The organism is Alkalicoccobacillus murimartini (assembly GCF_030813245.1).
Classification (GTDB): Bacteria; Bacillota; Bacilli; order Bacillales; family Bacillaceae_D; genus Alkalicoccobacillus; species Alkalicoccobacillus murimartini.
Map to the genome: position 1 here is coordinate 1 of NZ_JAUSUA010000010.1, position 56,865 is coordinate 56,865.

A 56,865-nucleotide genomic window follows, 5' to 3' on the forward strand; every position below is an offset into this window, starting at 1 on the left:
TCACACCCGTTCCCATGCCGAACACGGCCGTTAAGCTCTTCTGCGTCAATGGTAGTTGGGGGCTTCCCCCTGCGAGAGTAGAACGTTGCCGGGCACCAAAGAAACCCTTCATTTGATTGTATTTTAATCGAATGAAGGGTTTTTTGTGTTTTTATACTTACGTAATAGTAGATTACGTAAGACATAAAGGTGAACGTGCTACTTTTTCAAAGATTACTTTCTTAAATCTCATGAAAAAAGTCTATAACAAGAGAAGCTGGAGACAATAGAAAACATAGGATTTGAACTTTTTTCTCAAAATGATTATAATAAAGTTAGTCAAATATAGTCAAAGTCAAATCAAACAAGTAGAACTATTTAAAATAAATAGATTAAACACGAGAGGAGGGAGTAAGATGAGAAACATTTCGGATTTTATTGAACAGTATCTGAAAAGTACATTATTGAAGAGTGGTAATGAGTTATTAGAGATAAAGAGAAGTGAGTTAGCAAAACGGTTTGAATGCGTCCCCTCACAGATAAACTATGTTATAAGTACTCGATTTACCCTTGAAAAAGGATATATTGTGGAAAGTAAACGTGGTGGTGGGGGATATATTCGAATCATAAAAGTAGAAACTCACGAGAAGTCAGATTTGTATGATCATCTTCTCCATCTAATTGGTCCAGTGATTGATCAGCAGACTGCTGAAAATATTGTGTTGCGATTATTTGAAGAAAAAGCTATATCTAAAAGAGAAGCAAATTTAATGGTGAGTGTTCTAGATCGCTCTGTTTTAAAAATTGAGCTTCCATATCGCGATCAAATTCGTTCAAATGTTTTAAAAGCAATGATTAACACACTAAAATACAAGTAAATCTGGTGAAAAAGAGGTGAGTAGATAGAATGAAATGCCAAGAGTGTCAACAGCGACAGGCTACCTTGCACTTTACAAAGATCATTAATGGAGAAAAAACAGAAATACATCTTTGTGAAACATGTGCAAAAGAGAAGGGGGAGCATATCCCTGGATCTAATACATTTTCTATACATCAACTCTTATCAGGTTTGCTGCATTTTGAGCACCCTGATGTTCAAGGGAGTGAGCAAAAATCTGCTCCAAGGGAAAGAACGTGTGAAAATTGCCAGATGACCTATAGTCAATTTGTCGATATCGGAAGGTTTGGTTGCGCATCTTGCTATGAAACGTTTGATGATAAGCTTGATCCAGTCCTACGCCGAGTTCACAGTGGGAATGTAAGGCATCATGGTAAAATCCCGAAACGTATTGGTGGCGGTATTAAACGCCAGAAAGAAATTAATGCACTCAAATTGAAGATCAAAGAGTATATCGAGAGTGAAGAATTTGAGAAAGCTGCAGAAGTAAGGGATCATATCCGTTCATTGGAACAAAAAAATCAAGAACAAGAGGAGGGGTGAGATGTCGCTTGAACGGTTTATAAAAGATGCGATTAGTCCATGGATGAATGATTCCGGAGCAGACTCAGATATTGTTCTTAGTAGCAGGATTCGGTTGGCAAGAAATTTAAAGGATTATCAATTTCCAATCCTCTCCTCTTTGGCTCAGTCGAAAGAATTAACCGACTATACAGTGTCTGCATTAAAGGATGCGCCAAATGAAAAAATTGGCACGATGGATACTCTCTATATGGAAGAGTTGAAATCAAATGAAAAGCGAGTCTTGGTTGAAAAACATCTAATCAGCCCTCACCTAGCTGAACAATCTAAACATGGTGCCGTTTTATTAAATGAAGATGAGTCTTTGAGCATAATGATAAACGAGGAGGATCACCTTCGAATTCAATGTTTATTTTCTGGCTCTCAACTGGAGAGTGGCTTGGATATTGCTCAATCTGTAGATGATTGGGTCGAGGAAAACCTTACTTTTGCATATGATGAAAAGCGCGGTTACTTAACTAGCTGTCCGACAAACGTTGGTACAGGAATGCGCGCATCCGTCATGATGCACCTACCGGCTCTGGCGATGACGCAACAAATTAACCGGATTTTGCCCGCAATTAATCAATTAGGTCTAGTTGTTAGAGGAATTTACGGCGAGGGTAGCGAAGCTTTAGGTAACCTCTTTCAAATATCTAACCAAATTACGCTCGGAAAGTCTGAGCAGGACATTGTAGACGATCTTCATGGCGTAGTTACACAACTGATTCAAAGAGAGCGAAATGCCAGACAGGTACTTATGCAAAACTCACGATTAAAACTTGAGGATCGCATACAACGTTCATTCGGAATTCTTTCACATAGTCGAATTATCGAATCGAAGGAAGCAACACGAAGACTATCAGATGTGCGGCTTGGAATAGATTTAGGATTGATCGAGGGATTATCAGGGAACATACTTAATGAGCTGATGATTTTGACACAGGTTGGATTCTTACAGCAGTTTGCAGGAGATGTATTAACTGCAGATCAAAGAGATGAACGTAGGGCTGCATTGATTCGTGAAAGACTGCAATTCAACGAATAGTGAACTGATTATAATGGAGGTGGCCACAAATGATGTTTGGTCGATTTACAGAGAGGGCACAGAAAGTATTGGCACTAGCACAAGAAGAGGCAATTCGTTTAGGCCATAACAATATAGGTACAGAGCACATTCTACTAGGTCTCATTCGCGAGGGCGAAGGCATTGCAGCTAAAGCGTTGCAAGCACTTGGTCTTGGTCCTGAGAAACTTCAAAAAGAAGTAGAGACGTTGATTGGTAAGGGCCAGGAAGGCTCAAAAACAAAGCATTACACACCTCGAGCTAAAAAAGTGATTGAGCTTTCAATGGATGAGGCGCGTAAGTTAGGTCATTCCTATGTAGGAACAGAGCACATTTTACTTGGCTTAATTCGCGAAGGTGAAGGTGTCGCAGCAAGAGTCTTGAATAACTTAGGAGTAAGCCTAAATAAAGCTCGTCAGCAGGTTCTTCAATTGCTGGGCAGTAACGAAGGTGGAAGCTCTTCTCAGCAAGGTGGCACAGTGTCAAATGCGAATACACCGACGCTTGATAGCTTAGCACGTGATCTTACAGCTATTGCACGTGAAGAATCGTTGGATCCTGTAATCGGACGTAGTAAAGAGATTGAAAGAGTCATTCAAGTTCTTAGCAGACGTACAAAGAACAATCCTGTATTAATTGGGGAACCGGGTGTAGGTAAAACGGCAATTGCCGAAGGACTGGCACAATCAATTGTAGCCAATGAAGTTCCAGAGACACTTCGGAACAAGCGTGTAATGACTCTTGATATGGGTACGGTTGTAGCAGGTACGAAATATCGTGGTGAGTTTGAAGACCGCTTGAAAAAGGTCATGGATGAGATTCGCCAAGCAGGAAACGTTATTCTATTCATTGATGAACTTCACACCTTAATTGGTGCTGGGGGAGCAGAAGGAGCCATTGATGCTTCAAACATCCTGAAGCCTTCGCTCGCACGTGGTGAATTGCAATGCATCGGGGCTACAACCATTGATGAGTACCGTAAGTATATTGAGAAGGATGCAGCGCTTGAACGTCGCTTCCAGCCAATTCAAGTCAATGAGCCTACACTTGATGAGTCAATTCAGATTTTAAAAGGGTTACGTGACCGTTATGAAGCCCATCACCGTGTAACGATCACAGATACGGCGATTGAAGAATCAGTTAAATTATCTGATCGTTATATTCCAGATCGCTTCTTACCGGATAAAGCCATTGATTTAATTGATGAGGCTGCTTCTAAAGTACGCCTACGTTCATATACTGCTCCACCTGATTTGAAAGAGCTTGAGCAGCGCCTCGAGGAAACTCGCAAAGAAAAAGATGCGTCTGTTCAGAGTCAAGAATTTGAGAAAGCTGCTTCTTTACGTGACACAGAGCAACGTCTACGTGAGCAGTTGGATGAAATGAAAAACAAGTGGAAGAAGAAGCAAGGACAAGAAAATACCGAAGTGATGGTAGAAGACATCGCTCAGGTAGTTGCTAGCTGGACTGGTATTCCTGTAGCAAAACTTGCAGAGGAAGAGACAGAGCGTCTACTAAAAATGGAAGATATCCTCCACCAGCGTGTTGTTGGGCAGGAAGAAGCCGTTCTTTCCATCTCTAAAGCCGTTCGTCGAGCGAGAGCAGGGCTAAAAGATCCTAAGCGTCCAATTGGATCATTTATTTTCTTAGGACCAACAGGGGTAGGTAAAACAGAGCTTGCTCGTGCCGTAGCAGAAACCTTGTTTGGTGATGAAGATTCAGTGATTCGTATTGATATGTCTGAGTACATGGAGAAGCACTCTACAAGTCGTTTAGTAGGTTCACCTCCTGGATATGTAGGACACGAAGAGGGCGGTCAATTAACAGAGAAAATCCGTCGTAAGCCTTACTCCGTTATTCTTTTAGATGAGATTGAAAAAGCGCATCCAGATGTCTTTAATATCTTGTTGCAGGTTCTTGAAGATGGTCGTTTGACTGACTCGAAAGGACGCACAGTTGATTTCCGTAACACAGCGGTTATCATGACATCAAACGTTGGTGCAAGTGCCCTTAAAGGGAATAAATATCTTGGCTTTACGACAGAAACAGAGGGTCGTGAATACAAAGATATGAAAGACCGCGTAATGGGAGAGCTGAAAAACAGCTTTAGACCTGAGTTCATCAACAGAATCGATGAAATCATTGTTTTCCACGCGTTAGAGAAAAAGCATATCCGAGAAATTATTACGTTAATGGCAGATCAATTAAAAACCCGCTTAAAAGAGCAGGGCATTGATTTTGAGTTGACGGAAGAAGCAAAAGATAAGATTACGGATCTAGGGTATGACCCTGAATATGGGGCAAGACCATTACGCCGTGCGCTTCAGAAACAGGTAGAAGATCGTTTGTCTGAGGAGCTGTTAAAAGGCAGAATCTCAAAAGGTCAGAAAGCTGTTATTGGTGTGAGGGATAATGAGCTTTATGTAGAAACAGTCGAAACAAAAGAAGAGACGGCAACGACAAAATAGTTTTCTAAGATGCGTTTGCTTGATTAACAACAGACCGGGAGTTTGAATGGCTCCCGGTCTTTATTTTTAAATGGAGTGTCTTGGAGGAAGATGAATGGCGAAGAAGAAGACGAAGTTTGTGTGCCAAGATTGCGGATATGTATCTGCGAAATGGATGGGCAAATGCCCAGGGTGCCAAGAGTTTAATACGATGGTTGAAGAGATTGAGTCATCAACAAAACAATCCAGCCGTAGCTATGTAACCTCATCAACAACTACTACAAAAGCTCAGCCGCTCTCGAAGGTGGTGGGTGATCGTGAACCGCGTATTGATACAACGATTCAGGAATTAAACAGAGTACTTGGTGGAGGTATTGTGCCAGGTTCGCTTGTTTTGGTAGGTGGAGATCCTGGGATTGGAAAATCAACATTATTGCTGCAACTCTCAGCTAAGCTTGCAGAAAAAAAAGAGAAAGTCTTATATATATCTGGTGAGGAATCAGTTAAGCAAACAAAGCTGCGAGCGGATCGTTTAGGCATGATCTCTCCAGAGCTATATGTACTAGCTGAAACAGATCTTCAATTTATCCATAATGCCATTGAAGAAGTGGAGCCATCATTAGTTATTATTGACTCCATTCAAACGGTTTATCAGGATGATATTACCTCTGCACCAGGTAGTGTGGCACAAGTGAGAGAATGTACGGCAGCCTTTATGAAGATTGCAAAAACAAAAGGTATTGCAATATTTCTTGTTGGACATGTAACAAAACAAGGTTCGATAGCAGGACCCAAGCTGTTAGAGCATATGGTAGACTCTGTACTCTATTTTGAAGGAGAACGTCATCATACGTATCGCATTTTAAGAGCAGTAAAAAACCGATTTGGTTCTACAAATGAAATGGGTATTTTTGAGATGAAGGAAGCTGGATTAGAAGAGGTTTTAAACCCATCTGAGATATTTTTAGAGGAAAGATCTCAGGGAGCTTCAGGTTCGGTTGTCGTAGCGTCCATGGAGGGAACAAGGCCTGTATTAGTTGAATTGCAGGCGTTAATATCTCCGGCTGGATATGGAAACCCTAGACGTATGGCTACAGGCATGGATCATAATCGGGTCTCACTATTAATGGCCGTATTGGAGAAGCGAGTGGGTTTATTGCTGCAAAATCAAGATGCTTATTTAAAGGTTGCAGGTGGGGTAAAACTTGACGAACCTGCTATTGATTTAGCTATTGCTTTAAGTATTGCATCGAGCTTCAAAGATAAACCAACACAATCAATGGATGCAGCAATTGGTGAGGTTGGATTAACTGGAGAAATTCGCCGAGTTTCACGTATTGATCAACGAGTGAACGAAGCAGCTAAGCTAGGGTTTAAACGAGTCATTATTCCAGAAAAAAACCTAGGTGGCTGGACAGTGCCCTCGGGTATTGAAGTCATTGGCGTCCCAACTTTGGAGAAAGCCATAGAAGTTGTTCTTGGGAGGTAGAAAGAATGGACGAACAAACTAGAAATGAATTTATACAAAACTTATTAAAGTTGGTTGCGCCCGGAACCCCTTTGCGCGCTGGTATTGACAATGTGCTACGTGCAAACACAGGTGGACTTATCGTGCTGGGGTATACAGATGATATGAAACAAATTGTAGACGGGGGATTTTATATTAATTGTCCTTTCTCGCCAGCTTATTTATATGAGTTAGCAAAAATGGATGGGGCGATTATCTTAAGCGAGGATGGGAAGAAGATTCTCTATGCTAATACCCAATTAGTTCCGAATAATGGCATCAGTTCGAATGAAACAGGCATACGCCATCGGACAGCTGAGCGTGTCGCTAAACAAACCAATCAGTTAACCATTTCTATTTCACAGCGAAGAAATATTATTACGTTATATCAAGGCGAGTTCCGCTATTCGCTTAAAGACATTGGTGTGATTTTGACAAAAGCTAATCAAGCGATTCAGACCCTTGAAAAGTATAAGTCTGTACTGGAGCAGAGTATCACAAACCTTGGTGCACTTGAGTTTGAGGAGCTAGTGACTCTGTCTGAGGTTACACAGGTTATACACCGCGTACAAATGGTGCTTCGTATTAAGCGAGAGATATTGAATTACATTAATGAACTAGGGGATGAAGGTCGTTTAATTACGATGCAGTTAAAGGAACTTGTATCTGATACGGAGAAGGAAGCGGCTTATCTCCTAAAGGATTACGTTAAAGACAGCAAGCAGGATGTGTCAAAGACATTGAAGGATCTAACAGACTTGCAAACAGAAGATCTATTGGATGAGCCTGCTATCATCAAAGCGCTTGGTTACCCTAAAAATGTGAATCTTACCGAGTTTGCTGTTTCTCCAAGAGGGTATCGCATTTTGCATCGAATTCCAAGACTGCCATCACAGATCATTGAAAATCTTATAAATGAGTATGATGTCTTATCTAATATTGTGCTCGCGGATACAAACAAGCTTGATGAAGTAGACGGTATTGGGGAAGCGCGTGCGCATATGATTAAAAATGGGCTTAACCGAATTCAAGAACAACTGTTTATTGATCGTCACATCTAATTAAAAAAGGCCTAACTGTATGTATGATGTGGGATTAAATCATGTTGTTTTATGGATATATCATGTAAAATTCCAGTTTGCTAGGTTTTGATTCCTAAATCTTGTCTATAATAGCTAGAAGGAGGTGGACCGTTTTGGTGACATGGATTGTAAAGATATTTCTGATGATGGCTGGCGGGACTTTAGGCTTTTTATTTATTCCTGAACTTATCCAACTTTTTAATAGTGGCAGCATTCCCGTATGGTTACAGAGTCAGTTAACAGGTTTAATTATTGGCGTTGTATTGATGTACATTGTATCCATGTGGGTGGCTCGTTATATTGTAAATGTGATGAAGCTTCTTGAAGAGAAGATTCTAAAAGCGTCCTTAACAGACATTATGTCCGGTACACTAGGTTTAATTGTTGGTTTAGTTATAGGGTATTTAATTAGTAGTCAACTCGCCCAGTTACAGATTCGAGTAGTGAAAGACATCCTGCCAATCTTTGTAACAATCATTTTAGGGTATTTTGGTTTCCAAATAGGATTTAAGAAGCGGGACGAGCTCGTTCAGTTATTCTTGGTCACACGAGGAAACGCAAAAGATAAAAAATCAGATGAACCTACTGAATCACATAAAAAGTTAAAGATTTTAGATACAAGTGTTATTATCGATGGTCGAATTGCAGATATCTGTAAGACAGGTTTTCTAGAAGGTACACTTGTTATCCCTGAATTTGTTTTAGCCGAACTTCAGCACATTGCCGATTCATCGGATGCTTTGAAGCGGAACCGAGGAAGACGTGGCTTGGACATCTTAAACAAAATTCAAAAGGAACTACCCATCAACGTAGAAATATATGATGGGGATTTTGAGGAAATTCAAGAGGTAGACAGCAAGCTAGTGAAACTTGCTAAAATTTCCGATGGTGTAGTTGTTACGAATGATTTTAATTTAAATAAAGTCTGTGAGCTACAAGGTGTCGCCGTTCTAAATATTAATGATTTAGCTAACGCAGTAAAACCTGTTGTCCTTCCTGGTGAGAAAATGAACGTTCAGGTTATTAAGGATGGTAAGGAGCATCATCAAGGTGTGGCGTATTTAGATGACGGTACGATGATCGTCGTTGAAGGTGGTCGAGAGTACATCGGCAAACAAATTGATGTGGTTGTCACAAGTGTATTGCAGACAAGCGCTGGACGTATGATTTTCGCCAAACCTAAGGTCTATGAGAAAGCACAATAAGCATAATAAGCATGCCCCAAAAAAGCGCCGGATAACTGGCGTTTTTTCTTTTCTTGTACTGAGTTTCATGTCTAAATAAGTGTAAACATTGGAATAGTCATGCTAAAATAGAGGGAATGTAAGTATGAGAATTGGAGAGGGCATGATGATGTACAGTGTAGTAATTCCCGCTGCAGGTCAAGGCAAACGGATGAAAGCAGGCAAGAATAAACAATTTATTGAGTTGGATCAGTCCCCTCTCATTGCCCATACATTAAAGGTTTTTGAAGAGGACGAGCGTTGCAAACAAATCATTCTTGTCGTGAATGAGAATGAAATTGATGCGATGCAGGAGATTATTTCCACATATAAGATACAAAAAGTGTCCAAGATTGCGCTAGGTGGTAAGGAACGTCAGCAAAGCGTATTTGAAGGGTTAAAGCAGCTGAGCGGACCAGATGAAATTGTCCTCGTTCATGATGGGGCCAGACCGTTTATTCGTAAAGAAATTATTCACGAGTTGGTGACAACCACAGAGCAAGAAGGAGCGGCGATCGTTGGTGTACGAATGAAGGATACGGTCAAACGAGTGATGAACCAAACGGTTGAAGAAACCATTGACCGTTCTGAATTATGGTCAGTTCAAACACCTCAGGCTTTTTGGAGAGACGCACTTCTAACAGCCCATAAGCAGGCAGAGGATCAACAGTTTCAAGCCACTGATGATGCGAGTGTTATGGAATGGGTACGAGCTCGGGTTGTTATGGTGGAAGGCGATTATAGTAATGTGAAGATCACGACACCAGAGGATTTACTAATGGCAGAAGCGATCTTACGAAAAAGGAGAATGGAACATGATTCGAATCGGACAAGGTTTTGATGTACACCAATTGACGGAAGGACGACCACTTATCATTGGTGGTATTACGATTCCATATGAAAAAGGTCTGTTAGGACATTCAGATGCAGATGTGTTATTACACACAATTTCTGACGCTGCTCTTGGTGCAATTGGTGAAGGGGATATCGGAAAGCATTTTCCTGATACAAGCGAGGAATTTAAGGATGCAGATTCAAAAGTATTGCTCCAACATGTATGGTCATTAGTGAAAGAGCGTGGTTACAAGCTTGGCAATGTAGACTGTACAATTATGGCACAGCTGCCTAAGATGGCCCCTCATATTGAAGACATGAGAAATCAAATTGCGAAGCTTTTAGAAGCAGATCCAGCTCAAGTGAATGTAAAAGCTACAACGACGGAAAAACTAGGCTTTACTGGACGCGGTGAAGGCATTGCAGCCCAAGCTGTTATCCTAATTGAACAAGCATAGATGAATGTTTGGTCTTTTGGTGGTAGAATAGAAGCCGACTAGAGGGTACTATAACGATCGAAGAAAAATGAAATGGATGGTGTTTATACATGAGCAGCAACGTACGAGTACGATTTGCGCCAAGTCCAACAGGCCACCTTCACATCGGAGGCGCACGTTCGGCATTATTTAATTATTTGTTTGCACGAAATCAAGGAGGGAAATTCATCCTTCGTATTGAAGATACAGACCAAGCTCGTAATGTGGAGCAGGCTAAAGAGAAGTTACTAGACAGCTTAAAGTGGCTAGGCATGGACTGGGATGAAAGTATAGATATCGGTGGGGAGTATGGACCTTACAGCAGCATGGAGCGTGTAGACATCTACAAAGAGTACGTTCAGCAGCTGGTTGATGAAGGAAAGGCTTATTACTGCTATATGACCTCTGAAGAGCTTGAAGAAGAGCGCGCAGCACAGCTAGCACGTGGAGAGGCGCCTAAGTACAGTGGCCGAGATCGTGATTTAACTCCGGAGCAACGTCAGGCGTATGAAGATAAAGGTCTTAAACCAGTTGTTCGATTCCGCGTTCCACAAGGTCAAGTCGTAAAGATTGAAGACGCAGTGCGTGGAGATGTTTCATTTGAAACGGACGGTATTGGTGACTTTGTCATCGCTCGTACAGATGGAATTCCAATGTACAACTTTGCAGTGGTAATTGATGATCAGCTGATGAAGATTTCACATGTCATTCGAGCTGAAGAGCACTTATCAAATACACCTCGCCAAGCGTTGGTATTTGAAGCATTTGGTTGGACAAAACCTACTTTTGCTCATGCATCGCTTATTCTAAATCCAGACCGTCAAAAAATGAGTAAACGTGATGAATCCATCATTCAGTTTGTAGAGCAGTACAAAGAACTTGGCTATCTTCCAGAGGCACTTGTAAATTTCTTGGCTTTACTTGGTTGGTCTCCAGTTGGAGAAGAAGAGATCTTTACACTCGATGAACTGTCAGATCAGTTTAGCTTAGAGCGTGTTTCAAAAGCACCAGCTGTATTCGATACAGATAAGCTAGCTTGGATGAATAACCAATACATCCAAGCGGCTCCGTTGGAGAAAGTAATTGACCTAGCGTTGCCACATCTAATCAAAGCCGGTCGTATCTCAGAGGATTTGGATGAGACACGTAAAGAATGGGCTGGTAAGTTAATTGGTTTATATCAAGAGCAGCTACATTACGGAGCTGAAATTGTTGAGCTGACAGAACTGTTCTTTAAGCAAGAAATTGAGTATAATGAGGAAGCGAAAGCTGTGCTTGTTGAAGAGCAAGTGCCTGAAGTGTTAAACCACTTCTTAAGCGAGCTTGAGGAAGTTGAGGCATTCACAGCTCCTCATATCAAGGCAGCTATCAAAGCTACTCAAAAAGCAACGGGTCACAAAGGGAAGAAGCTATTTATGCCGATTCGCGTTGCAGCTACTGGGCAGACACATGGTCCTGAGCTACCTGATACAATTGAACTGCTGGGCAAAGCGACGATTTCTGCTCGTTTAACTCAAGCAGCAACATTAAATCAATAATTGCATACACACATCTTGTTGATTGGGAGGGGCAACCTTTTGATTTCGTTCTCCAGAGAACACCGCAATGGCTGAGAGCGGCGTAACGAAATCGGTTGAACATGCACCCATGAGACTTTTTCTGAACTGGGACTACCTAAAGTAGGAAAAAGCGGATAGCGCCGTTATACGCTCTTAAGTTTGATAGAAGCAAGATCTCTATCGAAAAAACCAGAGTGGAACCGTGCTGTCTGCGCCTCTGTGCATCTTTGATGCACAGAGTTTTTTTATGGAGGAAAGGGGGAGTGAAGAAATGCCAATATTCAAGACGCTGATTAATGACGTAGATGTAGTATTTAGTCAGGACCCAGCGGCAAGGAGCCGGATGGAAGTTATTTTTACGTATTCAGGAGTACATGCTATTTGGGCGCACCGGATGGCTCATGGACTTTGGCAATGGAAGCTCTATTTTCTAGCCAAACTTTTAGCTCAAATTAGTCGTTTTTTCACAGGTATCGAAATCCACCCTGCAGCCGTTATTGGTCAACGATTATTTATTGACCATGGAATGGGCGTTGTCATTGGAGAAACCTGTGAGATTGGTGATAATGTGACGATATATCAGGGAGTAACTCTAGGGGGAACAGGGAAAGAAAAAGGGAAACGGCATCCTACTGTTAAGGATGGTGTGATGATCGCCAGTGGAGCTAAAGTACTTGGATCGTTTACGATTGGAGAGTATTCTCGTATTGGTGCTGGTTCTGTCGTGTTAAAAGAAGTGCCAGCTAATTCAACGGTTGTAGGAATACCGGGCCGAATTGTCGTGAAGAATGGATGTAGAGTGGATCATGAGCTCGATCATCATATCCTACCAGATCCAGTGGCAGATAAATTCAAACAACTTGAAGAAGAATTAGATGAATTAAAAAAAGAGCTACGTGACCAGAAAAAAACGTCACCATAAATAGATAAGAAGATTATGCTAACAGAACAACAAAACTAAGGGAGAAGATTGTATGGCCATTCAGATTCTCAATAGCTTGACTATGAAAAAAGAACCCTTTGTTCCTATCGAGGATGGCAAGGTTAAGATGTATGTATGCGGACCGACTGTCTACAATTACATTCATATCGGGAACGCCCGACCACCCATTGTCTATGATATGGTACGGAGATATTTAGAGTATCGTGGGTATGAGGTATTATTTGTTTCGAACTTCACAGATGTAGATGACAAGATCATCCGAGCAGCAAATGAATTAGGTGAGGATGTTTTTGATGTCGCTAATCGTTTTATCGAGGCTTATCATCAAGATACGTGTGCACTAGGTGTAAAACCAGCGGATAAGCATCCACGTGTGACAGAAACGATTCCTGATATTGTAGAGTTTATTGAAGTGCTTGAGCAAAAAGGCTATGCGTACGCTTCAGGTGGGGATGTTTATTTTCGTACGAGAAAATTCAAAGGATATGGGAAATTATCCTCCCAATCCATTGATGATTTGAAAAGCGGCTCACGCATTGAAGTGGATGAACGCAAGGATGATGCACTTGATTTTGTTCTTTGGAAGGCTGCAAAAGACGGAGAAGTCTCTTGGGATAGTCCATGGGGCAAAGGCAGACCGGGCTGGCACATCGAATGTTCAGCTATGGTAAAAAAATATTTAGGTGACACAATTGATATTCATGCTGGTGGTCAGGACTTGGCTTTTCCGCACCATGAAAATGAGATTGCGCAGTCAGAAGCCTTGACAGACAAGCAAATGGCCAACTATTGGATGCATAATGGCTTTATAAATATTGATAATGAAAAAATGTCTAAATCACTCGGAAACTTTGTTTTAGCTCATGACATTATTCGACAGCATTCCCCTGAAGTCGTTCGATTCTTTATGTTGACAGCTCACTATCGTAGCCCAATTAATTTCAGCTCAGAATTGCTTGATGGGGCACAGAATGGCTTAGAACGGATCAAAACAGCTCTAGCCTTGATGAAACATAGACTTAGTGATTCAGCGGACTTTGGAGAGCCATCCGATTGGCTTGAAAAGGTTGCAGAGTTACGAGATCGTTTTATTCGTGAAATGGATGATGATTTTAACAGTGCAAATGGTATTGCTGTTTTATTTGATGCAGCGAAAGAAGCAAACCGATATAATCGTGAGGCTCAGACTTCAAAGGCTGTTCTTACGGCGTTTATTACGTTATTTGATGAGCTTGGAGGCGTGTTAGGTCTAGAACTGCATCAAGAAGCAGAACTGCTTGATGAAGAGGTCGATCAATTAATAGAGAAGCGTAATAATGCCCGTGCAGAACGTAATTTCCAAGAGGCTGATTCGATTCGGGATCAATTGAAGGAGCAGGGAATTCTGCTAGAAGATACACCTCAGGGAGTACGGTGGAAGAGAGAAGTACGCGCATGAAAATTATTGAAGCGACAACGGATCTAAAGCAATTAAATGGTTTGGCCCTCGCTTACATGGGGGATGCAGTGTTAGATATGTACGTGCGGTATTACCTTCTCGCTAAAGGGAAGGTGAAACCACACGCATTGCATGTAGAATCAACGCGTTATGTATCTGCCAAGGCGCAGGCTGAAATGGTTCACAGACTTGAAGAAGACAAGCAGTTCACAGAGCAGGAGCTCCTGGTGATCAAACGTGGACGAAATGCCAAATCAGGCACAGTACCAAAGAATACGAGTGTAACGACCTACCGTTATTCTACCGGGTTTGAAGCCTTACTTGGCTACTTATATCTAACGAATCAATCAGAACGTTTGGATGAAATCATCGAGATGGCTCTAGGCGAATACGAAGACAAACAAGAGAAAAACAAAGGAGGGGCACAAGAAGATGAGTGAAGAATTTATAGCAGGAAAAAACCCTGTTCTAGAAGCACTTAGAGCAGGACATGCCATTCATAAGATTTGGATTGCAGAAGGGTCACAAAAGGGACAAATGAGTAAGCTCATGCAAGTGGCGAAAGAAAAGAATATTCTTGTACAGACAGCACCAAAAAAGAAGTTAGAGAACCTGCTAGGTAATGATAATCACCAGGGTGTGGTGGCTTCCATTGCAGCGTATGAGTATGCAGAGATTGATGATATTTTTGAGCGTGCAGCCTCAAAAAACGAGGAACCTTTTTTCCTAGTACTTGATGAAATAGAAGATCCTCATAACCTAGGCTCTATCCTTAGAACGGCGGATGCAGTTGGTGCACATGGCGTCATCATTCCGAAGAGACGTGCAGTGGGGTTAACTCAAACCGTTGCTAAAGCCTCTACTGGTGCTATTGAGTATGTGCCTGTTGTACGTGTAACCAACATCTCCCGCACAATGGATGATCTTAAGAAACGAGGAGTATGGTTCGCAGGAACGGACGCCTCAGCGAATGATGATTACCGTGGTGCAGCATTTGATATGGCCTTAGGTCTTGTTATCGGTAGTGAAGGTAAAGGAATGAGTCGACTCGTGAAAGAGAAATGCGACTTCCTTGTATATATCCCAATGGTTGGTAAGGTGACTTCCTTGAATGCGTCTGTTGCAGCTAGTTTACTTATGTATGAGGTACACCGTAAACGTTCACCACTAGGAAGTCTGTAACAATGAGAACGATTCTGCTGGTTGATGGGTACAACATTATTGGCGCATGGCCTAAACTGCGTGAATTAAAAGACGTAGATCTGGAACTGGCACGGGATCTTCTAATTAGCAAAATGGCTGAGTATCAGGCATTTTCAGGAGATAAGGTGTCTGTCATCTTTGATGCACATATGGTATCCGGAATTGGGAAGTCATACAAAAACCACAGAGTGGAAGTCATTTATACTAAGAGTCAAGAGACGGCAGATGAGCGGATTGAACGCATGGTCCGTGAGCTAAAGCGAATCGATACAACCATTCACGTGGCAACATCGGACTTTGCTGAGCAGTCCGTTATCTTTGGAAGTGGCGCTTTACGAAAGTCGGCAAGAGAACTTTTAACAGAGACAGATTTGGCAAAAAAAGGAATTGAAAAACTAGTCGAAAATACCAGAAAACAACAAAAATCGACACACGCATATCTTAGCGAAGAGCTGACAGAAATATTTGAAAAATGGCGTCGTGGTGAGAGGTGAGTGGTTGACCTACTGGAAAACTGTGCTATATAATACGTTTAAACATTAAGTCAGTGGCCTTGGCCGAGGGGGTATTGTTGTGACTGCAGAGCTTCAGTTGGAACCAACTTTTACAAATTATGTACAAGATTTTGACCAGGCTGATGATGGTTTTCTTGTGGAACAAGTAAAACTGGGCAACACACAGGCACTTGAATATTTGATTAACAAATATAAGAACTTTGTCCGTGCGAAGTCACGCTCGTATTTCTTAATTGGTGCAGACCACGAAGATATTGTGCAAGAAGGAATGATAGGTCTCTACAAAGCGGTTCGAGATTTTAGAGGGGACAAGCTTTCCTCTTTTAAGGCGTTTGCAGAGTTATGTATCACGAGGCAAATTATCACAGCCATCAAAACGGCAACTAGGCAAAAGCACATCCCCCTCAACTCATATGTCTCATTGGACAAGCCACTGTATGATGAAGAATCGGAGCGTACGCTGTTAGACGTTATTTGTGGGAATCGAGTCACAAATCCGGAAGAACTACTAATCAACCAGGAAGAATTTGAGAATATCGAATTGAAAATGGGTGAAATCCTGAGCGAGCTGGAGCAACAAGTATTGCTTCTTTACCTAGATGGTCGAACCTATCAGGAAATTTCTTCAGATCTAAACCGGCATGTGAAGTCGATCGACAATGCTCTTCAGCGTGTAAAACGAAAATTGGAGCGTTATGTAGAGCTTAGAGGCGTGACCTTGTAGTCAGAGTCTCAAATGATACACGTAGTGAAAACGAAGTGGACAGAGTAGTTGTCCGCTTTTTCGCTATACATACGTCTTATAAAAGCAAGGAAATCTATTAAAAGTCTTCACGAGACTAAGACAAATGCCCTACGGAATATTGACACATTTTTCTTGACATGCTAGTATCAAAGAGTATGTGTACTAATAATCGTTTACTATATTATAAATGGACAGGCTTTGTGTCTGTCAGCTAAAAATAAGGTAGCGAATATCATAACGTAATGTACTAGCAGTAAACCGCATTTGAATGAATGCAGCGGTTCTTTTTTTATTTGGAGGCATCCTTGGTTCAAGAGTCTTCTGAATAGATGCGTAGTAGAATGACCATAATTGAATGGTGCTGGAGGTGTTCCCATGGTAAAGTACTTAGGCAATTTCTTTCAGAGTGTCGGACAAGAAATGAAAAGAGTTAGCTGGCCGACAAGGAAAGAGCTAACACGTTATACATTGGTGGTTATCGCAACCGTTGCCATTATGACAGTCTTTTTCGCTGTTGTTGATTTGGGGATTTCAGAGTTAGTTCGCCTGCTGTAACAGAGTCTCTCCGATAAGAGAGTCACTACAAATGAATGAATGATAGAAAGGAGGCGAATAGGACGATCTGGTCCTAGCCACAATGGAGAAAAATTGGTATGTGGTTCACACGTATTCAGGCTATGAAAACAAGGTGAAAGCCAACCTTGAAAAGCGTGTAGAATCAATGGATATGACAGATAAGATCTTTCGAGTGCTTGTTCCTGTCGAAGAAGAAACAGAAATTAAAAATGGTAAGACGAAGACCGTAACGCGTAAAGTATTCCCGGGTTATGTGTTGGTAGAAATTATCATGACAGATGACTCGTGGTACGTCGTTCGTAATACGCCTGGTGTAACTGGATTTGTTGGTTCTTCTGGAGCTGGTTCAAAACCAACTGCGCTTCTTCCGGATGAAGTTGAAAGCATTCTGAAGCAAATGGGTGTAGAACAGCCTAAAGCAGAAATTGATTTTGATATCAAAGAATCTGTTAAAGTAAAAGAAGGTCCTTTCGCGAATTTTGTTGGAACAATTGAAGAAATTCAAGTTGAAAAACAAAAGGTTAAAGTTCATGTGAACATGTTTGGACGCGAGACGCCAGTTGAACTAGATTTCAATCAAGTTGAAAAGATTTAATAAATAACTTGATATATCGCGTCGAAGGTGATAGAATTTTCATGTTTGATATGGTTTCATAACATGAGCCATCGGGTGCATGAATGCATCCGTTTTTTGAGTGGGAGGATGAAAATCATCCGGATAACCACATCACGGACTTAAGGAGGTGTGTCACGTGGCTAAAAAGGTAATTAAAATGGTTAAATTGCAAATCCCTGCTGGGAAAGCGAATCCAGCTCCACCGGTTGGTCCTGCATTGGGTCAAGCAGGTGTGAATATTATGGGTTTCTGTAAAGAATTTAACGCTCGTACTTCTGATCAAGCAGGTCTTATCATCCCTGTTGAGATTACGGTGTTTGAGGATCGTTCATTTACGTTCATCACTAAAACTCCGCCTGCAGCAGTATTGCTTAAGAAAGCAGCTGGAATCGAGTCTGGTTCTGGAGAGCCGAACCGAAATAAAGTTGCAACTGTTAAGCGTGATAAAGTGCGCGAGATTGCTGAAACTAAGATGCCGGATCTCAACGCAGCGAATGTTGAATCCGCTATGCGTATGGTTGAAGGAACTGCTCGTAGCATGGGAATTACGATCGAAGATTAATTGTTCCGTTTACTGGAGGTTGCGATTGAGGGTCATTCCTCATACCTGTTAGACAGGGCGCAACCTTCTGTAGTGGGAGGACTATCCGTTAAAACCACAATTGAGGAGGAAAAGAATCATGGCTAAAAAAGGCAAAAAGTATCAAGAAGCTCTTAAGTTGGTTGATAAGGATACTACGTATTCTCCAGCTGAAGCAATTGAACTTGTTAAGAAAACAGCAACAGCTAAATTTGACGAATCTGTTGAAATAGCTGTGCGTCTGGGTGTAGACCCGAAAAAAGCGGATCAGCAAATCCGTGGAGCAGTAGTGCTTCCGAATGGTACAGGTAAAACACAACGTGTTCTTGTATTTGCTAAAGGTGATAAAGCAAAAGAAGCTGAAGCTGCTGGTGCTGACTATGTTGGAGAAGAAGATTTCATCAACAAAATCAACCAAGGTTGGTTTGAATTTGATGTAATCGTAGCGACTCCAGATATGATGGCTCAAGTTGGTAAACTTGGTCGTGTTCTTGGACCAAAAGGCCTAATGCCTAACCCTAAGACTGGAACTGTTACATTTGATGTAACTAAAGCAGTTAATGAAATCAAAGCTGGTAAAGTAGAGTACCGTGTTGAGAAATCCGGTAACGTACACGTGCCAATCGGTAAGGTATCATTTGACAATGATAAACTTGTTGAGAACTTCAAGACAATTGTTGATACGCTATTAAAAGCTAAGCCAAGCGCAGCTAAAGGTACGTATGTACGTAACGTTGCTATTGCTTCAACAATGGGTCCTGGAATCCGCGTGAACATCTCTTCTCTTTCTAAATAAACGTTGACAACGCGAGTGTTCATTGAGTATACTTTTCAAAGTGCGTAATGAATACGCTGTTCAACAAAATGATTATACCGTAGACAGTAGGTGCCTTTTGGCTTAATATCCTGCCGAGGTAAGCGATAGATTCTTATGAATCCATACGCCCTCATGTCTGCATGAGGGCTTTTTATATGCTTATGTGCGGTATGAACGTAAAAGACTAACAGGAGGTGTAAAGTATGAGTAAAGTAATTGATGCAAAAAAACAGGTTGTTTCTGATATCGCTACTAAGCTTCGTGAAAGCCAGTCAACAGTTGTTGTTGATTATCGTGGACTTTCCGTTTCTGAAGTAACGGAACTTCGCAAACAGTTACGTGATTCAGGTGTTGAATTCAAAGTATACAAGAACTCAATGACTCGTCGTGCTACTGCTGAGACTGAACTAACTGCTCTTGATGAGCAGCTTGTAGGTCCAACTGCGATTGCATTCAGTAAAGAAGACGTAATTGCTCCTGCAAAGATTCTTAACGAATTCGCTAAGAAACATGAAGCGTTAGAAATCAAAGCAGGTGTGATCGAAGGTCAGGTTGCTTCTCTTGAGCAAATCAAGGCGTTGGCTGAGCTTCCATCTCGTGATGGACTTCTTTCTATGCTTCTTAGTGTGCTTCAAGCACCAGTACGTAACTTTGCCCTTGCAACAAAAGCAGTTGCAGATCAAAAGGAAGAGCAAGGCGCTTAATATAGACGCTGCTTAACCATGAACGACCCAAAACAAAGGTTGAATAACCTTAAAAAACAAGGAGGATTTACAATGACTAAAACACATGAAGAAATCATTGGCGCAATCAAAGAAATGACAGTACTTGAACTTAACGATCTAGTAAAAGCAATCGAAGAAGAATTCGGTGTTACTGCTGCTGCTCCTGTAGCTGCTGCAGGTGCTGGTGGTGGCGATGCTGCTGAAGAGCAAACTGAATTTGACGTAGTTCTAGAATCAGCTGGTGGTTCTAAAATCAACGTAATCAAAGCAGTTCGTGAAGTAACTGGTCTTGGTCTTAAAGAAGCGAAAGCACTTGTTGATGGTGCTCCAGCTCCAGTTAAAGAAGGTGTTTCTCAAGACGAAGCTAACGAAGTTAAAGCTAAGCTTGAAGAAGCAGGAGCTTCTGTTGAAGTTAAGTAATTAGTTGAATAAGAAAAGGCTCGCGCCATAGCGGGTCTTTTTTTGTCCATAGGTATACGGAATGGAGGGTTACGATGTCTGAACACTATTATTCAAAGAAACCAAATACTCAAAGTGAACAAAAGACGTGGACGGCGGAATTACGTGGACATACGATGCGTCTTACCTCGGATAGGGGAGTTTTCTCGAAACATGAAGTAGATTTTGGTAGCAAAATGCTGATTGAGCATTTTGAGTTCCCGGAAACGGAGGGAGATCTACTTGATGTTGGTTGTGGATATGGACCAATTGGATTAACACTGGCCAAGGAAGAACCTTCACGTACTATTCATCTGATTGATGTGAATGAACGCGCATGTACATTGGCGCGAATCAATGCGCGCCAAAATCATATTGAAAATGCTGTTGTTTACGAGAGTGATGAATTTGAGCACGTCCCGCATAATGAGTATGCAGGGATCGTAACCAACCCGCCGATACGTGCAGGGAAAGCATTGGTTTTTTCAATCTATGAACAAGCGCACGCCCATTTAACAAATGGGGGAGACTTGTGGGTTGTTATTCAGAAGAAACAAGGGGCACCCTCAACACTTGATAAACTAGCTCAGCTTTTTGATGAAGTAGAGACGGTTGCTAAGAATAAAGGATATTTTATTATCCGAGCAAGAAAAAATTGACTCATTATTTTACTTGTGGTATTATCATTTAATGCGTACAATTGCCTATTTTTCTAGCTCTACATGGCACAATCGTTGTTTTGTAAGGAATACAGCTAGATAAATTTGGTTATACTGCTATAATCAGTTTGCTCTGAGTATAGTTTGATTGTAAAGTGAGGTCAGTTTTTTTGAACAATGGTTATTCAAATCCTTCATATAAGAGTTTGAATTGCCTTTTTAGATACTATAACGCGAGATTTAAGGGGTGAATCAGTTGGCAGGACAACTAATTCAGTATGGACGTCACCGCCAGCGTAGAAGCTACGCGCGAATCAATGAGGTATTGGAACTTCCTAACTTGATTGAAATTCAGACAGCTTCCTACCAATGGTTTCTTGATGTAGGACTACGTGAAATGTTCCAGGACATTTCTCCGATCCAAGATTTCACAGGTAACTTGGTTTTGGAATTTATTGACTACAGCCTGGGAGAACCGAAATATCCGGTGGAGGAGTCAAAAGAACGTGATGTGACGTTTGCTGCTCCTTTACGCGTGAAGGTTCGTTTGATTAACAAAGAAACAGGTGAAGTAAAAGAGCAGGAAGTATTCATGGGTGACTTCCCTCTTATGACAGATACCGGTACGTTTGTCATTAATGGAGCAGAGCGAGTAATTGTTTCGCAACTGGTTCGTTCCCCAAGCGTATATTACAGTCAAAAAACAGACAAAAACGGAAAAAAAGGCTTTACCGCCACTGTCATTCCAAACCGTGGAGCGTGGCTTGAGCTTGAAACGGACGCGAAGGATATTGTTTATGTCCGGATAGACCGCACAAGAAAAATACCAGTGACGGTTCTTTTGCGTGCCCTTGGGTTCGGATCTGATCAAGAGATGGTAGATCTTCTAGGAGAAAACGAATATCTACGCAATTCACTTGAAAAAGATAACACGGACAGCACGGAAAAAGCGCTGCTAGAAATTTATGAGCGACTTCGCCCTGGTGAGCCGCCAACGGTTGAAAATGCGAAGAGTCTTCTTGACTCCCGTTTCTTTGATCCGAAGCGTTATGACCTAGCGAATGTAGGTCGCTACAAGATGAATAAGAAACTTCATATTAAGAACCGTCTCTTTAACCAACGTCTTGCTGAGACATTGGTTGACCCTGAAACAGGCGAAATTTTGGCTGAAGAAGGTACAGTGCTAGACCGTCGTACACTAGACCGTATTATTCCTTATCTAGAGAATAATGTTGGCTTTAAGAAAGTGTATGTATCTGGTGGTGTGATTGAAGACGAAGAAGTATCTATTCAATCTGTGAAGATCTATGCACCGAGTGATCGTGAAGGTGAACAAGTAATAGACGTAATTAGTAATGGAATGGTTGAACGTGATGTGAAGCATATTGCTCCATCAGATATCATCTCTGCAATTAGTTACTTCTTTAATTTATTACACGGTGTTGGCGATACAGATGATATCGATCACCTTGGTAATCGTCGTCTACGTTCAGTAGGGGAGCTTTTACAGAACCAATTCCGTATTGGGCTTTCTCGTATGGAGCGTGTAGTACGTGAGAGAATGTCTATTCAAGATCCAAACATGATTACGCCACAGGCGCTTATTAACATTCGCCCTGTAATCGCGTCAATTAAAGAGTTCTTTGGTAGTTCTCAGCTTTCTCAGTTTATGGATCAAACGAATCCACTAGCTGAGCTTACGCACAAACGTAGACTATCTGCACTAGGACCCGGTGGTTTAACAAGGGAGCGGGCTGGATTTGAAGTTCGTGACGTTCACTACTCTCACTACGGTCGTATGTGTCCGATTGAAACGCCAGAGGGACCAAACATTGGTTTAATTAACTCCTTATCTTCTTATGCGAAGGTAAATGAGTTTGGTTTCATGGAAACTCCATACCGTCGGGTTGATCCTGAAACAGGTATGGTTACAAAACAAATTGATTATTTAACCGCGGATGAGGAGGACAACTATGTTGTCGCTCAGGCGAATGCAAAGCTTACAGAAGATGGTGCATTTGTTGATGATAATATTATTGCTCGTTTCCGTGGAGAAAATACAGTCGTTGCCCGTGAACGTTTAGATTATATGGATGTATCTCCGAAGCAGGTTGTTTCTGCTGCGACATCTTGTATTCCGTTCTTGGAAAATGATGACTCCAACCGTGCCCTAATGGGGGCGAACATGCAGCGTCAAGCTGTACCATTGCTTGTACCTGAGTCTCCGATTGTTGGAACAGGTATGGAGCATGTGTCAGCAAGAGATTCAGGAGCTGCTGTTGTATCTAAAGGCCGTGGAGAAGTTGAACGTGTAACGGCGAAAGAAATTTGGGTTCGTCGAATTGAAGAAGTGGATGGCAAGGATGTTAAAGGTGACCTTGACAAGTACCGTCTTCAAAAGTTCATTCGTTCTAACCAAGGAACAAGTTATAATCAACGTCCAATTGTTGCTGAAGGCGACATTGTTGATAAACGCGAAATTCTTGCAGATGGACCATCTATGGAAAAAGGCGAAATGGCTCTAGGCCGTAACGTAATGGTCGGTTTCATGACGTGGGAAGGTTACAACTATGAGGATGCGATCATTTTAAGTGAGCGCCTTGTAAAAGACGATGTCTATACATCGATTCATATTGAAGAATACGAATCAGATGCTAGAGATACGAAGCTTGGACCAGAGGAAATCACTCGTGATATTCCTAACGTTGGGGAAGACGCCCTTCGTAATCTGGATGAGCGTGGTATTATCCGTACCGGTGCAGAAGTGAAAGACGGCGACATCTTAGTTGGGAAGGTTACACCTAAGGGAGTAACAGAACTGACGGCTGAAGAACGTCTACTTCATGCAATCTTTGGTGAGAAGGCACGTGAAGTAAGAGATACATCACTTCGCGCACCTCACGGGGGAGACGGTATTGTTCTAGATGTGAAGATCTTTAACCGTGAAGACGGCGATGAGTTGCCACCTGGTGTGAATCAGTTAGTACGTGTGTACATTGTACAAAAGCGTAAGATTCACGAAGGGGACAAAATGGCCGGTCGTCACGGAAACAAAGGGGTTATCTCGCGTATCCTTCCAGAGGAAGATATGCCTTACCTACCTGATGGCACGCCGATTGACATCATGTTAAACCCACTAGGTGTACCATCTCGTATGAACATCGGACAAGTGCTTGAGCTCCATCTAGGTATGGCTGCTCGTAAGCTTGGTATCCACGTTGCCTCACCAGTATTTGATGGAGCACGTGAAGAAGATGTTTGGGGTACGCTTGAAGAAGCGGGTATGGCTCGTGATGGTAAGACGGTCCTTTATGATGGACGTACAGGTGAAGCATTTGATAACCGTATCTCTGTAGGTATTATGTACATGATCAAACTGGCGCACATGGTTGATGATAAGTTGCATGCTCGTTCAACTGGACCTTATTCACTTGTTACGCAACAGCCATTGGGTGGTAAAGCTCAATTTGGTGGACAGCGTTTTGGTGAGATGGAGGTTTGGGCACTTGAGGCATACGGTGCTGCTTACACACTTCAGGAGATCCTAACAGTGAAATCAGATGACGTAGTTGGTCGTGTGAAAACATACGAAGCGATTGTAAAAGGTGAGAATGTTCCTGAACCTGGAGTACCAGAATCATTTAAAGTTCTAATCAAAGAGCTTCAATCACTTGGTATGGATGTAAAAATGCTCTCTAGTAATGAAGAAGAAATTGAAATGAGAGAGCTTGATGATGAAGAAGAGCAAGGGAACGATAAGTTGAATTTGAACTTTGAGCCAAGTGCAAAGGCGTAAAGAATAGTATGAGCAACCGGGGGAGGTAGAACCTTTCCCTGTTGCTTTCATTTTCTACTTTGATAGTGCAGGTATGACCAGAAATAGATAACAGATACGGAAATCAAAAGGGAGGTTAACCCCTTGCTAGATGTAAATAACTTCGAGTATATGAAAATAGGCCTCGCGTCACCTAATAAGATTCGTTCTTGGTCTAGAGGTGAAGTTAAGAAGCCTGAGACTATTAATTACCGTACGCTAAAACCTGAGAAGGACGGTTTGTTCTGTGAGCGTATTTTCGGTCCAACAAAAGACTGGGAATGTCATTGCGGAAAATACAAACGTGTCCGTTATAAAGGTGTAGTATGTGACCGTTGTGGCGTTGAAGTCACACGTGCAAAAGTTCGTCGTGAACGTATGGGTCACATTGAACTTGCTGCTCCTGTTTCGCACATATGGTACTTCAAAGGAATTCCAAGTCGTATGGGCTTAGTTCTTGATATGTCTCCACGTTCGTTGGAAGAGATCATTTACTTTGCATCGTATGTTGTAACAGATCCAGGTGATACACCTCTTGAAAAGAAACAATTGCTTTCTGAGAAAGAATACAGAGCTTATTACGATAAATACGGTCGTGGATTTACTGCCCAAATGGGTGCAGAAGCCATTCGTAAGCTTTTAGCTGATATCGATCTTCAAAAAGAAGTAGATTCACTAAAAGAAGAACTTCTTACTGCGCAAGGTCAGCGTCGTACACGTGCAATTAAACGTCTAGAAGTACTAGAAGCATTCCGTCATTCCGGTAATGAGCCATCATGGATGGTTCTTGATGTTCTTCCGGTTATTCCACCTGAGCTTCGTCCTATGGTACAGCTTGATGGTGGTCGTTTTGCGACTTCTGACTTAAATGACTTGTACCGTCGAGTGATCAACCGTAACAACCGTTTGAAGCGACTACTTGATCTTGGAGCGCCTAATATCATTGTTCAGAATGAGAAACGTATGCTTCAAGAAGCTGTCGATGCATTAATCGATAACGGACGTCGTGGAAGACCTGTTACAGGACCGGGTAACCGTCCATTGAAATCTCTTTCTCACATGCTTAAAGGGAAGCAAGGTCGTTTCCGTCAGAACTTACTAGGTAAACGAGTGGACTATTCTGGTCGTTCGGTTATCGTAGTAGGGCCTCACTTGAAGATGTATCAGTGTGGACTTCCAAAGGAAATGGCACTTGAGCTATTTAAGCCGTTTGTGATGAAGGAACTTGTAAGCAAAGGTCTTGCTCACAATATCAAGAGCGCAAAACGTAAGGTAGAACGTGTTCAGCCGGAAGTATGGGATGTACTTGAAGAAGTTATTCGTGAGCATCCAGTGTTACTAAACCGCGCACCAACACTTCACCGTCTTGGTATTCAGGCGTTTGAACCGATTCTTGTAGAAGGTCGTGCAATTAAGCTTCACCCACTCGTATGTACAGCATATAACGCTGACTTTGATGGTGACCAAATGGCTGTTCACGTACCACTATCTGCTGAAGCGCAGGCTGAAGCACGTATTCTTATGCTTGCAGCTCAAAACATCTTGAACCCGAAGGACGGGAAACCGGTTGTAACACCTTCACAGGATATGGTACTAGGTAACTACTACCTGACTCTAGAGCGTGCTGATGCAAAAGGGCAAGGTTCAACATTTAAAGATACAAACGAAGCAATCATTGCTTACCAGAATGGGTATGTTCACCTACACACACGTGTAGCTGTTCCGGTTTCCTCTCTAGGTAAATCAAACTTTACTGAAGAGCAAAATGATAGCTTGATCTTAACTACAGTTGGGAAGTTAATCTTCAATGAAATTCTGCCTGAGTCGTTCCCTTATATGAACGAACCAACAGATTACAACCTTGAAGTGGCTACACCATCTAAATATATTGTTTCAAGTGCAACAGATGTGAAGAAGGAATTAAATGAGCGTGAAGTCATCCTTCCGTTTAAAAAAGGTTTCTTAGGTAACATCATTGCAGAAGTATTTAAGAAGTTTAAGATTACAGAAACGTCTAAAATGCTTGACCGTATGAAGGATCTTGGATTTAAGTACTCTACTAAAGCAGGTATCACTGTTGGGGTAGCGGATATCGTTGTTCTTGCAGAGAAGAAAGTAATTCTTGCTGAAGCTGAGGAAAAGGTTGAACGTATCTTGAAACAGTTCCGCCGTGGTCTAATTACGGAAGAAGAGCGTTATGATCGTGTTATCTCTATCTGGAGTGAAGCGAAGGATGTTATCCAGAACAAACTAATGGGTACATTGGATCGTAGTAACCCAATCTTCATGATGAGTGACTCTGGAGCCCGTGGTAACGCCTCTAACTTTACGCAGCTTGCGGGTATGCGTGGACTAATGGCGAATCCATCTGGACGTATCATTGAGCTTCCGATCAAATCAAGTTTCCGTGAAGGACTAACAGTACTAGAGTACTTTATCTCTACTCACGGAGCGCGTAAAGGACTGGCAGATACGGCACTTAAGACAGCTGACTCAGGTTACCTGACTCGTCGTCTTGTAGATGTAGCACAGGATGTTATTGTTCGTGAGGACGACTGTGGTACAGACCGTGGACTTCAGGTTCAAGCGATTAAAGAAGGTAACGAGGTTATTGAAGGTCTTTATGATCGCCTTGTTGGCCGTGTAGTATTCAAAACGGTACGTCATCCTGAATCTAACGAAGTTCTTATTGGTAAGAACGAGTTAATCAGTGAAGATCTTGCTAAAGCAATCATTGATGCTGGTGTAGAAGCTGTTACTATTCGTTCTGTCTTCACTTGTAATACACGTCATGGTGTATGTAAGAAGTGTTACGGACGTAACCTGGCAACAGGAAGCGACGTTGAAGTAGGAGAAGCAGTTGGAATCATCGCTGCCCAATCTATTGGTGAGCCAGGAACACAGCTTACAATGCGTACATTCCACACAGGTGGTGTAGCAGGGGACGATATTACACAAGGTCTTCCGCGTATCCAAGAGCTATTTGAAGCTCGTAATCCGAAAGGTCAGGCTGTAATCTCTGAGGTAGATGGAGAAATCGTTGACTTTAAAGATGGAGACAAACGTGAGATCACTGTGAAGAGCGAACTTGAAACGAAGGCTTATGCGATTCCTTATGGTGCTCGTATTAAGGTTTCAGTTGGAGATCGTGTAGTAGCAGGAGAAAGCATTACTGAAGGTTCGATTGACCCGAAAGAGCTTCTGAAGGTTAAAGGTATGAATGGAGTACAGGAATACCTACTTAAAGAAGTACAGAAGGTTTACCGTATGCAAGGGGTAGAAATCGGAGACAAACACGTTGAAGTAATGGTTCGCCAAATGCTTCGTAAGATTCGTGTCGTTGATTCTGGTGATACAAAAGTACTTCCTGGTGCATTAATCGAAATTCAGAAGTTTAATGATGAGAATACAAGTGTTCTTATCAATGGTGAGAATCCAGCAACTGGACGTCCTGTCCTTCTGGGTATTACCAAAGCATCTCTTGAAACAGACTCATTCTTATCTGCCGCATCATTCCAAGAAACAACACGTGTTCTTACAGATGCAGCGATTAAAGGTAAGCGAGATGAGCTTCTTGGACTGAAAGAGAATGTTATCATTGGTAAGCTGATTCCGGCTGGTACGGGTATGCAGCGTTACCGCAATCTGAGCATCCATTCCGAGCATACAAAGCAGAGTCCTGAAGAACAGGCCGAAGCAATGCTTGAAGAAATGATCTCACAAGACTAAAAAAAGCGCATTAGGTGGTTGACACGCATATACCATGGTGATAAGATATCAAAGTGTGCCTGAAGACCTGTTGCTTTGGAGGATATTACATGTCTTATGAAAAAGTAGAACAGGGATTAAACCCATTCATTGGTGTTAAACAGACACTTAAAGCGCTAGACAACGACTTTGTTAGTGAACTGGTGATTGCCAGCGATGCTGACAGCCGTATTGTCAATCAAGCAGAGCTTAAGGCTCAAGCAAAGCGCATTCCGATTGTATATGTCGATTCAATGAAGAAGCTTGGAAAAGCTTGTGGAATTGATGTCGGCGCAGCCACTGTTGCGTTAAGGAAATAATATAATGTTTTTGCCGATCGGTGTCTTCCGTTTGGCAAAAACATTACTTTTGCCTAAACATGAACCACCAGGATCAGTGGTCTTATTTTAGAGGGAAGGGGGATCATCATGCCTACAATTAATCAGTTAATCCGTAAAGGCCGTGAAGCAAAAGGGAAGAAATCAGATTCTCCAGCGCTTAACAAAGGGTTTAACAGTTTCAAAAAGTCCCAAACAGACGTATCATCACCACAGAAACGTGGTGTGTGCACACGTGTGGGTACTATGACTCCGAAGAAGCCGAACTCGGCACTTCGTAAATATGCGCGTGTTCGTTTGACTAACGGAATTGAAGTTACAGCTTACATTCCAGGTATCGGACATAACCTACAAGAGCACAGTGTAGTACTTATTCGTGGCGGACGTGTGAAGGATTTACCAGGTGTACGTTACCACATCGTTCGTGGCGCACTTGATACGGCAGGCGTTCAAAACCGTATGCAAGGTCGTTCGAAATATGGTACGAAAAAGCCAAAAGAAAAGAAATAATTTATTAAATTACCTATTATTCGAAAGGAGGGGAGACTATGCCTCGTAAAGGTCCAGTCCCACGTCGTGACGTATTACCAGATCCGATCTACAATTCTAAGCTTGTAACCCGTCTAATTAACCGTATTATGGTTGACGGAAAGAGAGGAATTGCTCAAACCATTCTTTATAATGCGTTTGATACAGTGAAAGAACGTAGCGGAAACGACCCAATGGAAGTTTTCGACCAAGCGCTTAAGAACATCATGCCAGTACTTGAAGTTAAAGCCCGCCGTGTAGGTGGAACAAACTATCAGGTTCCAATTGAAGTTAAGCCTGAGCGTCGTACGACTTTAGGTCTACGTTGGTTAGTTAACTATGCACGTCAACGCGGTGAAAAAACCATGGAAGAGCGTCTTGCTAATGAAATTCTAGATGCTGCTAACAACACTGGTTCTGCTGTTAAGAAACGTGAAGATACGCATAAGATGGCTGAAGCTAACAAAGCGTTTGCTCACTATCGCTGGTAAGATCAATACCAAAATAAAGATGTATCAAAAAGCAGGATTAAAGAGCTTAGCTGTTTGACCTGACTTTTTGTTCATCATCTAACCGTTGAGGAAGGAGAAATACCCTATGGCAAGAGAGTTCTCCTTAAAAGATACGCGTAATATCGGTATCATGGCACACATTGATGCTGGTAAAACAACTGCAACTGAACGTATCCTGTTTTACACAGGTCGTGTTCATAAGATTGGTGAGACACACGAAGGTGCTTCTCAAATGGACTGGATGGCGCAAGAGCAAGAGCGTGGAATTACAATCACGTCTGCTGCGACAACAGCTCAGTGGAAAGACCATCGTATTAACATCATCGATACACCAGGACACGTAGATTTCACAGTTGAGGTTGAACGTTCACTTCGCGTATTAGATGGAGCTGTTGCGGTACTAGATGCACAATCAGGTGTTGAACCGCAAACAGAGACTGTATGGCGTCAAGCAACAACATATGGTGTTCCCCGTGTTGTATTCGTTAATAAGATGGATAAAACAGGTGCGGACTTCATGTATTCCGTAGGAACTTTGCGTGATCGTTTGCAAGCAAACGCACACCCAATTCAGCTACCAATCGGTGCGGAAGATGATTTCACTGGAATCATTGACTTAATCGAAATGGAAGCACACATTTACAAAGATGACCTTGGTAAGGAATGGGAAACAACTGAAATTCCTGCTGAGTATAAAGAACAAGCTGAGAAGCTTAACGAATCATTAATCGAGGCTGTTGCTGAGCTTGATGAAGAGTTAACGATGAAGTACCTTGAGGGTGAAGAGATTACGAAAGAAGAACTCAAAGTAGCGATCCGTAAAGGAACGTGTAATGTTGAATTCTACCCAGTAATCTGTGGATCTGCATTTAAGAACAAAGGTGTACAGCTTATGCTGGATGCTGTTCTTGCATATCTTCCATCACCACTTGATGTACGTGCTATCACAGGACACGTACCTGATTCTGAAGAAGAAGTAACACGTGAGCCTGGAGACGATCAGCCGTTCTCTGCACTAGCCTTTAAAGTAATGACGGATCCTTATGTTGGTAAGCTAACATTCTTCCGTGTTTACTCTGGTACACTCGATGCTGGTTCTTATGTTAAGAACTCAACAAAAGACAAGCGCGAGCGTGTAGGACGTATCCTACAAATGCATGCTAACTCACGTGAGGAAATCTCTACGGTTTACTCTGGTGATATTGCTGCTGCTGTAGGTCTTAAAGATACAACAACTGGTGATACACTATGTGATGAGAAGAACCTTGTTATTCTTGAATCAATGAACTTCCCAGAGCCGGTTATTCACTTGTCTGTTGAGCCTAAGTCTAAAGCTGACCAAGATAAAATGGGTATGGCATTAGCTAAGCTTGCAGAAGAGGATCCAACATTCAAAACGCATACTGATGAAGAAACGGGTCAAACCATCATCGGTGGTATGGGTGAGCTTCACCTTGATATCATTGTTGACCGTATGAGACGTGAGTTCAAAGTAGAAGCAAACGTTGGGGCACCTCAAGTATCTTATCGTGAAACCATTCGCCAAGCCGCTAAGGTTGAAGGTAAATTCGTTCGTCAATCTGGTGGACGTGGACAGTTTGGTCACGTATGGGTTGAGTTCTCTCCTAACGAAGAGGGCGCAGGCTTTGAATTTGAAAACGGAATTGTTGGTGGAGTTGTTCCTCGTGAATACGTACCAGCCGTTCAAGCAGGTATTGAAGAAGCACTTGATAACGGTATGATTGCTGGCTTCCCGTTAATCGACCTTAAAGCTCGTCTTTATGATGGTTCTTACCATGATGTCGATTCCAATGAGATGGCCTTTAAGATTGCTGCATCAATGGCTTTGAAAAATGCTAAAACCAAGTGTAACCCGGTTCTTCTTGAGCCACTTATGAAGGTAGAGATTGTTGTACCTGAAGAGTACATGGGTGACATCATGGGTGATGTAACAGCTCGTCGTGGACGTGTTGAAGGAATGGAAGCGCGCGGTAACGCACAAACTGTTAAAGCGTTTGTACCTCTTGCAGAAATGTTTGGGTATGCAACATCTCTTCGTTCACGTACACAAGGTCGCGGTACGTATTCAATGTTCTTTGATCATTATGAAGAAGTACCTAAGAGTGTGTCTGCTGAAATTATTAAGAAACAAACAGGAGAGTAATAGTTCCAGATTGTTTCTAATGATATTTTGTTGTAAGCTAAGAGGGATGTACAACCCCTTTGTGGGAGAACCATCTTTCTTAAAAAAATAAATGAAACGTTCAATTAAAGGGAGGAAATGAATCATGGGTAAAGAAAAATTCGATCGTTCCAAAACACATGCCAATATTGGTACTATTGGACACGTTGACCATGGTAAAACTACACTAACTGCTGCAATTACAACTGTACTTGCTAAGCGTTCAGGTAAAGGTCAAGCAATGGCGTATGACGCTATTGATGGTGCACCAGAAGAGCGCGAGCGTGGAATCACAATTTCTACAGCTCACGTTGAATATGAAACTGAGTCTCGTCACTACGCACACGTAGATTGTCCAGGACACGCCGATTATGTTAAAAACATGATCACTGGTGCTGCACAAATGGACGGAGGAATCCTAGTAGTTTCTGCTGCTGATGGTCCAATGCCACAAACTCGTGAGCACATCCTTCTTTCTCGTAACGTAGGTGTACCTGCACTTGTTGTATTCATGAACAAATGTGACATGGTAGACGACGAAGAGCTTCTTGAGCTTGTAGAAATGGAAGTACGTGATCTTCTTTCTGAGTATGACTTCCCTGGTGATGACATTCCAGTTATCCAAGGTTCTGCACTTAAAGCCCTTCAAGGTGATGCAGATTACGAAGAAAAAATCGTTGAGCTTATGAACGCAGTTGATGAGTACATTCCTACTCCACCGCGTGATACTGAAAAGCCATTCATGATGCCTGTAGAGGACGTATTCTCAATCACTGGTCGTGGTACTGTTGCGACTGGTCGTGTAGAGCGTGGTCAACTTAACGTTGGTGACGAAATCGAAATCATTGGTATCAACGAAGATGCTAAGAAAACAACAGTTACAGGTGTTGAGATGTTCCGTAAGCTTCTTGACTATGCTGAAGCTGGTGACAACATTGGAGCTCTTCTACGTGGAGTATCACGTGATGATATCCAACGTGGTCAAGTACTTGCTAAGCCAGGTACAATCACTCCACACACAAACTTCACTTCTGAAGTTTATGTACTATCTAAAGATGAAGGTGGACGTCACACTCCATTCTTCACAAACTACCGTCCGCAGTTCTACTTCCGTACAACTGACGTAACGGGTGTTGTACACCTTCCAGAAGGCGTTGAAATGGTAATGCCTGGTGATAACACTGAGATGACTGTTGAGCTTATCGCTCCAATCGCAATCGAAGAGGGAACTCGTTTCTCTATTCGTGAAGGTGGACGTACAGTTGGATCTGGTGTTGTAGCTTCTATCCAGAAGTAATAACATTCAAAAGCACCCCATCATTGGGGTGCTTTTTCTTTGTTTATGTTAAAAACACCTTGATGAATCCAGTAGAAAACATTTAAAATTCCATAACAAGCAACTATCAGCCTTTAAGTAGGTTTTTTGTGTTATTAAAAAAACAATAGGGGAGGGAGGACATAGGATGAACAAAAAAACGGTTTTAATTTTAGCTATTGTTTATATGACTGTGACCTTAATCTTGAACAATGTCCTGCAAACTGCTATTGGAGGATTTATGATGACATTAAGTTTACTAGCATTCGTAGTGTTAGTTATAGGGTCTGCATACTACATAATAAAGTTTCACATTAAACAATTTAATTATAATCATAAGAACCGGCATGACATTGAATGAAAAATAGTCCTCATTTAAACTCCAATTATATGAGGATCAATTTTTATACACAAAGCCATCAATGAAATTGAACAAGACCTTTTTAGCTAACACAAAGATAAGAGAGTAAGACCAACGCTCCTAATGTACATTCAACATTTAGAAGAAGTTGGAGTCATTATAAATCTTATGAGGGTTTGTGATTATATGTAGTATGGCAAGTTACTCTGGATTAGCGAAATTCTACTATAGATGTGTTACAGGTGTGACCTATTGTTTTAAAAGGTGGATCTAAATATTTAATGTCGCTGTCGAAAAAATCTATGAGTAATTAGCATTAATCTTCTATTGAAATACTGACGCTCTCTCAAGCGGACGGGATGGGGGAGGCCGACTCCAGTGGGACTAAAAGGCAAGGTTGAAATACACTGGCGTGAGCCAGTTTAGTTCAACGCCTCCCACGGAAAGCGTGCCCCCCCATCCCGGTAGCGGAGTGATGAACAAATCCCCGAACTATAATCACTCGAACGGTCCCATAGTAAAGATTCTTCTCCTTTTATGTTCTGCATTTACCCATGTTTTTCTTTCAAAAAAAGAAATGAAGAAAAACCTTGGTCTATCAATAAATTTCTTTTCAAAAATCCTTGCATTTACAAGACTGAGTCATTATAATAGTAGAAGTGTGCCCAAACTATATTTATCTTGTTCCTTATTGGAACGGGGAAATAGAAGTGAGTGCTGCGTTGACATCGATGATGCGGAAGGTTGCTGATACACCCGGCCCCATTGCCATGGCAGAGTGTTGATAATTTTCGCGGAGTATGTCTGTTTATAAAAATGGACGATAAAGGAGGGGCTATAATGGCAAAGCAAAAGATTCGTATTCGTTTAAAAGCTTATGATCACCGTGTTTTGGACCAATCAGCAGAGAAAATCGTAGAAACGGCAAAACGTTCGGGTGCAAGTGTATCAGGACCAATTCCGCTTCCAACTGAGAGATCAGTATATACGGTACTTCGTGCTGTTCATAAGTACAAAGATTCTCGTGAGCAATTCGAGATGCGTACACACAAGCGTTTGATTGATATTGTGGATCCAACACCACAAACTGTTGATGCACTTATGCGTTTAGACTTACCGTCTGGCGTTGATATCGAAATCAAACTATAATATTAACCTGCTTTTAAGCGGCATGTCCGCTCTTGATAAAATGGCAAACAAATAAAACATATATTTATATAGGAGGTGTAACGGATGACCAAAGGAATCTTAGGTAGAAAAATCGGTATGACTCAGGTGTTTGCTGAGAATGGCGAAGTCATCCCAGTAACAGTAATTGAAGCTGAACCAAACGTGGTTTTGCAAAAGAAAACAGTTGACTCTGATGGTTACGAAGCAATCCAACTTGGATTTGCTGACCAAAAGAAGAACAACATTAAGAAACCGTCTGAAGGGCATGCAGCAAAAGCCCAAACGACTCCTAAGCGCTACATCAAGGAAATCCGTAACGTTACTCTAGATGACTATGAAGTCGGACAAGAGCTTAGCGTAACAACTTTTGCAGAAGGCGATATCGTTGACGTAACTGGAACATCTAAAGGGAAAGGTTTCCAAGGTGCTATTAAGCGTCATAACCAATCTCGCGGACCGATGTCCCACGGTTCACGTTACCATCGTCGTCCAGGTTCAATGGGTCCTGTTGCTCCAAACCGTGTATTTAAAGGGAAACTTCTTCCTGGACGCATGGGTGGAGAAACAAAAACCATTCAAAACCTTGAAATTGTAAAAGTTGACGCTGAACGTAATCTTCTTCTTGTTAAAGGAAATGTTCCTGGAGCTAGAAAAGGCTATGTAGCGATTCAGTCCGGAGTTAAAGCTAACTAATCGATCTATAGAAGAAAGGAGGCCACATCATGCCGAAAGTTACAGTATTTAATCAAACTGGTTCAGAAGTTGGCGATATCGAGCTTGCTGATTCCGTATTCGGAATTGAACCAAATGAGAGTGTTTTACATGACGCAGTAGTAATGCAACAAGCAACACTTCGTCAAGGAACACACAAAACAAAAGGACGTTCTGAAGTACGTGGAGGCGGTCGTAAACCATGGCGTCAAAAGGGTACAGGACGTGCTCGTCAAGGTTCTATCCGTTCACCACAATGGGTTGGCGGTGGAGTAGTCTTTGGACCAACACCACGCAGCTACAGCTTCAAACTTCCTAAGAAGGTTCGTCGTTTAGCTATCAAATCAGCTCTTTCAAGCAAAGTACAGGCAGCTGAAGTTGTTGTACTTGAGGATCTGAAATTTGACGCAGTAAAAACTAAAGACATGGCAGCAGTCTTGTCTGGACTTTCTATTGCTAAAAAAGCACTTGTTGTTGTCGCTGACTACAACGAGAACGTTGAACTATCTAGTCGTAATCTTCCTAATGTCACAGTTTTAACTGCTGATTCCGTTAATGTTCTTGATGTGCTTAAGCACGACAAGCTTGTTTTAACAAAAGCGGCAGTTGAAAAGGTAGAGGAGGTGCTTGCATAATGTCAAACGCTCGTGATATCTTAAAGCGCCCTATCATTACTGAACGTTCAACTGATCTGATGGAAGAAAAGAAATACACATTTGAAGTTGATGTTCGTGCGAACAAGACTCAAATCAAATCAGCTGTTGAAGAGATCTTTGAAGTAAAGGTTTCAAATGTCAATACAATTAACTCCAAAGGGAAGTCAAAACGTTTCGGACGTTACACTGGCTACACGGCTCGCCGTAAAAAAGCTATTGTTACTTTAACGCCTGAAAGTAAAGAACTAGACTTCTTTGAAGGGTAACATTAACAAAGAAGGAGGGAATTAAACATGGCCATTAAAAAGTATAAACCAACCAGTGCCGGTCGTCGTGGCATGTCAGTACTTGACTTTGCTGAAATTACGACGGATAAGCCGGAAAAGTCGTTACTTGCTCCTTTACACAAAAAAGGCGGACGTAACAACCAAGGTAGATTGACAGTACGTCACCAAGGTGGCGGACACAAACGTCAATACCGTGTTATTGATTTCAAACGTAACAAAGATGGTATTCCAGGACGCGTTGCTACAATCGAGTACGATCCAAACCGTTCTGCTAACATCGCGTTGCTTCATTACGCTGATGGTGAAAAACGTTACATCATAGCTCCTAAGGGTCTTAAAGTAGGAAACGTTCTTGTATCAGGTGCTGAATCTGATATTAAAGTAGGGAACACTCTTCCACTTAAGAACATCCCTGTAGGTACTGTTATCCACAACATCGAGCTTCGTCCTGGAAAAGGCGGTCAGCTTGTACGTTCTGCTGGAACTGAAGCTCAGCTTCTAGGTAAAGAAGGAGATTATGTACTAGTTCGCTTGAACTCAGGTGAAACTCGTTACATCCTTGCTACTTGCCGTGCAACAATCGGTCAAGTTGGTAACCTTGAGCATGAACTTGTGAACATCGGTAAAGCCGGTCGTTCTAGATGGTTAGGCAAACGTCCTACTGTTCGTGGTTCTGTAATGAACCCTAACGATCACCCACACGGTGGTGGTGAAGGTAGATCACCAATCGGACGTAAGTCACCAATGTCTCCTTGGGGTAAACCAACTCTTGGATACAAAACTCGTAAGAAGAACAACCAATCTGACAAGTACATTGTACGTCGTCGCAAAAAATAACGCGATATGGCTTCGGTTCTCAACTAGGGGGCCGTTGGCCAAATCACGGAAGGAGGGAATCTCATGAGCCGTAGTTTGAAAAAGGGACCTTTTGTAGATGGTCATCTGATGAAAAAAGTTGAAGCTCTTAACGAGACTAACGATAAGAAAGTAATTAAGACATGGTCTCGTCGTTCAACCATCTTTCCTGATTTCGTCGGTCATACATTTGCAATCTATGATGGTCGTAAGCATGTACCGGTATACGTATCTGAAGATATGGTAGGTCATAAGCTTGGCGAATTCGCACCAAGCCGTACTTACAAAGGTCACGCTGCTGACGATAGAAAAACAAGACGTTAAGGATTGAAGAGAGGAGGTTAAGACCATGCAAGCTAAAGCTGTAGCAAAACAAATTCGTATTGCTCCTCGTAAAGTGCGTTTGGTTATAGACTTAATTCGCGGCAAAAACGTTGGAGAAGCAGTGGCTATCTTACGCCACACTCCAAAAGCTGCCTCGCCGGTAGTAGAAAAGTTGTTGAATTCAGCTATTGCTAATGCAGAACACAATTACGAGATGGAGCCAAATAACCTTGTTATTAGTGAAGCCTTTGTTGATGAAGGTGTAACTCTTAAACGTTTCCGTCCACGTGCAATGGGACGTGCAAGCAAAATTAACAAACGTAGTAGCCACATTACGATTGTAGTAACTGAAAAGAAGGAGGGATAACACATGGGTCAAAAAATTAATCCGATAGGTCTTCGGGTTGGTATTATTCGTGACTGGGAGTCTAAATGGTACGCTGAAAAAGACTACGCTACTCTTCTTCACGAAGATATTAAAATCCGTGACTATGTTGAAGGTCGCTTAAAAGAAGCATCCGTTTCTAAAGTTGAAATTGAGCGTGCTGCTAATCGTGTGAATATCACAATTTCTACTGCTAAACCAGGAATGGTTATTGGTAAAGGTGGATCAGAGGTTGAAGCTCTTCGTAAAGCTTTAAACGATCTTACTGGAAAACGAGTTCACATTAACATCTTTGAAATCAAGCAAGCAGATCTTGATGCAAAGCTTGTTGCAGAAAACATTGCTCGTCAACTTGAAAGCCGTATTTCATTCCGTCGTGCGATGAAGCAATCAATTCAACGTACTATGCGTTCTGGCGCTAAAGGAATTAAAACGCAAGTATCTGGCCGTCTTGGTGGAGCAGATATCGCGCGTTCTGAGCATTACAACGAAGGAACAGTTCCACTTCATACTCTTCGTGCTGACATCGATTATGGAACAGCAGAAGCAGATACAACTTATGGTAAAATCGGAGTTAAAATCTGGATTTATCGTGGTGAAGTCCTTCCAACGAAAGGAACTAAAAAAGAGGAAGGAGGCAAATAATCATGTTATTACCAAAACGTGTTAAATATCGTCGCGAACATCGCGGAAAAATGCGTGGTCGTGCAAAAGGTGGTACTGAAGTTCATTTCGGTGAATTCGGACTACAAGCTACTGAAGCATCTTGGGTGACAAACCGTCAGATCGAAGCTGCTCGTATTGCTATGACTCGTTACATGAAACGTGGTGGTAAGGTTTGGATCAAGATCTTCCCTTCTAAGCCATACACTGCAAAGCCTTTAGAAGTACGAATGGGTTCTGGTAAAGGGGCGCCTGAAGGTTGGGTTGCTGTTGTGAAGCCTGGTAAGATTATGTTTGAAATCTCTGGAGTATCTGAAGAAGTAGCTCGTGAAGCTCTTCGTCTTGCCTCTCACAAATTACCGCTCAAAACTAAGTTTGTAAAACGTGAAGAACTGGGTGGTGACGCAAATGAAAGCTAATGATATCCGTAACTTAACCACTGCTGAAATTGAAAAACAGACTCAAACATTGAAAGAGGAGTTATTCAACCTTCGCTTTCAACTAGCAACTGGTCAATTAGACAATCCATCACGTATCCGTGAGGTGCGTAAAGGAATTGCTCGTACAAAGACCGTATTGCGTGAGCGTGAGCTTGGAATTAACAACGGCTAAAGAGGAGGTTTGCTAAATGGAACGCAACCAGCGTAAAGTATATCAAGGTCGCGTTGTTTCCGACAAAATGGATAAAACCATAAGTGTCCTTGTTGAAACATACAAAAAGGATCGCTTGTACGGAAAACGTGTTAAATATTCAAAGAAACTTAAAGCCCATGACGAAGAAAACACTGCAAAAGCCGGTGACATCGTTCGAATCATGGAAACTCGTCCGCTATCTAAGGACAAACGTTTTCGTCTAGTAGAAATCGTTGAAGAAGCGGTTATCATTTAATAGAAGCTTTTGATTCGAAGGGAGGTAAAATCATATGATTCAACAGGAATCCCGTTTAAAAGTTGCAGATAACTCAGGTGCTCGTGAAGTATTATGTATTAAAGTACTTGGAGGTTCTGGACGTAAGACTGCTAACATTGGTGATGTAATTGTTTGTACTGTAAAACAAGCAACACCAGGTGGCGTTGTCAAAAAGGGTGAGGTTGTTAAGGCTGTTATCGTTCGTTCTAAAACAGGTGCTCGTCGTACTGACGGTTCATACATCAAATTTGATGAGAACGCAGCTGTAATTGTACGTGATGATAAAAGTCCACGCGGAACTCGTATCTTTGGACCGGTTGCTCGTGAACTTCGCGATAACCAATTCATGAAGATTGTTTCTCTTGCTCCGGAAGTTCTTTAATTAACGATTGAATGGCAAGACCCAGGGAGGTGCAAATATGTCAAACATGCATGTCAAAAAAGGTGATACAGTAATTGTTATCGCTGGTAAAGATAAAGGTAAGCAAGGTGTTGTTCTTGAAGCTTTTCCTAAGAAAAGCCGTGTGCTTGTTGAAGGTGTTAACCTTGTTAAAAAACACGCGAAACCATCTCAGGATAATCCACAAGGCGGCATCCTTAACCAGGAAGCAGCAATTCATTCATCTAACGTGATGCACATTGATCCTAAATCAGGAGAGCGCACACGAGTTGGATTTAAAGAAGAGAACGGTAAAAAAGTACGGGTTGCAAAACGTTCTGGCGAAGCGCTAGACAAGTAATCAACACGTTTGAAAGGAGGACCTTTAAATGAGTCGTTTAAAAGAAAAGTACTCTCAAGAAATCGCTCCATCACTAGTTGAAAAGTTCAAATACAGCTCAACTATGGCGGTGCCTAAACTTGATAAAATTGTTATTAACATGGGTGTTGGTGAAGCCGTATCAAATGCAAAAGCACTTGATAAAGCAGTTGAAGAATTAACTGAAATTGCAGGTCAAAAACCAGTTATCACTAAAGCAAAGAAATCAATTGCAGGCTTTAAACTTCGTGAAGGTATGCCAATTGGCGCTAAAGTTACTCTTCGTGGACAACGTATGTATGATTTCCTTGATAAATTAGTTAGTGTATCTTTACCACGTGTTCGTGATTTCCGTGGGATCTCAAAGAAAGCCTTTGACGGTCGCGGTAACTACACACTTGGCGTAAAAGAACAACTAATTTTCCCTGAAATTAACTACGACAAAGTCGATAAAGTTCGTGGAATGGATATCGTTATCGTAACAACTGCACAGTCAGATGAAGAAGCACGCGAATTGCTAACTCAAATGGGTATGCCGTTTCAAAAGTAAGATAAGTTTTATTGATTAGGAGGGAATACATTGGCAAAAAAATCAATGATTGCAAAACAAAAGCGTAAGCCTAAGTTTAAAGTGCAGGAATATACACGTTGTGAAAGATGTGGTCGTCCTCATTCAGTATTGCAGAAATTTAAACTTTGCCGTATTTGCTTTAAAGAACTCGCTTATAAAGGACAAATTCCTGGCGTTAAAAAAGCAAGCTGGTAATACCTAGAACGGGAAGGAGGTAATTAAACATGGTTATGACAGATCCTATCGCAGATATGCTTACTCGTATTCGTAACGCTAACCTTGTTCGTCACGAGAAGCTTGAGCTGCCAGCTTCAACTATAAAAAAAGAAATTGCCGATATTTTGAAGCGTGAAGGTTTCATTCGTGATTTCGAATATATTGAAGATAGCAAACAAGGCGTGATTCGTATTTTCTTGAAATACGGTTCAACTAATGAGCGTGTAATCACAGGCCTTAAACGTATCAGCAAGCCAGGACTACGTGTCTATGCTAAATCAGGGGAACTTCCTCGTGTACTTGGCGGACTTGGAATTGCGCTTGTATCAACATCAAAAGGTGTTATGACAGACAAAGATGCTCGTCAACAGCAAGTCGGTGGAGAAGTACTGGCTTACGTTTGGTAGAAGCGTGTTTGAATCGAATGGAGGTGTAATGTATGTCCCGAGTTGGTAGAAAACCAATTGAAGTTCCTGGTGATGTTACAGTTACACTAGAAGGTACTTTTATTACAGTAAAAGGTCCTAAAGGTGAACTGAGCCGCGATTTGCACCCGGACATTAAAGTTAACATTGAAGATAAAGAGATTACGGTTGAACGTCCATCGGACCACAAAGATCACCGTGCTCTTCACGGAACAACACGTAGCTTGATCAACAACATGGTAGAAGGCGTAACTAAAGGCTTCGAACGTGGACTTGAGCTTGTAGGTGTAGGTTACCGTGCTACAAAATCAGGAAACAAACTAGTTCTTAACGTTGGTTACTCTCACCCAGTTGAGATCGTACCAGCTGAAGGTATTGAAGTTGAAGTTCCTTCTAATACGAAAGTAGTTGTAAAAGGGATCGATAAGCAAGCTGTTGGTGCTCTTGCATCTAACATCCGTGCAGTCCGTCTGCCTGAGCCTTACAAAGGTAAAGGAATTCGCTATGAAGGTGAAAATGTTCGCCGTAAAGAAGGAAAAACAGGTAAATAATTAATTAGCTAGCGAAAGGAATGACGTTCAATGATTACGAAGCCGAACAAAAATCAGGCACGTAAGAAAAGACATGCTCACGTTCGTCGCGCCATTACTGGTACGCCTGAACGTCCACGTCTTAACGTTTTCCGTTCTTCGAAACACATCTACGCTCAATTGATCGATGATGTGAATCGTGTAACTTTAGCTCAAGCTTCTTCACTTGATAAAGAGCTTGGTCTTGAGAACGGTGCTAACAAAGAAGCAGCTGAAAAAGTTGGTTCACTTGTAGCGAAACGTGCAGTGGAAAAAGGACACGAAACAATCGTTTTTGACCGTGGTGGATACATTTATCACGGACGTGTACAGACACTTGCAGATGCAGCCCGTGCGGCTGGTCTGAAATTCTAAGAACAGATAAGGAGGGAAAATAAATGCGTCGTATTGACCCTAATACGTTAGAACTTGAAGAAAAAGTCGTAACAGTTAACCGTGTTGCTAAAGTAGTAAAAGGCGGACGTCGTTTCCGTTTTGCAGCATTAGTTGTTGTTGGAGACAAGAACGGACACGTTGGTTTTGGAATGGGTAAAGCTCAGGAGGTTCCTGAAGCAATCCGTAAAGCTGTCGAGGACGCAAAAAAGAACCTTATTGAGGTTCCAATTGTAGGCACAACACTTCCTCACCAAATTCTAGGACATTTCGGAGCAGGCCGCGTACTTCTTAAGCCAGCATCTGAAGGTACTGGAGTTATCGCAGGTGGTCCGGTTCGTGCAGTACTTGACCTTGCTGGTGTAGGCGATATCCTATCTAAATCATTGGGATCTAACAACCCAATTAACATGGTACGTGCTACAATCCAAGGCCTGTCAAACCTAAAACGTGCTGAAGAAGTTGCAAAACTTCGTGGCAAATCCGTAGAAGAACTCTTAGGATAAGGAGGGACATTTAAATGGCTAAGAAATTAGAAATTACCCTCACGCGTAGTTTGATTGGTCGCCCTGAATCTCAGCGCGTTACCGTTAATACGCTAGGTTTACGTAAAATGCATCAAACAGTAGTACAACAAGATAATGTAGCAATTCGTGGAATGGTTAACAAAGTAAGTCACTTGGTAACTGTTACTGAAATTGAAGCATAATTGACGATTTTTGAATGAGGAGGTGTCGACATTGAAACTTCATGAGTTGAAGCCTGCAGAAGGTTCTCGTAAAGTTCGTAATCGCGTAGGCCGAGGAATCGGTTCGGGAAATGGTAAAACAAGTGGAAGAGGCCATAAAGGTCAAAATTCTCGTTCTGGCGGAGGAGTTCGTCCAGGATTTGAGGGTGGACAAAATCCACTTTACCGTCGTTTACCAAAACGCGGATTCACAAACCGTACTCGTAAAGAGTACTCAGTAATCAGTCTTGATACTCTTAACCGTTTTGACGCGGGTACAGAGGTTACACCTGAACTACTAATCGAGTCTAAAGCAGTGAAAAATGTGAAGGCTGGTATTAAAGTTCTTGGTAATGGTACGCTTGAGAAAAAGCTAACTGTGAAAGCAAACAAGTTTTCAGCATCAGCAGTAGAAGCTATTGAGGCAGCTGGCGGAAAAACCGAGGTGGTTTAATGTTCCGGACGATCTCCAACATTTTCCGAGTGGGTGATTTGCGCCGTAAGGTCATCTTCACCCTTCTTATGCTCGTTGTTTTTCGGATCGGAAGCTTTATTCCTATCCCTGGTTCAAATAGTGAGGTGCTAAACTTCTTTGATGAAGCAAATGCATTTGGCTTTTTGAACACCTTTGGGGGAGGGGCTTTAGGTAACTTCTCGATTTTTGCGATGGGCATTATGCCATATATTACAGCATCCATTGTTGTACAATTGTTACAAATGGACGTGGTACCTAAGTTCACCGAATGGGCAAAGCAAGGTGAGGCAGGGCGTCGTAAGCTGGCACAGGTAACTCGTTATGGAACGATCGTTTTAGGTTTTGTTCAAGCATTAGGGATGTCAATCGGTTTCAACTCACTTGCTCCAGGTCTGATTCAGAACCCTGGCATTATGACATATTTGTTTATTGCACTGGTTCTTACAGCAGGTACAGCTTTTCTTATGTGGCTGGGTGAGCAAATCACCGCAAATGGTGTTGGAAATGGAATCTCTATCATAATATTTGCAGGTATTGCAGCAGGTATTCCAAACGGTCTAAACCAGATATACACATCTGAGATCGAGGGCGCAGGCGATCAGCTATTCCTAAGTATTATTACTTTGCTGGTTCTTGCAGTAGCCATTCTTTTGATTGTTGTAGGAGTAATATATGTTCAACAGGCACTTCGTAAAGTTCCTGTTCAATATGCAAAACGTCAGGTGAACAACCGAACAACTTCGGGCGGTCAATCGACACACTTACCTCTAAAGGTAAATGCGTCTGGGGTTATCCCAGTTATCTTCGCATCTGCGCTGTTCTACTTTCCAGGTACAATTGCTGGATTCTTTGGAACAGAGAACGCAACAGCGAGGTTAATTGTAGATATCTTCGAACCGAGTAACCCTTATGGTGCGGTTATGTTCGTTGCGTTAATTATTGCTTTTACTTATTTCTATACATTCATTCAGGTTAATCCAGAAAAAATGGCAGAAAATCTTAAGAAACAAGGTGGATATATCCCTGGAATCCGTCCTGGAAAAACCACACAGACTTACTTAACTCGCATTTTATACCGTTTGACCTTTGTTGGTTCGTTGTTCCTTGCAACAGTCGCAATTATCCCTGTTATTTTCATTCAGGTAATGAATTTACCAGCAGCTATTCAAATTGGTGGTACAGGATTATTGATCGTTGTTGGTGTCGCATTAGATACAATGAAACAAATCGAAGGACAGTTAATCAAACGTTCGTATAAAGGCTTCATTAAGTAAACTTGCATCGGGGTATTCACACCCCGTTCGCTTGTTGTCGGGAGAACGGATGAGAGGGGACTCGTAATGAATCTAATGTTAATGGGACTGCCGGGTGCCGGTAAAGGAACCCAGGCAGAAAAGATCTCTAAAAAATATGAGGTACCTCATATTTCGACGGGAGATATGTTCCGAGCTGCAATCAAAGATCAGACTGAATTAGGAGTGGAAGCTAAGTCCTATATGGATGGCGGTAACCTTGTCCCTGATGAAGTCACAATTGGTATAGTACGCGAGCGATTGTCTCAGGACGATTGCAAAAAAGGGTTTCTATTAGACGGATTTCCTAGAACAGTAGCTCAAGCACAAGCGTTAGAAGAAATTCTAGCTGAACAAGGACGTACGTTAGATTACGTACTCTATGTTCATGTTCCTGAGCAATTACTAATGGATCGTTTAACTGGTAGAAGAGTTTCTTCTTCTGGCCGTACGTATCATGTGCTGTTCAACCCGCCAAAGGTTGAAGGTAAAGATGATGTGGACGGAAGCGATTTGATTCAAAGGGAAGACGACAAACCAGAAACCGTTAAAAAGCGTCTAGAGGTAAATATTGCGCAAACACAGCCGCTTATTGACTTCTATACTGAGAAAGAGTATCTTCAAACGATACATGGTGATCAAGAAATTGGTCAGGTGTTTGAAGAGATTGATTCCCTGTTAAAGGGACTCCATGCATGATTATTCTAAAGACCGAAAGGGAAATAGAAATTATGCGTGAAGCTGGTCGAATTGTGGCACTGACTCATCAAGAGCTCAAGCCACATATCAAGCCAGGGGTCACAACAGGTGAACTCGATCAAATTGCTGAGAGATTCATTCGATCTCACGGGGCAGTGCCTTCTTTTAAGGACTATAACGGATTTTCAGGCAGTGTATGTGCTTCAGTAAATGAGGAACTGGTACATGGTATTCCGGGTAAGCGGGTTCTGAAGGATGGCGATATAATCAGTCTGGACATTGGTGCCTATCATAATGGATATCATGGAGATTCAGCATGGACTTATGCCGTTGGCTCAGTCAGTGAGGATGATTCGCGGTTATGTGAGGTAACTGAAGCAGCTTTGTATAAGGGTCTAGAGCAGGCAAAACCTGGTGCTAGATTATCTGATATTTCACATGCTATTCAGGATTATGCCGAGCCTCTTGGATTCTCCATTGTAAGAGAGTATGTCGGACATGGTGTCGGGCAAAACTTACATGAAGATCCACAAATTCCGAACTACGGACCTCCTGGTAAAGGCATCCGCCTTAAAAAGGGTATGGTACTAGCAATTGAGCCGATGATCAATGCAGGTTCTAGGTATGTCCGAACACTTGCAGATAATTGGACGGTTGTTACCGTAGATAGCAAAAAGTGCGCTCATTATGAGCACACGATTGCAATAACAGAAACAGGCTATGAAATTTTGACAAAAGCTTGATTTTGTAAGGTGAATAGTCGATTTTGATTGGCTTTAATGTTATTATAGGAATGTTAGGGGTTTTTTGTTTGAAGAGGCAAAACCCTCTTTTGATGAAACTTGCTTTATGATGAATTCCGTACTAGTTTATATAAACATGATTTACTGAAGGGAGGAACATTAGTACATGGTCAAAGAGGATGTTATTGAAGTAGAAGGAACGGTTGTAGAACCGCTTCCCAATGCGATGTTTCGTGTAGAGCTTGAGAATGGTCACAGAATCCTCGCTCACGTATCAGGTAAGATTCGGATGCACTTTATTCGTATTCTTCCAGGAGATAAGGTCACAATTGAACTTTCTCCATATGATCTGACACGTGGACGAATCACTTATAGGTATAAATAACATCAAACAAGCATAAGCGTAACGCTTTGTTACGGCTGTGCGCTTCCTTACAGGAGGGGGTTATCTGTTATGAAGGTCAGTCCATCGGTAAAACCAATTTGCGAAAAATGTAAAGTCATTAAACGCAAAGGTGTCGTAATGGTTATTTGTGAAAATCCGAAACACAAGCAAAAACAAGGTTAATTCATAAGGAGGTGCAGAACGCATGGCACGTGTTGCAGGTATTGATATTCCGCGCGATAAGCGAGTAGTTATCTCACTTACTTACGTTTTCGGAATCGGTAAAACTAAAGCTTCTCAAATTCTTGCACAAGCTGGTGTATCTGAGCATACACGAGTTCGTGATTTAACAGAAGAAGAGCTTGGTAAAATCCGTGAAGCATTAGAAGCTCATTCAGTTGAAGGGGATCTTCGTCGTGAAGTTTCACTAAACATCAAACGTTTAATTGAAATTGGTTCATATCGAGGCATTCGCCACCGTCGTAGTTTGCCAGTACGTGGGCAAAACTCTAAAAACAACGCTCGTACACGCAAAGGTCCACGTCGGACTGTAGCTAACAAGAAGAAATAAGTAAAGGAGGTCGAACATAACTATGGCTAAGAAAACGAATACTCGTCCAAAGCGCCGGCAGAAAAAGAATATTGAAACTGGTGTGGCCCATATCCGCTCTACTTTCAATAACACGATTGTGACAATCACGGATACTCAAGGGAACGCTATTTCTTGGGCTAGTGCTGGAGCACTTGGATTCAAGGGTTCTCGTAAATCAACTCCATTTGCTGCACAAATGGCTGCAGAAGCAGCTGCTAAAACAGCAATGGAACACGGAATGAAAATTATTGAGGTTTCTGTTAAAGGTCCTGGAGCTGGACGTGAAGCAGCAATTCGTTCTTTACAGGCAATTGGACTAGAAGTTAACATGATTAAAGATGTTACTCCTGTTCCACACAATGGCTGCCGTCCACCAAAACGTCGCAGAGTGTAACGGAATCACTCAGTTGTATAGATTTCCTGTAAGTGTCAATAATGGATGAGACGATCACAATCCGATTGACCTGAAGGTGAAAGTTTGGATTTGCCTATGACGATTAGGCAATCCATGCGGTCTACCGGAGTTCGACGTTTTGAAGGAGGGTTTGTTTAATGATCGAAATTGAAAAGCCAAATATTGAAACGGTTGAAGTTAGTGAAGACGCTAAGTATGGGAAATTTGTAGTTGAACCACTCGAACGTGGGTATGGTACAACACTAGGAAACTCATTACGCAGAATTCTCTTATCCTCTCTTCCGGGTGCAGCTGTAACAGCTGTTCAGATTGATGGTGTATTACATGAATTCTCAACGATTGAAGGCGTTGTGGAGGATGTAACAACTATTATTTTGAACCTGAAAAAGCTTGCTCTAAAGATTTATTCTGAAGAAGAGAAGACACTTGAGATCGACATTCAGGGTGAAGGTGTTGTAACAGCTGGTGACTTAACTCACGATAGTGATGTTGAGGTCTTAAATCCAGATCTTCATATTGCTACGTTGACAAAAGGTGCGAATCTGCACATGCGTCTTCTAGCTAAACGAGGTCGTGGCTATGTATTGGCTGAGGGCAATAAGAATGACGATCAACCGATCGGAGTTCTTCCAATTGACTCTATCTATACTCCTGTTGCGCGTGTAAACTATCAAGTTGAGAATACACGTGTCGGTCAAGTAACTAACTATGATAAACTAACCCTTGATGTTTGGACAGATGGAAGCACTCGTCCCGAGGAAGCTGTTTCTCTTGGTGCTAAAATCCTGAACGAGCATCTCAATATTTTTGTTGGATTAACGGATCAAGCGCAAAATGCTGAAATCATGGTTGAAAAAGAAGAGGACCAAAAGGAAAAAGTACTTGAGATGACGATCGAAGAACTTGACCTTTCTGTTCGTTCTTACAATTGTTTAAAGCGTGCTGGCATTAACACGGTTCAAGAGCTGACACACAAAACAGAAGAAGACATGATGAAGGTACGTAACCTTGGTCGCAAATCATTAGAAGAAGTTCAAGAAAAGTTGGGTGAGCTAGGTTTAGGTCTTCGTAACGAAGAATAAGCCGGCCCCGGCCGTTTCTTTTATTCGCTTCTAAACACAATAAGCAACCTTAAACAATAGCTTTTTTACAGGCTTTTGTTAGGTGATTTTTTCATGTTAAGGACTCTGCTCTAAGCAGCAGGTTAAAGGAGGGAAATACACATGGCATACGCAAAACTTGGTCGTGATAGTGCTGGACGTAAAGCATTATTCCGTGATCTTACTACAGATCTAATTATCAACGAGCGCATCGAGACTACTGAAGCAAAAGCGAAGGAGCTTCGTTCAATCGTTGAGAAAATGATTACTCTTGGTAAGCGTGGAGACTTGCATGCTCGTCGTCAGGCAGCTGCATTTGTTCGTCGTGAGGTAGCTAATACAGAGACAAAGCAGGATGCAATCCAAAAGCTTTTCGCTGATATCGCACCACGCTACGAGGAACGTCAAGGTGGATACACTCGTATTCTTAAAATTGGACCGCGTCGTGGAGACGGTGCACCAATGGTATACATTGAGCTTGTATAACCTATAACGTTTATATAAGGCGACTAAGGGCAGGAGAGACTGTGAGCATGCATGCTCTGACTCTATTGCCCTTTTTTGTATTCAAAAAAAGGAGTGAGTGGATGACTGTTCTTATTGATATCCAAGATGTGAGCTTTCAATACCCTCACTCTTCTAAATCTGTTCTAACTGACGTGTCCATTCGTATTAAGCGAGGGGAATGGGTGGCGATTGCTGGACGTAATGGTTCTGGCAAATCGACATTAGGTCGTTTGGTAACCGGTCAGCTACAGCCAACTTCAGGGAGCATTCTACTAGCTGGAGACCAGATCGATAGCTCTGCATCTGATAGAATAGGTCGAATGCGCTGTGGCTATGTCTTTCAAAATCCAGATCACCAATTTATTGGTGCAACCGTATGGGATGATTTAGCCTTTGGTCTAGAAAACTACGCGATCCCTCGTGAAGAGATGCTTAGCCGGATGCGAAAGTATGTAGCTGTGTTAGATCTAGAAGATCTAATCGATCAAGCACCTCATCAATTATCAGGTGGGCAGAAGCAACGTGTCGCCTTGGCAGGTGTCATGGTACTTGAGCCTGACGTCATTATCCTTGATGAGGCAACGAGTATGCTGGACCCAAAAGGACGTACAGAAGTAATGAATGCATTAGCGGAGATCTCCAGGCGTGGTGTGACCATTGTTATGATCACTCACGATATGGAGGAAGTTATGCAAACGGAACGTCTGATTATTGTTCATGAAGGACAACTAGTTGCAGATGACCATCCGTTTAAGGTGTTTGAAGAAGATCACCTCATTCAAGAGGCGGGATTGAAACGACCTTTTGTGGTGGAGCTTCAGCAAGAACTAGGTAAAGCTGACCTGCCCTTACATGGTCAATGTCGTACGGAAGGGGAGTTGATTAAGCAATTATGCAGCTTTCCTTTAAACAAGTAAGCCATACGTATATGGGCGGTACACCATTTGAGCACCAAGCATTACATCGTGTCAGCCTAACTATTCCAACAGGCTGCTTTGCGGTTGTGATCGGGCCAACAGGTTCAGGTAAGTCAACACTTGTACAGCATATGAACGGGTTACTTCGACCGACAGCGGGTGAGGTTCGGGCTGGAGCGTTTCATCTGACACCCAAGAAAAATCGTACATCTTTGCTGAAGCTTCGGCAGTCTGTAGGGTTTCTTTTTCAATATCCAGAGCATCAATTATTTGAGGAGACCATCAAAAAAGAATTGATGTTTGGTCCAATCAATTTTGGAGTGGCGAAGGAAGAAGCCGAAACTCGGGCTGAAGCTATACTTCCTAAGGTCGGGTTGTCTCCTGAACTATTGCCTGTGTCTCCATTACAGCTATCAGGGGGACAAATGAGAAGGGTAGCGATTGCATCTATCCTCGCTCAGCACCCTGAGCTATTGATTCTGGATGAACCTGCGGCAGGCCTTGATCCTGAAGGGCGAGAGGTTATCTTGAATATGCTCTATGAATACCATCAGCAGCATAATCAAACAACTGTTCTTGTTACCCATCATATGGAGGATGCACTACGGCTGGCAGACCTTGTTATTGTAATGAATAAGGGAGCAGTCTTTTTAAGTGGCACACCAGAAGAGGTATTTTCAGAATCGAAAAAGCTTGAATCGATTGGGTTAGAGTTACCAGAAACGATTCGCTTCATGCGCGATGTGAAGAATTCATTTGGGTTACCTGAAGTGCCCTTCCTTAAAACAAGATCTGAGGTTGTTAAATACTTAACACGCCTACTTTCTACTAAGGGGAAGGGTGGGGTGTAATGTCTTATTCGATCATCGGTCAATACGTTCCGGCACAATCGTTTATGCATAAATTGGATGCGCGTTCGAAGATTGTCTGTGTCTTTACCTTAGCCATAGTCATCTTTTTGGCAGGGACGTTTCAAACGTTACTCGTCATGGCGGCTAGTACGATTGTACTGGCGTTCTTCTCGCGTATCCCCGTTCATTATTATGTGAAGAGCATGAAACCAGTTCTTATCCTTATTACTTTTTTCTTCTTATTTCATTTGTTTTTCACTCGTGACGGGACGGAGTTATATTCGATTGGTCCGGTAGCGGTATATTCTGGGGGCGTGGCAAAAGGTTCGTTTGTAGCGCTACGAATTCTGACGTTGCTCATGTTTGCTTCATTTTTAACTTTAACCACAAAGGTAGTTGATCTGACAGATGGACTGGAACGTCTATTATCACCGCTTCAACGAGTGAAGGTTCCAGTACATGAAATGGTCTTAATGATGTCTATTGCCCTAAGGTATATTCCGATATTAATGCAAGAAACAGAAAAACTTAGTCGTGCTCAGGCCGCTAGGGGAGCCGACCTAACAACAGGTCCAGTTCTATCGAGGATAAAAGCTTTATATCCCTTGCTGCTACCATTAATTGTTCAGTCGTTTAAACGCGCAGAAACAATGGCTCAGGCCATGGAAGCAAGGGGTTACCAAATGGGTGCAAAGAGAACCTACCTGCGTGAGTTAACCTGGAGAACAGGTGACACGCTCACCATCTGCTTTACAGTCATCACCACAGTAGGGATTATTTTTCTTCGGAGTTAGGAGGCTGTTCCATGCAAAGGATTGCTTGTCTGATTGAATACATCGGTACAAACTTTGCGGGGTACCAGGTTCAGCCAAATGGCCGGACCGTACAACAAGAGATTGAGACGTCCCTAATGAAGCTGCATAAGGGACAAGATATCAAAGTCTCGGCTTCAGGTCGAACAGATGCTGGGGTGCACGCTAAGGGGCAAGTGATTCACTTTGATAGTCCTCTAAGCATTCCAGCCGATCGTTGGGCAAAAGCACTAAATACTCTGCTTCCACGAGACATTCGAATCATCGCCAGTCAATATGTAGATACTGACTTTCATGCCAGGTATACAACAACCGGAAAGCAGTATCGGTATAAGGTGATTCGTCGTGATGATATCTTTATGCGGAACCGAGCCTACTATGTGCCTCATTCGCTTGATATCGAAGCGATGAGAGAAGCTTGCGGCTATATGCTGGGTACACATGACTTTAGTTCTTTTTGTGCAGCAAATACGTCTGTAGAGGATAAGGTGAGGACGATCACTCAGTGTGAGATTGCCGAGCATGATGATGAACTGAACTTTATTCTCGCAGGAAACGGATTTCTTTATAATATGGTCCGGATCGCTGTGGGCACATTGCTTGAGGTTGGATCAGGCAAACGAAGCCCTAGTGAAGTGGCTCAGATCATTTCATCTGAGAATCGAAAAGCTGCCGGAAAAACAGCACCAGCACACGGACTCTATTTGTGGTCAGTAACGTATGCAAAGCCTTTATTTATAAGGGAAAATGAAAGATGAAACACCCGGCAGAGTTTTTACAAGATAGTGTTGACTTTACTACCGAAATATTATATGATGTTAAATGGTAATTCTAAAGACCCACTAGCCCCGGGTTACGGAATGGACATGTAACCAATATACATTCAATGAAACATGAATACAGAAATAATGTTCTTAGGAGGGACAATCCATGCGTACAACATATATGGCAAAGCCAGGTCAAGTAGAACGCAAATGGCATATTGTTGATGCTGAAGGACAAACGTTAGGTCGTTTGGCTTCTGAAGTAGCGTCAATTCTACGCGGTAAAAACAAACCAACTTTCACACCTCACATTGATACAGGTGATTTCGTGATCGTCATTAATGCGTCTAAGATTCAACTAACAGGTAACAAATTGAACGGTAAGATCTACTACCGTCACTCAAATCACCCAGGTGGTCTTAAGCAGACAACTGCTAACGACATGCGTAACAACAAACCTGAGCGTATGATTGAACTAGCTGTAAAAGGAATGCTTCCTAAAAATACTCTTGGCCGTGCTCAAGGTATGAAGCTTCACGTATATGCAGGTAGCGAACACAAACATCAAGCACAAAAACCAGAAGTTTACACACTTCGCGGTTAATCGATAGGAGGGTATTACTTTGGCTCAAGTACAATATTATGGTACAGGTCGCCGCAAGCATTCAACTGCTCGTGTACGCCTTGTTCCCGGTGATGGAAATATCGTAGTAAACGGTCGTTCTCTAGATGAGTATTTTGGTCTTGAAACACTAAAGCTTATCGTTAAACAACCACTTGTTGAGATCGATGTAGTAGGACAATATGATGTACACGTAAACGTTGACGGCGGTGGATTCACTGGTCAAGCTGGTGCAATTCGTCACGGTATCTCACGTGCACTTCTTAAAGTAGATCCAGAAAACCGTCCAGCTCTTAAATCTGCTGGATTCCTGACTCGTGACGCACGTATGAAAGAGCGTAAAAAATACGGTCTTAAAGCAGCACGTCGCGCACCTCAGTTCTCAAAACGTTAATATACTTGCTATATCAATGTTTACCCTCTTTGCTCTTAGGAGCAGGGAGGGTTTTTTCGTGTGTTTTGAAATCACTCTCCTCTTTTCTCCTTCGCTTCACCTCTACATGAAATTTTATGATCTTAACACTTTCCCTACATACGTTTAACAATCAGTCCTTAAAATGAAACTAATGTATGAATTGATTTAAAAATACGCAGCAAAAAAAGGAGTAATGAAAAGAAGATATGAAACTCATGCGAAAAACATCAACAATACTACTACTTTCAGTGCTAACTATAGGATCTCTTGAGCATACTGCTCATGCTGCCAGTCAACTAGTAAAACCTTCAAAGCCACAAGGGACAACTGAAGAATTAAATACAGATGCGCCTGTTGAGGAGCAAGCTTTATCAGCAGTGGATCATGGTGGAAATGCGGACGATGATCAATTAAAGAATATTGCTGAGACTAATCCTTTTATACATATTCTAGATGGGTTTGATCAAGTATGGTCTATGAATCAGCCAGAGTGGAGAGACGGAACAGCCTTAACTGTACCTGGTGAAAATGGTGAGGTTGCAGATTATGGTGACGGACCTACCGTATATTTTGATGGATATAAAAATGATCAGACAAAGGTAGTAGCAGATAAGAAGACATATGCTAACACAGAAATTAGAGATCCAGCGACGTGGGAAGCGAATATCAGATATGTAGAGCAGGTTACAAATAATAGAACGGATCAAGAGGCGTTAGAGGCTTATTATGATGATCAAAGAGATAAGATATATAGCATGATGGATGGTTTTGGGCCTTTAACGAATGCCTACGTAGATATCGTTAACCCCAAAACAAGTGTTGTCAGATCAGCCGAAGACATGAATACATTACTGGAAGAAACAACGGTAGAAGACGAATCTCAAGGGATGGGAAAATGGGAAGGGTCTGAACTAGAAGATACGATGGATTTAGTTGATTTAATTAGATTCAGGAATCCGTCATCGTCTAATCCTTCTAAATACTTTTATTCTTCTCCAAGACCTTACAGAATGGATTCAAATGGTGAAGTGAAAGAAGTTGTGGATGAGAATGGCTTGCCTGTTTGGGACACAATCGGAAGTGGTGAAAGTGCAGAAGAAGAATTACCTTCAGGTGGTAAAAAAGCAACGGGCGAAAGACAGTACCAGCAATATGAAACGAATGTGAAAATTATCCCTGCGTTAGAATATGTAAAGAGAATAGCGGAAGACGGCAGAGGTAAAGACGGAGCCTTTCCAAGCGGGCATACAAGTGCAGCGTATTTATCAACATTTGGATTTGCATACGCAACGCCAGAAAGATATGCGGAGTTTTTAACAAGAGCAGCTCAAATGGGAGAAAATAGAGTAGTGACCGGTATGCACTCTCCACTTGATATTATAGGAGGAAGAATACAGTCCACGGCTATGACTGCCTATGCATACAATCTTCCAGAAAATCAAGAAGTATTGGATAAGGCTTATCAGAATGCAGGAGATGTATTCGGGGAATTAGCTGCATCAAAAGATATGAGCTTGTACGAATATGCACATACAGTCACAGAAGATTATACGTTTGAAAATGCCTACGATGAAGAAGCGTGGGAAGATCATGAAGCAAATAAAGCGTTCTATCGTGAAAAGCTTACTTACGGGTTACCTCAAACAGGCACAAAAGGGTTAGACCCTGTCGTACCTAAAGGGGCAGAAGTTCTACTCGAAACACGTCAGCCTTATTTGGATGATAAACAACGTAGAGAAGTATTGTATACCACAGAAATTGATTCAGGCTACCCTGTAATAGATGAATCAAATGGTTGGGGACGAATTGATTTGGTCACAGCATCTGATGGATATGGTGAGTTTTTAAGCAATGTAACAGTGAATATGGATGCTTCAAAAGGAAGATATAATGCTCATGATTGGTGGAGAAATGATATCACTGGCGGCGGTATGCTGACCAAGCAAGGGACAGGCACACTTACACTGACAGGAAATAATAGTTATTCAGGGGGCACATTGTTACAAGAAGGAACGTTAGAAGCTACTTCTGAGACTGCTTTTGGCGAAGGCGACCTTTACGTAGAGAATGGTACAGTTTTAGTGAATGTAGATGAACCGTTGAATGTACAGGGTGACGTAACAATAGAAGCCGGAACCTTAGATATTGCGATGGATGATGACGAAACTCAACTCATTGCAAATGGGCTGTTATACCTTGATGGTGGCGACCTGAATTTGGATCTCTCTACTTATGAAATAGATAAAGCTACAGATATTACGTTAATGACTGCCGACAAGGTAGAAGGTACATTCGATCATGTAACGGCAGAGGGTTATGATGTAACTCTCACTTATCATGATGATCATGTTGTTGCCCATATTGCAGCAGACGACAGTAACAGACTACCGGAAACGGCCACTACAATTCCTATGTATTTATTAACAGGGATTTTACTTACTTTAAGTGGCGTGTTCTTGTTCTTCATGAGAAGAAGAGAAGTTTAATCGCTTTTGTAGAGAACTATCAGACTTAAAGCACCGGCATCTTGCTGGTGCTTTTTTTTGGGTGAATTCCCACAAACACCAGCAAGCCAGTTCGTTACCATCTCCTTATGGTAAAATTGAATGCAATAAGATATATCGAAATGTAGTGATAGATAGATTCCACCAATGGCATATTAAAAAAAGCGCATTAAGAAGGAGAGTTGTATCAAATGGATCATAATAAATCATCAAAAGCAGAAAATATTCTATCTCAGATCCATAGTAAAACGAAGCTAGGCGACTTACGGAAAATCGCGAAGGATATCAAAAAAGACCACGAACTAGCTATGGAGCTTTGGACAACAGAAGAATTTTTGCCTAGATTATTAGCCATCTTAATTATGGATAAGACGCTTCTTTCACAAGATGTGCTAGATGTGCTTGATAAGGATATGCAGACGCACACGTTTGATGAGCGAAATAACTTAATGGATTGGTTAATGGCTA

At 42.0% G+C, this 56,865-nt stretch carries 68 protein-coding genes, 1 rRNA gene and 1 other annotated feature (1 of these 70 only partly in view); all 69 genes read left to right on the forward strand.

What is annotated here, in order from left to right:
• A 5S ribosomal RNA gene (gene rrf / locus J2S05_RS19865) occupies positions 1–94 on the forward strand; the annotation flags it as partial.
• Positions 95–395: 301 nt separating this feature from the next.
• The gene (locus tag J2S05_RS19870) at positions 396–857 is read left to right on the forward strand and encodes a CtsR family transcriptional regulator (RefSeq protein ID WP_306985960.1); all 462 of its coding nucleotides are present in this window, start codon (positions 396–398) and stop codon (positions 855–857) included.
• 29 nt (positions 858–886) lie between these two features.
• Complete coding sequence (locus tag J2S05_RS19875; protein ID WP_306985963.1) at positions 887–1,420, forward strand: UvrB/UvrC motif-containing protein; 534 nt, start codon at positions 887–889, stop codon at positions 1,418–1,420.
• A 1-nt stretch (position 1,421) separates the two neighbouring features.
• Complete coding sequence (locus J2S05_RS19880; protein ID WP_306985966.1) at positions 1,422–2,486, forward strand: protein arginine kinase; 1,065 nt, start codon at positions 1,422–1,424, stop codon at positions 2,484–2,486.
• Positions 2,487–2,515: 29 nt separating this feature from the next.
• The gene (gene clpC, locus J2S05_RS19885; protein ID WP_306985968.1) at positions 2,516–4,972 is read left to right on the forward strand and encodes an ATP-dependent protease ATP-binding subunit ClpC; all 2,457 of its coding nucleotides are present in this window, start codon (positions 2,516–2,518) and stop codon (positions 4,970–4,972) included.
• Positions 4,973–5,066: 94 nt separating this feature from the next.
• Complete coding sequence (radA, locus tag J2S05_RS19890; protein ID WP_306985970.1) at positions 5,067–6,440, forward strand: DNA repair protein RadA; 1,374 nt, start codon at positions 5,067–5,069, stop codon at positions 6,438–6,440.
• A 5-nt stretch (positions 6,441–6,445) separates the two neighbouring features.
• The gene (disA, locus tag J2S05_RS19895; protein ID WP_306985972.1) at positions 6,446–7,519 is read left to right on the forward strand and encodes a DNA integrity scanning diadenylate cyclase DisA; all 1,074 of its coding nucleotides are present in this window, start codon (positions 6,446–6,448) and stop codon (positions 7,517–7,519) included.
• A gap of 134 nt (positions 7,520–7,653) precedes the next feature.
• Positions 7,654–8,745: a PIN/TRAM domain-containing protein gene (locus tag J2S05_RS19900; protein ID WP_306985974.1), complete on the forward strand. Its 1,092-nt coding sequence runs from the start codon at positions 7,654–7,656 to the stop codon at positions 8,743–8,745.
• A 145-nt stretch (positions 8,746–8,890) separates the two neighbouring features.
• The gene (gene ispD, locus J2S05_RS19905) at positions 8,891–9,604 is read left to right on the forward strand and encodes a 2-C-methyl-D-erythritol 4-phosphate cytidylyltransferase (protein ID WP_306986103.1); all 714 of its coding nucleotides are present in this window, start codon (positions 8,891–8,893) and stop codon (positions 9,602–9,604) included.
• The gene (gene ispF, locus J2S05_RS19910) at positions 9,579–10,055 is read left to right on the forward strand and encodes a 2-C-methyl-D-erythritol 2,4-cyclodiphosphate synthase (RefSeq protein WP_306985976.1); all 477 of its coding nucleotides are present in this window, start codon (positions 9,579–9,581) and stop codon (positions 10,053–10,055) included. Before ispD ends, ispF begins: the two co-directional genes overlap by 26 nt.
• An 89-nt stretch (positions 10,056–10,144) precedes the next feature.
• Positions 10,145–11,611, forward strand: a complete 1,467-nt coding sequence (gene gltX / locus J2S05_RS19915) for a glutamate--tRNA ligase (RefSeq protein WP_306985978.1) — start codon at positions 10,145–10,147, stop codon at positions 11,609–11,611.
• Between the two features lie 298 nt (positions 11,612–11,909).
• Entirely contained in the window at positions 11,910–12,554 is a 645-nt protein-coding gene (cysE, locus tag J2S05_RS19920) for a serine O-acetyltransferase (RefSeq protein WP_306986105.1), read from the forward strand.
• A gap of 52 nt (positions 12,555–12,606) precedes the next feature.
• Entirely contained in the window at positions 12,607–14,013 is a 1,407-nt protein-coding gene (gene cysS, locus J2S05_RS19925; RefSeq protein ID WP_306985981.1) for a cysteine--tRNA ligase, read from the forward strand.
• A complete protein-coding gene (locus tag J2S05_RS19930) occupies positions 14,010–14,453 on the forward strand; it encodes a Mini-ribonuclease 3 (RefSeq protein ID WP_306985983.1) in 444 nt (147 codons plus the stop codon). Before cysS ends, J2S05_RS19930 begins: the two co-directional genes overlap by 4 nt.
• Positions 14,446–15,195 (forward strand): 23S rRNA (guanosine(2251)-2'-O)-methyltransferase RlmB, encoded by a 750-nt coding sequence (rlmB, locus tag J2S05_RS19935; protein ID WP_306985985.1) that lies wholly within the window; start codon positions 14,446–14,448, stop codon positions 15,193–15,195. Before J2S05_RS19930 ends, rlmB begins: the two co-directional genes overlap by 8 nt.
• A 2-nt stretch (positions 15,196–15,197) precedes the next feature.
• On the forward strand, positions 15,198–15,710 hold the full coding sequence (locus tag J2S05_RS19940; RefSeq protein ID WP_306985987.1) for an NYN domain-containing protein: 513 nt from the start codon (positions 15,198–15,200) through the stop codon (positions 15,708–15,710).
• A 97-nt stretch (positions 15,711–15,807) separates the two neighbouring features.
• Complete coding sequence (gene sigH, locus J2S05_RS19945; RefSeq protein WP_306986107.1) at positions 15,808–16,455, forward strand: RNA polymerase sporulation sigma factor SigH; 648 nt, start codon at positions 15,808–15,810, stop codon at positions 16,453–16,455.
• Between the two features lie 396 nt (positions 16,456–16,851).
• Positions 16,852–17,031 carry a preprotein translocase subunit SecE gene (secE, locus tag J2S05_RS19950; protein WP_306985989.1) on the forward strand — a complete coding sequence of 60 codons (180 nt, stop codon included), beginning with the start codon at positions 16,852–16,854 and terminating at the stop codon, positions 17,029–17,031.
• 82 nt (positions 17,032–17,113) lie between these two features.
• Positions 17,114–17,647, forward strand: coding sequence for a transcription termination/antitermination protein NusG (gene nusG, locus J2S05_RS19955; RefSeq protein WP_306985991.1), 534 nt, complete (start codon positions 17,114–17,116; stop codon positions 17,645–17,647).
• 157 nt (positions 17,648–17,804) lie between these two features.
• Positions 17,805–18,230 (forward strand): 50S ribosomal protein L11, encoded by a 426-nt coding sequence (gene rplK, locus J2S05_RS19960; protein WP_203090873.1) that lies wholly within the window; start codon positions 17,805–17,807, stop codon positions 18,228–18,230.
• A 118-nt stretch (positions 18,231–18,348) separates the two neighbouring features.
• Positions 18,349–19,044 carry a 50S ribosomal protein L1 gene (rplA, locus tag J2S05_RS19965; protein ID WP_306985993.1) on the forward strand — a complete coding sequence of 232 codons (696 nt, stop codon included), beginning with the start codon at positions 18,349–18,351 and terminating at the stop codon, positions 19,042–19,044.
• 59 nt (positions 19,045–19,103) lie between these two features.
• Positions 19,104–19,228 (forward strand) — a sequence feature (ribosomal protein L10 leader region).
• Positions 19,229–19,268: 40 nt separating this feature from the next.
• Positions 19,269–19,769, forward strand: a complete 501-nt coding sequence (gene rplJ, locus J2S05_RS19970) for a 50S ribosomal protein L10 (protein ID WP_306985997.1) — start codon at positions 19,269–19,271, stop codon at positions 19,767–19,769.
• 72 nt (positions 19,770–19,841) lie between these two features.
• Positions 19,842–20,210, forward strand: a complete 369-nt coding sequence (rplL, locus tag J2S05_RS19975) for a 50S ribosomal protein L7/L12 (RefSeq protein WP_306985999.1) — start codon at positions 19,842–19,844, stop codon at positions 20,208–20,210.
• A 74-nt stretch (positions 20,211–20,284) separates the two neighbouring features.
• Positions 20,285–20,887, forward strand: a complete 603-nt coding sequence (locus J2S05_RS19980; RefSeq protein WP_306986001.1) for a class I SAM-dependent methyltransferase — start codon at positions 20,285–20,287, stop codon at positions 20,885–20,887.
• 256 nt (positions 20,888–21,143) lie between these two features.
• Positions 21,144–24,683: a DNA-directed RNA polymerase subunit beta gene (gene rpoB, locus J2S05_RS19985; RefSeq protein WP_306986003.1), complete on the forward strand. Its 3,540-nt coding sequence runs from the start codon at positions 21,144–21,146 to the stop codon at positions 24,681–24,683.
• A 123-nt stretch (positions 24,684–24,806) separates the two neighbouring features.
• Entirely contained in the window at positions 24,807–28,430 is a 3,624-nt protein-coding gene (rpoC, locus tag J2S05_RS19990; RefSeq protein WP_306986005.1) for a DNA-directed RNA polymerase subunit beta', read from the forward strand.
• A gap of 89 nt (positions 28,431–28,519) precedes the next feature.
• The gene (locus J2S05_RS19995; RefSeq protein WP_306986007.1) at positions 28,520–28,768 is read left to right on the forward strand and encodes a 50S ribosomal protein L7ae-like protein; all 249 of its coding nucleotides are present in this window, start codon (positions 28,520–28,522) and stop codon (positions 28,766–28,768) included.
• Positions 28,769–28,876: 108 nt separating this feature from the next.
• Positions 28,877–29,296, forward strand: a complete 420-nt coding sequence (gene rpsL / locus J2S05_RS20000) for a 30S ribosomal protein S12 (RefSeq protein WP_203090881.1) — start codon at positions 28,877–28,879, stop codon at positions 29,294–29,296.
• Positions 29,297–29,334: 38 nt separating this feature from the next.
• Positions 29,335–29,805 (forward strand): 30S ribosomal protein S7, encoded by a 471-nt coding sequence (gene rpsG, locus J2S05_RS20005; RefSeq protein ID WP_306986009.1) that lies wholly within the window; start codon positions 29,335–29,337, stop codon positions 29,803–29,805.
• A 106-nt stretch (positions 29,806–29,911) separates the two neighbouring features.
• Positions 29,912–31,990: an elongation factor G gene (gene fusA, locus J2S05_RS20010; RefSeq protein WP_306986011.1), complete on the forward strand. Its 2,079-nt coding sequence runs from the start codon at positions 29,912–29,914 to the stop codon at positions 31,988–31,990.
• 124 nt (positions 31,991–32,114) lie between these two features.
• Complete coding sequence (gene tuf, locus J2S05_RS20015) at positions 32,115–33,305, forward strand: elongation factor Tu (protein ID WP_306986013.1); 1,191 nt, start codon at positions 32,115–32,117, stop codon at positions 33,303–33,305.
• 1,219 nt (positions 33,306–34,524) lie between these two features.
• Complete coding sequence (gene rpsJ / locus J2S05_RS20020) at positions 34,525–34,833, forward strand: 30S ribosomal protein S10 (protein ID WP_203090885.1); 309 nt, start codon at positions 34,525–34,527, stop codon at positions 34,831–34,833.
• A gap of 84 nt (positions 34,834–34,917) precedes the next feature.
• Positions 34,918–35,547 (forward strand): 50S ribosomal protein L3, encoded by a 630-nt coding sequence (rplC, locus tag J2S05_RS20025; protein ID WP_306986016.1) that lies wholly within the window; start codon positions 34,918–34,920, stop codon positions 35,545–35,547.
• Between the two features lie 29 nt (positions 35,548–35,576).
• Positions 35,577–36,200, forward strand: coding sequence for a 50S ribosomal protein L4 (gene rplD / locus J2S05_RS20030; RefSeq protein WP_306986019.1), 624 nt, complete (start codon positions 35,577–35,579; stop codon positions 36,198–36,200).
• Positions 36,200–36,487 carry a 50S ribosomal protein L23 gene (gene rplW / locus J2S05_RS20035; RefSeq protein WP_203090888.1) on the forward strand — a complete coding sequence of 96 codons (288 nt, stop codon included), beginning with the start codon at positions 36,200–36,202 and terminating at the stop codon, positions 36,485–36,487. The genes rplD and rplW overlap by 1 nt, the downstream gene beginning before the upstream one ends.
• Before the next feature lie 27 nt (positions 36,488–36,514).
• Positions 36,515–37,345: a 50S ribosomal protein L2 gene (gene rplB, locus J2S05_RS20040; protein ID WP_306986021.1), complete on the forward strand. Its 831-nt coding sequence runs from the start codon at positions 36,515–36,517 to the stop codon at positions 37,343–37,345.
• 63 nt (positions 37,346–37,408) lie between these two features.
• Entirely contained in the window at positions 37,409–37,687 is a 279-nt protein-coding gene (gene rpsS, locus J2S05_RS20045; protein ID WP_306986023.1) for a 30S ribosomal protein S19, read from the forward strand.
• A 25-nt stretch (positions 37,688–37,712) separates the two neighbouring features.
• Positions 37,713–38,054, forward strand: coding sequence for a 50S ribosomal protein L22 (rplV, locus tag J2S05_RS20050; RefSeq protein WP_251611488.1), 342 nt, complete (start codon positions 37,713–37,715; stop codon positions 38,052–38,054).
• Between the two features lie 3 nt (positions 38,055–38,057).
• Positions 38,058–38,717, forward strand: a complete 660-nt coding sequence (gene rpsC, locus J2S05_RS20055; protein ID WP_306986026.1) for a 30S ribosomal protein S3 — start codon at positions 38,058–38,060, stop codon at positions 38,715–38,717.
• 2 nt (positions 38,718–38,719) lie between these two features.
• Positions 38,720–39,154, forward strand: coding sequence for a 50S ribosomal protein L16 (rplP, locus tag J2S05_RS20060; protein ID WP_251611486.1), 435 nt, complete (start codon positions 38,720–38,722; stop codon positions 39,152–39,154).
• The gene (gene rpmC / locus J2S05_RS20065) at positions 39,144–39,347 is read left to right on the forward strand and encodes a 50S ribosomal protein L29 (protein ID WP_203090893.1); all 204 of its coding nucleotides are present in this window, start codon (positions 39,144–39,146) and stop codon (positions 39,345–39,347) included. Before rplP ends, rpmC begins: the two co-directional genes overlap by 11 nt.
• A 16-nt stretch (positions 39,348–39,363) precedes the next feature.
• Entirely contained in the window at positions 39,364–39,624 is a 261-nt protein-coding gene (gene rpsQ, locus J2S05_RS20070) for a 30S ribosomal protein S17 (protein WP_251611485.1), read from the forward strand.
• 34 nt (positions 39,625–39,658) lie between these two features.
• A complete protein-coding gene (gene rplN / locus J2S05_RS20075; RefSeq protein WP_306986029.1) occupies positions 39,659–40,027 on the forward strand; it encodes a 50S ribosomal protein L14 in 369 nt (122 codons plus the stop codon).
• Between the two features lie 46 nt (positions 40,028–40,073).
• On the forward strand, positions 40,074–40,385 hold the full coding sequence (rplX, locus tag J2S05_RS20080; protein WP_306986109.1) for a 50S ribosomal protein L24: 312 nt from the start codon (positions 40,074–40,076) through the stop codon (positions 40,383–40,385).
• A gap of 28 nt (positions 40,386–40,413) precedes the next feature.
• Positions 40,414–40,953 carry a 50S ribosomal protein L5 gene (gene rplE, locus J2S05_RS20085; protein WP_143850513.1) on the forward strand — a complete coding sequence of 180 codons (540 nt, stop codon included), beginning with the start codon at positions 40,414–40,416 and terminating at the stop codon, positions 40,951–40,953.
• A 30-nt stretch (positions 40,954–40,983) separates the two neighbouring features.
• Positions 40,984–41,169 carry a type Z 30S ribosomal protein S14 gene (locus J2S05_RS20090; protein WP_306986032.1) on the forward strand — a complete coding sequence of 62 codons (186 nt, stop codon included), beginning with the start codon at positions 40,984–40,986 and terminating at the stop codon, positions 41,167–41,169.
• Positions 41,170–41,198: 29 nt separating this feature from the next.
• On the forward strand, positions 41,199–41,597 hold the full coding sequence (gene rpsH / locus J2S05_RS20095) for a 30S ribosomal protein S8 (protein WP_306986034.1): 399 nt from the start codon (positions 41,199–41,201) through the stop codon (positions 41,595–41,597).
• Positions 41,598–41,629: 32 nt separating this feature from the next.
• Positions 41,630–42,166 carry a 50S ribosomal protein L6 gene (gene rplF, locus J2S05_RS20100; protein WP_306986035.1) on the forward strand — a complete coding sequence of 179 codons (537 nt, stop codon included), beginning with the start codon at positions 41,630–41,632 and terminating at the stop codon, positions 42,164–42,166.
• A 30-nt stretch (positions 42,167–42,196) separates the two neighbouring features.
• On the forward strand, positions 42,197–42,559 hold the full coding sequence (gene rplR, locus J2S05_RS20105) for a 50S ribosomal protein L18 (protein WP_306986037.1): 363 nt from the start codon (positions 42,197–42,199) through the stop codon (positions 42,557–42,559).
• Between the two features lie 23 nt (positions 42,560–42,582).
• Positions 42,583–43,083 (forward strand): 30S ribosomal protein S5, encoded by a 501-nt coding sequence (gene rpsE, locus J2S05_RS20110; RefSeq protein WP_143850508.1) that lies wholly within the window; start codon positions 42,583–42,585, stop codon positions 43,081–43,083.
• Positions 43,084–43,097: 14 nt separating this feature from the next.
• The gene (rpmD, locus tag J2S05_RS20115; protein ID WP_306986039.1) at positions 43,098–43,286 is read left to right on the forward strand and encodes a 50S ribosomal protein L30; all 189 of its coding nucleotides are present in this window, start codon (positions 43,098–43,100) and stop codon (positions 43,284–43,286) included.
• Between the two features lie 31 nt (positions 43,287–43,317).
• On the forward strand, positions 43,318–43,758 hold the full coding sequence (rplO, locus tag J2S05_RS20120) for a 50S ribosomal protein L15 (RefSeq protein WP_306986042.1): 441 nt from the start codon (positions 43,318–43,320) through the stop codon (positions 43,756–43,758).
• Complete coding sequence (secY, locus tag J2S05_RS20125) at positions 43,758–45,053, forward strand: preprotein translocase subunit SecY (RefSeq protein WP_306986044.1); 1,296 nt, start codon at positions 43,758–43,760, stop codon at positions 45,051–45,053. Before rplO ends, secY begins: the two co-directional genes overlap by 1 nt.
• Before the next feature lie 66 nt (positions 45,054–45,119).
• Entirely contained in the window at positions 45,120–45,770 is a 651-nt protein-coding gene (locus tag J2S05_RS20130; RefSeq protein WP_306986046.1) for an adenylate kinase, read from the forward strand.
• Positions 45,767–46,513 carry a type I methionyl aminopeptidase gene (gene map, locus J2S05_RS20135; protein ID WP_306986047.1) on the forward strand — a complete coding sequence of 249 codons (747 nt, stop codon included), beginning with the start codon at positions 45,767–45,769 and terminating at the stop codon, positions 46,511–46,513. Before J2S05_RS20130 ends, map begins: the two co-directional genes overlap by 4 nt.
• Before the next feature lie 166 nt (positions 46,514–46,679).
• On the forward strand, positions 46,680–46,898 hold the full coding sequence (gene infA / locus J2S05_RS20140; RefSeq protein WP_306986049.1) for a translation initiation factor IF-1: 219 nt from the start codon (positions 46,680–46,682) through the stop codon (positions 46,896–46,898).
• Positions 46,899–46,967: 69 nt separating this feature from the next.
• Positions 46,968–47,081 (forward strand): 50S ribosomal protein L36, encoded by a 114-nt coding sequence (gene rpmJ, locus J2S05_RS20145; protein ID WP_143850501.1) that lies wholly within the window; start codon positions 46,968–46,970, stop codon positions 47,079–47,081.
• Between the two features lie 22 nt (positions 47,082–47,103).
• Positions 47,104–47,469: a 30S ribosomal protein S13 gene (gene rpsM, locus J2S05_RS20150; RefSeq protein WP_306986052.1), complete on the forward strand. Its 366-nt coding sequence runs from the start codon at positions 47,104–47,106 to the stop codon at positions 47,467–47,469.
• Positions 47,470–47,491: 22 nt separating this feature from the next.
• The gene (gene rpsK, locus J2S05_RS20155; protein ID WP_306986053.1) at positions 47,492–47,884 is read left to right on the forward strand and encodes a 30S ribosomal protein S11; all 393 of its coding nucleotides are present in this window, start codon (positions 47,492–47,494) and stop codon (positions 47,882–47,884) included.
• A 158-nt stretch (positions 47,885–48,042) separates the two neighbouring features.
• On the forward strand, positions 48,043–48,987 hold the full coding sequence (locus tag J2S05_RS20160; protein ID WP_203090909.1) for a DNA-directed RNA polymerase subunit alpha: 945 nt from the start codon (positions 48,043–48,045) through the stop codon (positions 48,985–48,987).
• Between the two features lie 141 nt (positions 48,988–49,128).
• Positions 49,129–49,491 (forward strand): 50S ribosomal protein L17, encoded by a 363-nt coding sequence (rplQ, locus tag J2S05_RS20165; RefSeq protein ID WP_306986056.1) that lies wholly within the window; start codon positions 49,129–49,131, stop codon positions 49,489–49,491.
• Between the two features lie 101 nt (positions 49,492–49,592).
• Positions 49,593–50,429 (forward strand): energy-coupling factor transporter ATPase, encoded by an 837-nt coding sequence (locus tag J2S05_RS20170; protein ID WP_306986058.1) that lies wholly within the window; start codon positions 49,593–49,595, stop codon positions 50,427–50,429.
• A complete protein-coding gene (locus J2S05_RS20175) occupies positions 50,405–51,280 on the forward strand; it encodes an energy-coupling factor transporter ATPase (RefSeq protein ID WP_306986060.1) in 876 nt (291 codons plus the stop codon). Before J2S05_RS20170 ends, J2S05_RS20175 begins: the two co-directional genes overlap by 25 nt.
• Positions 51,280–52,074, forward strand: coding sequence for an energy-coupling factor transporter transmembrane component T family protein (locus J2S05_RS20180; RefSeq protein ID WP_306986062.1), 795 nt, complete (start codon positions 51,280–51,282; stop codon positions 52,072–52,074). The genes J2S05_RS20175 and J2S05_RS20180 overlap by 1 nt, the downstream gene beginning before the upstream one ends.
• Before the next feature lie 11 nt (positions 52,075–52,085).
• The gene (gene truA / locus J2S05_RS20185) at positions 52,086–52,850 is read left to right on the forward strand and encodes a tRNA pseudouridine(38-40) synthase TruA (RefSeq protein ID WP_306986064.1); all 765 of its coding nucleotides are present in this window, start codon (positions 52,086–52,088) and stop codon (positions 52,848–52,850) included.
• Between the two features lie 172 nt (positions 52,851–53,022).
• On the forward strand, positions 53,023–53,460 hold the full coding sequence (gene rplM, locus J2S05_RS20190) for a 50S ribosomal protein L13 (RefSeq protein WP_306986065.1): 438 nt from the start codon (positions 53,023–53,025) through the stop codon (positions 53,458–53,460).
• A gap of 19 nt (positions 53,461–53,479) precedes the next feature.
• On the forward strand, positions 53,480–53,872 hold the full coding sequence (gene rpsI / locus J2S05_RS20195) for a 30S ribosomal protein S9 (RefSeq protein ID WP_143850491.1): 393 nt from the start codon (positions 53,480–53,482) through the stop codon (positions 53,870–53,872).
• A 236-nt stretch (positions 53,873–54,108) separates the two neighbouring features.
• Positions 54,109–56,379 (forward strand): phosphatase PAP2 family protein, encoded by a 2,271-nt coding sequence (locus J2S05_RS20200; RefSeq protein ID WP_306986068.1) that lies wholly within the window; start codon positions 54,109–54,111, stop codon positions 56,377–56,379.
• Between the two features lie 209 nt (positions 56,380–56,588).
• Positions 56,589–56,865: the start of a DNA alkylation repair protein gene (locus J2S05_RS20205; protein WP_306986070.1), read on the forward strand. The gene runs 374 nt beyond the window's last position; 277 of the gene's 651 nt are visible here — the first part of the coding sequence; it begins with the start codon at positions 56,589–56,591; the stop codon falls past the right edge of the window.

Bases quoted from the DNA above. Each gene is read 5' to 3' on its own strand.
- J2S05_RS19870 (WP_306985960.1), top strand. From the start codon at position 396: ATGAGAAACATTTCGGATTTTATTGAACAGTATCTGAAAAGTACATTA.
- clpC (WP_306985968.1), top strand. From the start codon at position 2,516: ATGATGTTTGGTCGATTTACAGAGAGGGCACAGAAAGTATTGGCACTA.
- rplN (WP_306986029.1), top strand. From the start codon at position 39,659: ATGATTCAACAGGAATCCCGTTTAAAAGTTGCAGATAACTCAGGTGCT.
- secY (WP_306986044.1), top strand. From the start codon at position 43,758: ATGTTCCGGACGATCTCCAACATTTTCCGAGTGGGTGATTTGCGCCGT.
- map (WP_306986047.1), top strand. From the start codon at position 45,767: ATGATTATTCTAAAGACCGAAAGGGAAATAGAAATTATGCGTGAAGCT.
- rplV (WP_251611488.1), top strand. From the start codon at position 37,713: ATGCAAGCTAAAGCTGTAGCAAAACAAATTCGTATTGCTCCTCGTAAA.
- fusA (WP_306986011.1), top strand. From the start codon at position 29,912: ATGGCAAGAGAGTTCTCCTTAAAAGATACGCGTAATATCGGTATCATG.
- rpsH (WP_306986034.1), top strand. From the start codon at position 41,199: ATGGTTATGACAGATCCTATCGCAGATATGCTTACTCGTATTCGTAAC.
- rplJ (WP_306985997.1), top strand. From the start codon at position 19,269: ATGAGTAAAGTAATTGATGCAAAAAAACAGGTTGTTTCTGATATCGCT.
- rplQ (WP_306986056.1), top strand. From the start codon at position 49,129: ATGGCATACGCAAAACTTGGTCGTGATAGTGCTGGACGTAAAGCATTA.
- disA (WP_306985972.1), top strand. From the start codon at position 6,446: ATGGACGAACAAACTAGAAATGAATTTATACAAAACTTATTAAAGTTG.
- rplB (WP_306986021.1), top strand. From the start codon at position 36,515: ATGGCCATTAAAAAGTATAAACCAACCAGTGCCGGTCGTCGTGGCATG.
- rpmD (WP_306986039.1), top strand. From the start codon at position 43,098: ATGGCTAAGAAATTAGAAATTACCCTCACGCGTAGTTTGATTGGTCGC.
- rpsE (WP_143850508.1), top strand. From the start codon at position 42,583: ATGCGTCGTATTGACCCTAATACGTTAGAACTTGAAGAAAAAGTCGTA.
- secE (WP_306985989.1), top strand. From the start codon at position 16,852: ATGGTAAAGTACTTAGGCAATTTCTTTCAGAGTGTCGGACAAGAAATG.
- nusG (WP_306985991.1), top strand. From the start codon at position 17,114: ATGGAGAAAAATTGGTATGTGGTTCACACGTATTCAGGCTATGAAAAC.
- rplX (WP_306986109.1), top strand. From the start codon at position 40,074: ATGCATGTCAAAAAAGGTGATACAGTAATTGTTATCGCTGGTAAAGAT.
- infA (WP_306986049.1), top strand. From the start codon at position 46,680: ATGGTCAAAGAGGATGTTATTGAAGTAGAAGGAACGGTTGTAGAACCG.
- J2S05_RS19875 (WP_306985963.1), top strand. From the start codon at position 887: ATGAAATGCCAAGAGTGTCAACAGCGACAGGCTACCTTGCACTTTACA.
- rplL (WP_306985999.1), top strand. From the start codon at position 19,842: ATGACTAAAACACATGAAGAAATCATTGGCGCAATCAAAGAAATGACA.
- J2S05_RS20170 (WP_306986058.1), top strand. From the start codon at position 49,593: ATGACTGTTCTTATTGATATCCAAGATGTGAGCTTTCAATACCCTCAC.
- rpmC (WP_203090893.1), top strand. From the start codon at position 39,144: ATGAAAGCTAATGATATCCGTAACTTAACCACTGCTGAAATTGAAAAA.
- rlmB (WP_306985985.1), top strand. From the start codon at position 14,446: ATGAGTGAAGAATTTATAGCAGGAAAAAACCCTGTTCTAGAAGCACTT.
- rpsG (WP_306986009.1), top strand. From the start codon at position 29,335: ATGCCTCGTAAAGGTCCAGTCCCACGTCGTGACGTATTACCAGATCCG.
- J2S05_RS20160 (WP_203090909.1), top strand. From the start codon at position 48,043: ATGATCGAAATTGAAAAGCCAAATATTGAAACGGTTGAAGTTAGTGAA.
- rplW (WP_203090888.1), top strand. From the start codon at position 36,200: ATGTCAAACGCTCGTGATATCTTAAAGCGCCCTATCATTACTGAACGT.
- rpmJ (WP_143850501.1), top strand. From the start codon at position 46,968: ATGAAGGTCAGTCCATCGGTAAAACCAATTTGCGAAAAATGTAAAGTC.
- truA (WP_306986064.1), top strand. From the start codon at position 52,086: ATGCAAAGGATTGCTTGTCTGATTGAATACATCGGTACAAACTTTGCG.
- cysS (WP_306985981.1), top strand. From the start codon at position 12,607: ATGGCCATTCAGATTCTCAATAGCTTGACTATGAAAAAAGAACCCTTT.
- ispD (WP_306986103.1), top strand. From the start codon at position 8,891: ATGATGTACAGTGTAGTAATTCCCGCTGCAGGTCAAGGCAAACGGATG.
- J2S05_RS19930 (WP_306985983.1), top strand. From the start codon at position 14,010: ATGAAAATTATTGAAGCGACAACGGATCTAAAGCAATTAAATGGTTTG.
- rpsQ (WP_251611485.1), top strand. From the start codon at position 39,364: ATGGAACGCAACCAGCGTAAAGTATATCAAGGTCGCGTTGTTTCCGAC.
- J2S05_RS20175 (WP_306986060.1), top strand. From the start codon at position 50,405: ATGCAGCTTTCCTTTAAACAAGTAAGCCATACGTATATGGGCGGTACA.
- J2S05_RS20130 (WP_306986046.1), top strand. From the start codon at position 45,120: ATGAATCTAATGTTAATGGGACTGCCGGGTGCCGGTAAAGGAACCCAG.
- rplP (WP_251611486.1), top strand. From the start codon at position 38,720: ATGTTATTACCAAAACGTGTTAAATATCGTCGCGAACATCGCGGAAAA.
- rplD (WP_306986019.1), top strand. From the start codon at position 35,577: ATGCCGAAAGTTACAGTATTTAATCAAACTGGTTCAGAAGTTGGCGAT.
- rplE (WP_143850513.1), top strand. From the start codon at position 40,414: ATGAGTCGTTTAAAAGAAAAGTACTCTCAAGAAATCGCTCCATCACTA.
- J2S05_RS19940 (WP_306985987.1), top strand. From the start codon at position 15,198: ATGAGAACGATTCTGCTGGTTGATGGGTACAACATTATTGGCGCATGG.
- rpsC (WP_306986026.1), top strand. From the start codon at position 38,058: ATGGGTCAAAAAATTAATCCGATAGGTCTTCGGGTTGGTATTATTCGT.
- rpsJ (WP_203090885.1), top strand. From the start codon at position 34,525: ATGGCAAAGCAAAAGATTCGTATTCGTTTAAAAGCTTATGATCACCGT.
- J2S05_RS20180 (WP_306986062.1), top strand. From the start codon at position 51,280: ATGTCTTATTCGATCATCGGTCAATACGTTCCGGCACAATCGTTTATG.
- gltX (WP_306985978.1), top strand. From the start codon at position 10,145: ATGAGCAGCAACGTACGAGTACGATTTGCGCCAAGTCCAACAGGCCAC.
- rplA (WP_306985993.1), top strand. From the start codon at position 18,349: ATGGCTAAAAAAGGCAAAAAGTATCAAGAAGCTCTTAAGTTGGTTGAT.
- rplM (WP_306986065.1), top strand. From the start codon at position 53,023: ATGCGTACAACATATATGGCAAAGCCAGGTCAAGTAGAACGCAAATGG.
- J2S05_RS19995 (WP_306986007.1), top strand. From the start codon at position 28,520: ATGTCTTATGAAAAAGTAGAACAGGGATTAAACCCATTCATTGGTGTT.
- rpsK (WP_306986053.1), top strand. From the start codon at position 47,492: ATGGCTAAGAAAACGAATACTCGTCCAAAGCGCCGGCAGAAAAAGAAT.
- J2S05_RS19980 (WP_306986001.1), top strand. From the start codon at position 20,285: ATGTCTGAACACTATTATTCAAAGAAACCAAATACTCAAAGTGAACAA.
- rpsS (WP_306986023.1), top strand. From the start codon at position 37,409: ATGAGCCGTAGTTTGAAAAAGGGACCTTTTGTAGATGGTCATCTGATG.
- J2S05_RS20200 (WP_306986068.1), top strand. From the start codon at position 54,109: ATGCGAAAAACATCAACAATACTACTACTTTCAGTGCTAACTATAGGA.
- rplF (WP_306986035.1), top strand. From the start codon at position 41,630: ATGTCCCGAGTTGGTAGAAAACCAATTGAAGTTCCTGGTGATGTTACA.
- rpsM (WP_306986052.1), top strand. From the start codon at position 47,104: ATGGCACGTGTTGCAGGTATTGATATTCCGCGCGATAAGCGAGTAGTT.
- tuf (WP_306986013.1), top strand. From the start codon at position 32,115: ATGGGTAAAGAAAAATTCGATCGTTCCAAAACACATGCCAATATTGGT.
- rplR (WP_306986037.1), top strand. From the start codon at position 42,197: ATGATTACGAAGCCGAACAAAAATCAGGCACGTAAGAAAAGACATGCT.
- rplC (WP_306986016.1), top strand. From the start codon at position 34,918: ATGACCAAAGGAATCTTAGGTAGAAAAATCGGTATGACTCAGGTGTTT.
- radA (WP_306985970.1), top strand. From the start codon at position 5,067: ATGGCGAAGAAGAAGACGAAGTTTGTGTGCCAAGATTGCGGATATGTA.
- rpsL (WP_203090881.1), top strand. From the start codon at position 28,877: ATGCCTACAATTAATCAGTTAATCCGTAAAGGCCGTGAAGCAAAAGGG.
- J2S05_RS19880 (WP_306985966.1), top strand. From the start codon at position 1,422: ATGTCGCTTGAACGGTTTATAAAAGATGCGATTAGTCCATGGATGAAT.
- ispF (WP_306985976.1), top strand. From the start codon at position 9,579: ATGATTCGAATCGGACAAGGTTTTGATGTACACCAATTGACGGAAGGA.